The sequence below is a fragment of the Bacillus sp. 5w2 genome (assembly GCF_054353775.1).
This window is the reverse complement of record NZ_JBTIWT010000004.1, coordinates 57,672-115,342: the sequence shown is the minus strand read 5'-3', so window position 1 is coordinate 115,342 and position 57,671 is coordinate 57,672. Positions and strand designations below refer to the sequence as shown.

Genomic DNA, 57,671 nt, shown 5'->3' with positions numbered 1-57,671 from the left:
CTGTTATAACGACAAGTAACGGTATACCGAAAACAAATTTCTTTTTATGTGTTTTATGGTGAAACATATACATACCGATCCAAGCACCAACTGCTCCCCCAGCTGCCGCTGATAAAAACAACGTACTTTCTGGCGTTCTCCACTGTTTCTTCTTCGCTTTTCGTTTATCAAGCCCCATAAGGCTAAAAGCTATAACATTAATAATAATAAAATAAATCCATTTCATCGCTTTCTCTCCCTATGAAAAATTCGCTTAATGGTAACATGAAAAAACGATGGAAACAACTGAAGAACACTTTTTATTAATTAGTTACCTTCATATTTACATAACCAACTAAAATCGCAGTTAAAGCAATTAATATAGAAAGATATTATGAGCAGGATCTTATATTTCATTCCCTTCACCCACTACCATATTATCGAAAAAACTTCTCTCAATTACTTTCTCATCAAATTGAAGAACTACAATTAGCCCTACATATAAAGAAACAAAATTTAGAAACCATTCCCCATTATCATCTTTCTGAGCTAAGCATTTAAATATCTCTTGAAATTGCATACGCTCATCCGCAGCAACAACCGGGCGCACACCAAAATATTTCAATACGAGATTCAGCTCCATCTGCACGGATAATGATAAAATATATTTTAATAACTCTGTATAATCAGCAACATTTTTTTGACTATATAACTTCACAAGCTTTTGATGTAAAATAGAAATCGATAATTCTTCTTCAGTCACTTTTGTTGCTTCTATCGTTTCAATCATCTTTTTCATATCCATTACATTCACCCCTCCTGTAAAAAAACAAAGCCAAAGAGTATTTATCTTATAAAGAGCAATAATTGCGCATTTCTCGTCTCTCTTTCTTCTTCATTAACTAAGTCATACTTTTTTAGAAGATGAAAGATATCATTTAATATTTCCTGTGAATGATTACGTTGCAAAAATCTCTTTAACTCTTTAAAAATCACTTCCGGTAAAAAAATCTTCTGACTTTCAAGTTTATTCATTACATCTTCCATAGAATGATCGATATTACAAGCCATAAAAATCCCTCCTCTATCCTTTATAAATAATATCTTCTGCTAACGATGTAAACACTTCTCCAACAAGAGAATCTTCATCATATACAGATGAACCGTTATTTTCTTCACGTTTTGCAAAAGGTACTTGTGCGATTACTTCTGTTTGCAATTGTTCTGCTAACATTTCGCCGCCCCCTTTTCCGAACAGATAATTTTTCGATCCATCTTGTTCTTCGTAATAAGCCATATTTTCCACAATACCTAAAATCTCGTGTTTCGTATGTTTTGCCATTACGCCTACTCTAGATGCTACGAATGAAGCTACATTGTGTGGTGTTGTAACGATAATTTCTTTCGCCTGCGGGATCATTGCTGCAACATCAATGGCAACATCTCCTGTACCAGGTGGTAAATCAAGAAGTAAATAATCTAATTCTCCCCAGTGCGTATTCGCAAGGAAATTTTGAATCCATTTATTTAACATTGGCCCACGCCACATAACCGGATTATTTCCTTCCGTAAAAAATCCCATCGACATGATTTTAACACCGTGACTCACGACTGGAATTGCTGTTTGATCAATCATCGTTGGTTTTTGAGTCGTTTCCATCATAGCTGGGATGCTAAAACCATATATATCTGCATCTAATATCCCCACTTTTTTGCCCATACGAGCTAAAGCAGTAGCAAGATTAATTGTCACCGTTGATTTTCCAACTCCACCTTTTCCGCTCGTTACAGTAATAAAGCGTACCCCTGAGTCAGGGCGAAGCATACTCGGCATACCAGTTTCTGTTCTACTATTTTTCTTTAACTTCTCTGTTAGCGCAGCTCGTTCTTCTTGTGTCATAGAACCAAATATCAAATCTACTTTAGATGCACCAATTGCCTGAAGAGACTCTTCCACATCTTGTTGAATTTTTGCTTTTAACGGACAACCTTGAATCGTTAGCACTACTTCAAGTTTAACCTCTGTTCCATTCATTTGTATATTTCTAACCATATTTAATTCTACAATACTTTTGTGTAACTCTGGATCCTCCACATGTTTTAACGCATTCATTATTTGTTCTTGAGTAATCATAAAACTCATCCCTTCTCGTATTCTAATTTATATACAACATCTTCTTGGCGCTTCATCCGGTGAAAAAACTTATTACCCTCCACTAACAGGCGGAATGAATGCAACTACATCTCCAGCTTTTATCATCTCTTCATTCGTTACAAACTCTTCATTAACAGCCACCATCACTCTATCAAGCGATTGTAAACAATGGTTTGCTTCGAGCCATTCTTTTAATTGCTGAACTGTCATTCCTTGTTTTTCGGAAATTACTAATTGATCTAATCCGACTTCCTCACGCAAATTTGCGAACAGTAAAATTGTAATCATCTTCTCATTCTTCCTTCTTCGGTTTTCCTTCTGGATAAGGTGTATTTTCAAGTTGATCTCCAATCCACATCGTTCCATCTTCCCAAAATTCTTTTTTCCATATTGGGACGATTCGCTTTATACGTTCAATCGCGTATTCATTCGCTTCATAAGCTACTTTACGATGCGGTGATGAAACTGCAATGACTACCGCAATATCCATGATTTCTAGCCGTCCTACTCGGTGCGTAATTGCTACTTTTGCGTCCGGCCACTTTTCATTCATTTCTTCCCCAATTCTCATAAGTTGTTTTACTGCCATCGGTTTATATGCTTCATACTCTAAATGTAGCGTTCGTTTTCCTTTTGTTAACTCTCTCACTGTGCCAATAAAAGTTGTAATTGCACCTGCTTCTCTTCTTGCGACTTTATTCGTTACTTCTTCAACTACAATAGGTATATCAACAATCTCAAATAGCGCTTGTCCCATTGGAACCACCTCTCACTTTACAAAATGTCCAAGGCCATTCACTACCTTCGTTATCTTCCAATAAAAACACATCCACAAACATATCTTTTTTATACCCTCTTGTCCCGCCTGGCAATACGATAAAAGCATTCGATTCTGCTAATGAAGAAACAGAGCTAGATTTATCAAACCCTGACGGATAAGCAATTAACTGGCCTTCGTTATATGTCAGTTTCGCTCGTACAAATCTTGTAAATGGATTTGGCTTTAGAAAGTCTTCTCCTAATAACGCTTTTTCTCTTTTCACATGTGCTTTTTCACTAAACATATACGTCCGAATACAAGGCCTTACAAATAATTCAAACCCTACGTAACAAGCTGATGGATTTCCTGATAAACCAAATAATAACTTGCCATTTAATTGCGCTACAGTCGTAACACTTCCTGGTCGCATTGCAACTTTATTGAAAAGAACCGATGCACCTAACTTTTCGTAAATAGCTGGTAAATAATCATAATCTCCAACTGATACACCGCCTGTTGTAATGAGCATATCCACTTGGCTTAACGCTTCTTTTACAGCTGTGAAACATGTATGAAAATCATCGCTAAACTTCCCAAAATATTTTACTCTTCCGCCCGCTCTTCGAATTTGAGACAATATCATATACGTATTACTATTTCGGATTTTCCCTGGCTGTAATGAATCATTTACATCCAGTAATTCACTACCAGTCGCTAATAGTCCAATTACAGGCTTTCTCGCCACTGGCACCTCGTTATACCCGAACGTAGCAAGAAGCGCTGATATACCTGGATTAATGTATGATCCTTTCTTTGCAAGAACCGTTCCTTTACAAGCATCTTCACCTTGAAAAGAAATATTGTCGCCTGCTTTGAATGATCGCTTCAATTCCATATAATTGTTGCCAGCCTCCTCATATTGACGAGTCAGTTCTAACATAACAACCGCATCACACCCATTCGGAATTTGCGCTCCCGTCATAATTCGAACAGCTTGAAACGGACCTACTTTCTCATCGAATAGCGATCCTGCGCCAATTCCCCCCACTACTTCAAATACAATTGGCGTTTCATAACTTGCTAAATTCGTATCTTCTGCTCTAATAGCAAAACCGTCATACGGTGAACGATTGAATGAAGGTACATCATGGTCAGCTATTAACTCCTCCGCTAATATACGTCCGTAAGCTAATTCAATAGGTAGTAGCTCCTTTAATCCCTCATTAGCAAATCCCATTACTTTACGAACAGCTTCTTCAACCGTAATTGGCACTCTTCTTTCCATTATTGACAACCCTTTCTATTAACCGAATACGCGATAATATAATTGTTTCGCTTTCGAAATATCATTTGTACCATGAATGAAAACACGACCATCCCGAAAAATAACGACGCGGTAATCATCTAGTTGGCAAGATAGTAAATACGGATTCCGCTCTACTTTCCCTAGTTTGTTTAATACCTTTTCCATATCGTCAAAATCGTACTTTCTATTTTCTACTGGCCTAATTTGCACTGTATTTCTTCCGCATAAAGCAGCCACCTTCGTTTGGTTTTCGTATGATAAATAAGGATAAGTTCGATTCAAACCACACGAGGGGCAATCGTCCGTTTTGATTTTCCCTAGTTTTATAAAATGGTTTTGATTACTCCATATATCAAACATGAAAAATGTTTTTCTAATTGCCGAGAAATCTCCGACTAAAATTTTGAGTGCTTCCGCCACTTGATATGCTGCGACGATTTGAACAGTCGGGCTAATAATTCCGACGGTATCACATGTCACACCTGTAACAGGAACGTTCTTCAGCACACAATGTAAACACGGTGTCTCTTGCGGAATAACCGTATAACTCATACCGTACGATCCAACGCAAGAACCATATACCCAAGGAATATTATGTTTTTGTGATAAATCATTTATTACAAATCGAATATCAAAATTATCTGTTGCATCAATTATTACATCTACATTTTTTAATAGGTCTTCCATGTTTTCTGCACTTGCATCCATTACGAAGGCATCTATGTGTACTTCCGAATTAATTCGCTCTAACCGATTTTTAGCAGCAATTGCTTTCGGCAGTTTCTCTCTCGCATCTTGTTCAGAGTACAATTGTTGCCTTTGTAAATTACTCCATTCAACGTAGTCACGATCAATAATCGTCAACTTGCCAATACCTGCACGTACGAAACTTTCGGCACTTGCACTTCCTAATGCGCCTGCTCCTACAATTAACACATGTTTATTTCGAATTTTTTCTTGCCCTTTACTCCCAATCGGTTTGAACAACTGTTGTCGTGAATACCGTTCAGCCATTACGCACCCTTCCTCTCAAGAACTCTTTTTCATATTAGCATGTTGTTTTTGATAACAAGCAAAGTAAGCAAATCCAACAAATCCAGCTCCTCCAATTACATTTCCGATAAAGACAGGAACAAAATTTCTAGCAAGATCCATCCACGTCAGATGACCTGCAAAAATAACTGCCGAGATGACAAACATATTTGCTACTACTTGCTGAAATCCAATCACTACAAATGCCATAATTGGAATCCAAATTCCGATTATTTTCCCGACAAAATCACTCGTCCCATAAGCCAGCCAAAGCGCTAGACAAACGAGCCAATTACAACCAATTGCTAAAATTAAAGTTCTCCCAAATGATTCATGTAATTTCCCTTCCGCTATCGCTACCGTTTTATTTAAATAATCTCCCTCTGTTAATCCGCCAAGATGACCGAAACAATACGCTACGAAAATAGCTCCTACAAAATTCATGAAAGTAATCCAAATCCAGTTATTTAGCACACTGACCAATGTAATTTTCTTTGCATATAGCGCCATAGACAGCGACATCATATTTCCGGTAATTAATTCTCCTCCTGCTAATACGACGAGCATGAGTCCAACAGGAAAAACTGCTCCTCCTAAAACATTCACTAAACTCCCCCAGCGCTCAGGTAAATTACCTAAAACGCGAATGTTAAGTAAAAAACCTAGCGAAATAAACGCTCCTCCTAAAAAACCGAGAATAAGCATCGCTGGCAACGTCTGACTTACTTTTTGAACACCGGCCTCAATTACAAGCTCAGCAATTTGTTCCGGTTTATGAAATGCCATTACTAATTCCTCCATTTTCTCCAAATAAAAAAGCAGCTTCAAAAAACCTTCTCAAAATAAGGGTTTTTGAATGCTGCTTAATTTCTCTGCACATCTTTTACAGAGATATCAATCATCACTTTTACTATAAAATAGAAAATCTACAAACATTGCACATTTTCCATTTTGTATATATTTCATCGTAGCATCTCACTCTTATATATCAGCCACCAATATGTGACATTTCAATTTTAGGTGCTCTTTTTTTACTTGAATGACTTAAGCGTTCATCTGAATAACGATCGTCTCGGTTGTTCCATATATCGCGTACGATATATGTTATTTCCTCGTCAGTGTATCCAGATCGAAGCAGTTCTCTCAAGTCATTTCCTTTAGAAGCGAACAAACACGTATATAATTTTCCTTCTGCAGAAATACGGGCTCTCGTACATGACGAACAAAAGGAATCTGTTACCGATGAAATAATACCTATTTCTTCATCACTTCCAATATAACGATAGCGAGTCGCAACCTCACCTGCATAATTCGCTTCTATCCGTTCTAATGGCATAACTTGATGAATCGTATCTACTATTTCTTGTTTAGAGACGACCTCTTTTAACTCCCAACCGTTATAATTTCCAACATCCATATACTCAATAAATCGAAGAATATGCTTATTTTCTTTAAAGTATTGCGCCATCTGCAAGATGTCCTGTTCATTTTTTCCCTTTTGAACGACCATGTTTATTTTAATTTTCATACCAACTTCAGCTGCAGCCTGTATTCCTTCCAGAACCCTTTGCACTTTGCTTCTATTACCATTCAAATAGAAAAACCGCTCTTCTTCTAAGGAATCTAAGCTAACTGTCACACGTGATAAACCCGCCTTATATAAATCAGGAGCAAACTTTTTAAGTAACGATCCATTGGTTGTTAAGCCGATATCCTCTACACCATCTATTTTATTAAGGCGCTCGATAAGCTGCGGAAGACCTCTTCGAAGTAACGGTTCTCCGCCTGTAATTCGTAACTTTCTTACACCTAAAGAAACGAAAATACGTGTTATCCTTTCAATCTCATCAAAAGATAAAATTTTATCATTAGACAAAAACGAATAATCAGGACCAAATATTTCTTCTGGCATACAATAACGACAGCGAAAATTACAGCGATCAGTAACAGAAATACGTAAATCCTTTAAAGGACGTTGTAGTTTGTCTAATGTGACAGATTTCATATTTATTGCCTCGCTTTTACTTATTTTATATTTAAAATACGCTCTGGATGCGTATATACATTTAAGGATTCATTCCGAATAAATCCTATCGTAGTAATACCTAATTCTTCTGCTAGCTGCAAAGCCAACTCAGTTGGAGCTGATTTTGATAATATAATTTCACAACCAATTTTTGCAACCTTCAATAATATTTCCGAAGAAATACGACCACTAAAAACAATGATTTTATCTTTTATAGAAATATTGTTTTTTAAACAATAACCGTAAATTTTATCTAGCGCATTATGCCTACCGATATCCATTCGGCTTAACAAAATACCATTCACGTCACACAAAGATGCATTATGAACGCCGCCTGTATGACGAAACGTCTCCGCAGATTGCTGCATGTCTTCCATTAATCGAAAACAATCTCCTACACCAACCTGTACATGGATACCATTCATTTTCTTTGCACTTAATGCATCGTTTGCAAAAACAAACCCTTGTCTACTCATACCACAGCATGAAGTAATGTAACGTTTATTTTGCATTTGTTCGTAATACGGATTTACTTTTGTCGTCGTGACATGTACAAATCCTTCTTTCTCTTGTACCCATATGTCATCAATATCTTCATACTTCCGGATGATTCCTTCAGATGCTAAGAAGCCTATTACCATGTCTTCTATATATTCTGGAGTACTAACCATTGTAACAAACTCCTGTCCGTTCATTTTAATCGTGACTGGAAACTCTGTTACAATGCTGTCCTCTATATGCTTAAACGCCCCTTGTTCATAACGAAAGATTTCTCTTTCTACCTGTATCGGTTTCACGATCAGTATCCTTCTCTCACGTTATATTTTTATCAAAAACAAATACCGAAACCGCAATATCTTCTTCTACTTTCATATCTGAAAACAAATTCACTAGTTTCGCTCCAACAAGTTCCTCCAAATGTTCACGGGAATTTGCAGCATACACTTCTTGAATCATTTTCGTTCTAGCCATATGAACCATTTCCGCACCGTCCATCGTACTTGAAATGAATTTTTCAGTAGGTGTTAAGTTTCCATAAAGTGTTGCAATTGCCATATTTTCAGCAAATACAGTATGAATTCTTTCTGGCCCTTTTCCGAAAAGTTCCTTTCGAAGTTTTCGTATCATATCGTTAAATTCATGTACTTTTTTTGACATACAATTATACCTCCCAAAAGCCTCATTTTACTTCATTATATATTTTACCAAAATGCTCCTTCCGCCCAAACTATTTTGTATAAACATTTGGGCGAAAAGGTTCACTTCATGAAGTTTATTCGTCTTTTAACCCTTTACCCATACCTTTTAAGAAATGAAGCCCAAATCCGATGGCACGGTTAATGTCTGGATCTTTCAATACTTTCATAAGATCGAATACCCCTACTTTTTTATTACTCTCTAGGTGTTCATTACCTTCTTCTAGCCCTACTAATAAGCTACCTATAAGCTTTTTCGTAAGTTCCGGATCAAGTTCTGTTAAAGCACCTGCAGCACCCATCATATTATTAATTAAATTTGTAACAGGCTCGCGAGTCACTTGACCGAGAACTATTTTTGCGATTGGTTCTTTCGCCTTTAGCATAGAATTTGCAGCTTCTAGCATTCCGATGTCATTCAATTCCCCTACTATATTAAACATTTGATTTAAAGCCTCTTCATTATTAGCTAGAAGCTCTTTTAAATCATCTAATTTTTGCTGTTTTATTTCTTCCTCAGTTAACTCTTGTTTTTGAATCATTTTTATAGGTGCAGCCATATTTTTCTCCTCCTACTTATCCGTTAAATGCACATACCCTGGACGTGCCCACTTACGATGTACCTCAATACCAGCTTGAGGGTGACGTTTTTTATTACGCGGGTTCGCTTTCGGCATCGGATTTTCGCCATCAACTTCTAGCACTTCCATACGCACTTTTGTCTGTTTATAAGCAGGTGTATTCGTACGTACGTCCACAGCAGGACCTGTTAAGAAATTAATTGCCGTTTCATTATCTGTAGAATTCATTGGTAAATATAACTCATTCGCTTTTACACGATCTGTAACGAGTGCACGTAATTTTAATGCTCCAAAAGGAGAGATAAGACGAACTAATGAACCTGTTTTCACTCCACGTTCTTTTGCAAGTGCTGGAGAAATTTCAACAAATACACCAGGCACTTTCGTTTGAATACCTGTTGATTTATTTGTCATATTCCCTTCATGAAAATGCTCAAGCATACGCCCGTTATTAATGTGAAGATCAAACTCCGCTGGGAATTCAGCTGGACGTACCCAGTCAGCAATCGCAAAACGAGCTTTTTTATCTGGGAAGTTAAATCCATCTTGGAAAAGTAGTGGTGTATTCGCTCCATCAAAACTTCCCCAATGGAAACTATTCCATCCTTCAAGTACTTCATAGTTTGCTTGTGAAAATAGCGGTGATAAACTTGCCATTTCAGCAAAAATTTCACTTGGATGACTATAACTCCAGTTTGCACCTAATTTATTCGCAACTTCTTGCACGATCCACCAGTCTGGCTTCGCATCTCCAAGCGTAGGAAGCACTTGATATAGTCTTTGAACACGGCGCTCTGTATTTGTGAAAGTACCTTCTTTTTCAAGAGACGGTGCTGCTGGCAATACAACATCTGCATATTGAGCAGTTTTAGAAAGGAAAACATCTTGCACAACAAAGAACTCAAGGCTCGATAACACTTCATGTACATGGTTCGCATTAGAGTCTACAAGAGCCATATCTTCTCCGACAAGATACATAGCCTTCATTTTCCCTTCGTCAATTGCATGAAGCATTTCAATATTATTAAGACCTGGTTTACTATTAATTTTCACTCCGTAAGCCATTTCAAATTTCGCACGTTCCATATCGTTCGTAACGTGTTGATATCCAGGAAGCCATCCTGGTAAAGTACCCATATCACAAGCACCTTGTACGTTATTATGACCTCGAAGCGGATATGCACCAGCACCTGGACGACGATAATTACCTGTTGCAAGAAGTAAGTTTGAAATTGCAGCGGAAGTATCAGATCCACCTGTATTTTGCGTTACTCCCATGCCCCAAAGGATACATGTACCGTCTGCAGCACGAATCATTTCAGCCATTTGAATAAGTGTTTCTTTTGAAATACCAGTCATTTCTTCTGCATATTCAAGTGTATATTCTGCAAGACTACCTTTGAAATCTTCAAAGAAGTTTACATTCTCATCAATAAATTGTTGATCGTGCCAGCCTTGATCAATCATATATTTCGTAACAGCCATTAGCCATACTTGATCTGTTCCTTGTTTCGGGCTAATAAAGACGTCTGAACGCTCTGCCATTTCTGTTTTACGAAGATCAGCCACAATTAATTTTTGTCCGTGTAATTTATGCGCACGCTTAATACGTGTAGCTAAAACAGGATGACCTTCTGTCGGATTACAACCTACAATAATAACAAGGCCAGATTGTGCGATATCTTTAATCGTTCCAGCATCTCCGCCCATACCAATTGTACGGAATAATCCGTCTGTCGCTGGTGATTGACAATAACGTGAACAGTTATCAATATTATTCGTTTCAAATACTTGTCGAGCTAATTTTTGAATAACGTAATTGTCTTCATTCGTAATTTTAGATGAAGAAATAAAACCGATAGCATCTTTACCATACTCTTCTTTAATAGATCCTAATTTACTTGCAACTACATTCAACGCTTCTTCCCATGTAGATTCAACAAACGTTCCATTTTTACGGATTAAAGGTTTCGTAATTCGTTCTTTAGAATTTACGAAATCCCAACCGAATTTCCCTTTTACACAAGTAGAAATTGCGTTAACTGGCGCATCAGAAGAAGGCTGTACTTTAAGGATTTTACGCCCTTTCGTCCACACTTCAAATGAACAACCTACACCACAAAATGTACATACTGTTTTCGTTTTCTTCGTACGAGTATCACGCATGGCCGCTTCCACTTCTGATACCGCAAAAATGCCGCTATATCCAGGCTCAACTTCTTTAATTAAATCTACCATCGGTTCAAGAATATCTGGTTTTAATCCCGTCATAAATCCAGCTTCACCGAGCATCGTTTTCTCCATTAAAGCGTTACAAGGACAAATGGTTACACATTGACCACAGCTCACGCATGAAGAATCATTGATATCAACTCCACTATCCCAAATAACACGAGGACGCTCTGCTTCCCAGTCGATAGATAATGTTTCATTTACTTGTAAGTTTTGACACACCTCTACACATTGACCACATGCGATACATTGATTAGGGTCGTAGCGATAAAATGGATGCGTCATATCAACTTCACTTACATCTACTTTCGGTTCGTAAGGATATTTTTGATGTTCAATCTCCATTAATTCCGCTGTATTATGCAATTTACAGTTCCCATTGTTGTTGTCACATACTGTACAGTATAATAAATGATTTTCTAGTAGCCGATCCATCGCCTCTGTTTGTGCTTCTTTCGCACGACCAGAAGCCAGTTCAATGTTCATACCTTCCGTCGCTACTGCCGAACAAGAGCGCATTAACTTTCCGTCAACTTCTACAATACAAGTGTCACATGTTTGAATAGGATCTACCTCTGGCACGTAACAAATTTGCGGATGTTCAATCCCGTTCTTATTAATAACGCCCAATATCGTTGAACCAGGCTCCGCTGTATACTTTTTTCCGTCAATTGTAATATGAACCATGTTGTCATTCATGGTCTTTCCCCCTTTTTGAGAATAAAAAAACTCCACCACGAAAATATACGCACCACATTTCGGCACGTTATTATCATGGTGGAGTAGTTTATTAGCACATCTTGCTAAAATACCAATCCATTTATTCATAAATAAAACGATAGATTCATAACAGGTCATATCACGATTCCATCTTTAACACTATAATTATAGCGTTTAATTTTAAAATATACAATATAAAATTTAAAATACGCATATGTCCTCATAGAACTATCCATAATAACCCATATAAAGCAAAACTATAATCAGTGGAGATTTCATTCGTCCCCCACCGATTATCAGCTTGCAAATAGCGAGCTAAAACACAACAAGGAGAAAGTGAATAAATGGGGTCTTTTAATAAATGGATACGTGGTGAAAAATCTTTTTCTGTACAAGAGCAAGCTGATTATACATTAAAAAAACCTATTTCTTCTTCTCTTCCACTTAACCTAAAGCACTTGTCCAAACTGTTTAGCGGGATTCCAGAATTAATAACACGCACTTTCCCATTAAAAAACGGCCAAGAAGCTGCACTTATATATATGGAAGGACTTGTAGACAAAACTGTTATTAACGTAAACATTCTTCGTCCTCTCTTATTTAAAGAATGGAATGAAGAAGATTTTTGGGAATCCTCTGTTTCTATCGGAAATATTAAAAAAGTTCAACAGTGGGCAGACATTGAACAATCTCTTTTACACGGCAAAAGTATTTTATTTATAAACGGGCAACTATCTGCTTTAGAACTTGATACGCAAGCAGCACCAAAAAGGAGCATTGAAGAACCTATAACAGAGAGCTCCATAAAAAGCTCACATGAAGGATTTAATGAAGTGGCAAGCGACAGTATCGCGCTTATTCGTCGATATATTCCAAATCGCGAATTGAAAGTGAAGGAATTTACCGTTGGTGAACGAGCAACCTCTAAAGTTTTTTTACTTTATCTTGCAGATGTTGCAAACGAAGACATTGTACAAGAAATGGCGTGCCGCATCGAATCAATCAAAGTGGATGCGATTATTACTACTGGTGAATTAGAAGGGTTTGTTGAAGATAATTCCTATACTCTCTTTCCGCAATTATCAATAACTGAACGCCCTGACACAACAGCACATCATATTCTGGATGGGCGAATCGCTGTTGTTGTAGATCGTTCACCAGGCGTATTAATAGGGCCTATGACCTTTTCATCCTTTTTTCAAACGATTGATGATTACAGTTTTAGACCATTGATTCCATCTTTTATACGCCTTCTTCGTTTTACTGGGTTATTTATTGCCATATTTGCTCCCGCTCTTTATATTGCTATGATTTCCTTTCATTATGAAGTGATTCCACTTAAATTATTGTTAACGATTGGCGAATCTCGGGCTAAAATTCCTTTTCCTCCTATATTAGAAGCACTTTTGATGGAATTAGTACTTGAAATGCTCCGCGAAGCTGCAGTTCGGCTTCCTGGTCCCGTTGGACAAACGATTGGCGTCGTAGGAGGGATTGTCATTGGACAAGCTGCAGTTCAAGCAGGAATAGTAAGTAATGTTATGGTTATCGTCGTATCTATTACTGCAGTCGCTTCTTTCATCATCCCTAACATGGAAATGTCTGCAGGAATTCGACTTCTTCGATTCCCAATGATGATAATCGCTTCTTTATTTGGTGTCATTGGCATTATGGTTGGGATGGCAATCATTATTATTCATATACTTTCTATGGAATCTCTCGGTGTTCCTTATGGTAGTCCTTTTTCTCCGTTATTTGCTTCGGATTTAAAAGATATTCTTGTACGTTTACCATGGAAAATAATGAAGAAACGCCCACTATCCCTTGACTTAAAACAAGAGAATCGACAAAGCGATATAAAAGAAACGGAGGAAGATAAGTGACAAAGCGTGCAAAGAGGGAGATTAGTTTATTTCAATACATTTTAACGATTAGTGGTGTTCAAGTAGGATTCGGTGTTCTTACACTGCCACGTGAAGTTGCACAAGGGGCGAATACAGATGGATGGATGTCTATCATTATAGGATGCGCTATTACTACATTAGTCAGTCTATGTATTGTAAAAATTATGGAAAAGCATCCTGGATATACTTTACTTGATGTGCTGACTCGTTATCTTGGGAAGTGGCTAGGAAGAGTAGTAATGATTTTTTGGATTTTATATGCTGTTCTTGCAGCTGTTTCCTTAATTTTTTCCCTCTTATACGTTATTCACATTTGGATTTTACCTAGATCCCCCATGTTTTTAATCATGATGTTACTATCTATTCCAATGCTTATGCTCGCATGTAAAGGTGTTCTTATTATTAGCCGCTATGCTGTTTTTACTGTCTTCTTTACACTCTGGATGCCTTTGCTATTATTTATCCCACTTAAAGATGGTCATTGGATTTATCTTCTTCCTCTCCTTAAAGAGGGATGGCTACCCGTTTTCAACACAGTAAAATCAACTATTATTGCGTTTCTCGGATTTGAGTTTGCATTCGTCCTTTTTCCTTATCTCAGTAATAAATCATCTGCCAAAAAAGGAATTATTCTTGCGAATTTGATTACGCTATTTGTTTATCTTCAAGTCACGTTCGTCTCTTTTGTTTATTTTAGTCCGGATGGTATAACAAAGTTTTTATGGCCCACGCTTTCTCTTGTTACACCATTTCACTTTTCATTCCTTGAACGGTTTGAAATTATCTTTTTGTCATTTTATCTCTTTATTATTTTTGACTCTTGCATTCCTTATATTTTTACTGCTTCAGATGGAATCAATCAATTACTTAACAAAAAAGGGAGCTCATTACCTATTTGGTTTTTATTATTCGGGTGTATTTTCGTTCTATTCTTTTATATCCCTTCCTCTTATCAAATAAGTGCGTTACGGGATTTTTGGGGAACTTCAAGTTATTTTATCGTTTTTCTATTCCCAGTCGTATTTCTCTTATATATGACACTTTATCAGCATTGGAAAAGGAGAAAAACTTAAATGAGACCCTTTATTCATTTCACTATACTTTGCTTTCTCATAACCTTTTTAACAGGCTGTGGAGATCGGCTCGATTTAGAAAAACAATCGATTTCATTAATTTACGGTTTTGACGCAAAAGCAAAAGGAAAATTAATTGTGTACCACGTAAACCCTATTTTTAATGAAGATGTAGAGAAAAAGTACGAAACTCATGAAGCGAAAGTACGTACACCTCGAGAAGCAAAAGCAACGTTTAATAGTTCAAGTGGCGGTTTAGTATCTACAGAAAAGTTACAGCTCATTTTATTTAGCACGAAATTTTTAAAACAAGAAGGAGCTATGCCTTACCTTGATGTTTGGTATCGTGATCCTAAAAATACTGGAAATATGCGCATGGTTGCGGTAGATGGTCCAATATCTTCCGTTATATATAATAATTTTAAAGATAAGCCTGCTCTTCCTGAATATTTAACAGATTTAATTAATACGAACAAACTATACAATCGAACTGTGTTTACGACATTCCATGAATTTCATAGGCAAACGTTTAATAAAGGTATAACACCTGCTATTTCAGAAATAAAAAAAGGTATAAAAGATGTTATCGTTACCGGTTCCGCGCTATTAACTTCTCGCGGAATTTATAAAATGTCATTAAATCGTTATGAAAGCGCCCTCCTTCTTTTATTACAAAAGAAGGCCAATACACCAGTTTCTCTTACAATGAAGATCCCTTCTACTCAAGTTGAAAGTAATAGTGATTTAAAAGATACAGATGGTGGCGATTTCGCAACAATAAATGTTCTTAGTATGAATCGTGATATTCATACAGACTATAGCGATAATCACTTCAAATTTAATATTAAAATGGATTTAAAAATTGCCGTATCTGAACTTACATTCAACATGGATATAGACAAAGATAGAAAGAAATTAACTTCACTTATTACAAAACAACTAAACGAAGATTTAAACGATTTAATCCACAAAATTCAAAAACAGCAACTTGATCCATTCGGATTTGGTGATTATGCGAGAGCGTTTCAATATAAAGAATGGAAACAAGTTGAAGATGATTGGCCGAGTGCCTTTTCAAAAGCTAATGTGAAAGTAGCACCTACTATTAAAATTTTAGAAAATGGGATTATTAAATAGCAAAAACACGCTACTTGTTCTTATATGAATAAGTAGCGTGTTTTCATTTCCATTACAAATATTATTTCAACAGACTATACTCTATTTCCATTTCTAACATTACTATGTTTTTTAGCATATACAAAATATATGAAAACACCTATTATAATCCATGCCACAAAACTAATTAAAGTAAGCTTAGAAAGGTTCAAAGCTAAATATATACAACTTACTATTGAAACGATAGGTAAAAAAGGTACTAGGGGCGCACGGAATGGCCTCTTCATATTAGGATGTGTCTTTCTTAATACAATGACAGCTATAGATACAAACACAAATGCTGTTATCGTTCCCATATTCACTAAATTAGCTAATAAATTCAAATCCACTAATCCCGCTAATAAAGCTGCTAGTATACCTGTAACCCACGTATTAAAAAATGGAGTTTGTAAACGTTTATGCACACTTGAAAGTCTTTTTGGTAACAATCCATCTCGACTCATCGAGTAAGATACACGAACAAATGCAAACATAGCTACTAACAGAACTGTTGTTAGCCCTGCTATTGCTCCCACCGATAACAATCCAGCAATTCTATCTTCTCCTACCGTGCGCAACGCATATGCAACCGGATCCGCAACATTTAATTCCGTAAACGGAACCATTCCAGTTAACACGAATGAAACACCTACATATAGAACGGTACAAATGAATAAGGAAACAAGTAACCCAATTGGCACGTTACGTTGTGGGCGCTTCACTTCCTCTGCGGCTGTTGCAACTGCATCAAATCCTAAAAAAGCAAAAAATACAGTAGCAGCGCCTCCTACCACACCGTGAAGACCAAACGGTAGAAATGGTTGCCAATTCTCTGGCTTTACATATTGTGTTCCTACAACAATAAATCCTACAATAACAGCCAACTTAATAATAACCATTATATTATTTATTCGTGCACTTTCTTTTGCACCACGACTTAATAAAAATGTAACAACTAAAATAATAAGAACTGCTGGTAAATCAATAATTCCACCCTTCCCCATACCAGGTGCCGAAGCAAAAATTGTAGGAATGTGAATATTAAATCCTAGTAGCAATGACTGAAAATACGCTGACCATCCTGCCGCTACCGCAGAAGTCGCTAATAAGTACTCCAACATAACGCACCAACCGACGATAAATGCAAAAATCTCACCTAGTGTCATATATGTATATGAATATACACTTCCCGAAACTGGAACTGTAGATGCAAATTCAGCATAACAGAAAGCTACGCACGCACATACAATCGACGCTAATATAAACGATAATACAATCGCTGGGCCAGCATGTTTCGCCGCTACAATACCTGTTAATACGAAAATTCCTGTACCAATAATTGCTCCAATCCCTAAAAGAGTTAGGTCAATGGCACCTAAAGTTTGATTCAATACTTTTTTCTTTTCTTCATCCATTGTTTTCTTTATTAAAAGACTCATTCATTGAAACCTCTTTTTCAAATTTATCTCTTACTTATTACAATCTTTATTACTGTTCTGTTTAGAAAATAAAAATATACATGATCCCCTCCCCATGAACTAAATAATTTAGCAAAAGACAGAATAATCAATCTCTTTTAACTGTAGTGAATTTTAAAACAATCCATTCAGCAACACACCACTAAGAACGCTGAATGAATTTATCATATAATTAATTATATTGTCAACAATAAAATTAATTAAACAAGAACGGTTAATTATGTATCAAATGGTATTTTTAAACGTAATTATTTTCTCAAAAACATTGTTATTTCCTATCTTTATATTTATACTTACTTTTTCATATCGATTTTTATACATTTTTTCATTAGATAGAATTTAAGCAACGTCATCATACCCTTAACTAAATTGTTATTTTTAAATAACAATTTAGTTAAGGGTATGCAATCATTTTAAAGCTAATAAAAAAGCGCAGATTTTCATCTGCACTTTTTTTATTCTTCCACTTCAGCTTCTGCACTACTATTTTTAAGTTGTTCCTTCTGAGCCTCTTCTTGTAACTCAGCTGAAATCATCCCATAATAAATTTCCGGATATAATCCAAATATTTGATATACACTTCCTAAAAACGGCATCGGAATCCCTCTTTTCTAAAGTTGTATTGCCATTTTTAAGGATTCCCTTTTCATTCATTATACATTCGTTTTTGGCGTTTCTTCTTCATCATGAACACTTAATAAATTTTGCCACTTTTTATAAGGAGCACTATTTGGATCTACATAGCCTTTCGCGTACGAACGATCCCACAATTGTTTAATAAACATTTCTTTCTCTTTCTTTGCAACCATATCGGCACCTGTACCGTAATAATTTTGGAAATATAACTCAATTTCATCAAGGAATAATCTTAATAATTCATCAGAAGTTTCTTCTAACGTTGGGTCATATTTCGCTTCACGGTCATACATTAAAATCATATCTAAAATATTATGGACATGCTCTTTACGAAGCCATCTAATATCTTGAGCACCTAATACAAATGGATGTGTATATAAATGTCCACCCTGTATCATCGCCTTTTCTTGTTCTTCTTCAAATCTAGATAAGATGTTTTCATAAATGAACGGATTATGAAGCAACGCTCTGTGCAATTTGTAACTTTCGCTTGAAATATTTTTCCCCATCGACTGAATTAAGAAACTACGTCCAACGCCGTTATATTGATACACGAACTGGCCATCAACAGCAACTAAACTAATCCAGCGATATATATACGCGTATAGAAGAGCGCGATTACATTTATCGTAATCTAATTTCGTTTGCGTTGCATTTAAGTCTGGCATGAAGGCTGGTAAGTGCCAATACTTATCTAAATGCGGCGTTAAACTAGATTTTTTACTATTCAACTTGTTCACACGACGATAGTATGACTGAAAATAATCACCTTTATCATTCATAAATCCATTTGCAATATGTCCCGACGAAAGCTTAGGAAAGTCTTGCAGCGATAAACCATAATGTGCTCGGTAACAGATTACTTCAAAGGGCGAAAAGGCTTCATGTACTGTATCCTTTTCCTTAAACATTTCTTGAATTAATTCCTCTTGCAGTTCTTTCTTTAAAGATGGATGTATACCCCAGTATTGTAATTCCCTATGATGGGAAACTTTCGGCACAAATGGGCTAGCTAAATGGAAGAGGTCTTCAATTTTTTCACGGACGTATTCATCACGATCACGCTTCTTATAATCCGCTTCTTTTCGTAACGCCTCAACGATATTCAGCTCTAATTTATCACGATAGCGTATTTGTAATTCATCGTAGCAATAACTTAATATGTGCTCACGATAAAAGTCTTCTACTTTTTTCGATTGAATCTCTTCTGTTTTCGCATCTCGGCAATATTCCCCGTATAGACTCATATAAATTTCCGCAGATATATCTTTTGGTAATACACCTAAATTTAAATGTTGCTGCATATCTTGCCATATCTTTTCTTGCAGCTTCTCTTCAGCTAATACGTATACATTCGTTGGGTTTGTTTTCCCTTCAAATTCCTTGCTTCGTTTTTGAATTTCAAACAGTAAGTTTTCACGTGTTTCATGTAAATTATCAAAAAATCTTTCCCAGTATTGAATCATTTTGTTAACTGCTTGATATAGCGATTGATACACGAGTTCTAATAGCATTTCTTTACGATACTCGTTTAATTTGTGTACGTACTGCGTTACAATATCTTCAAATTCTTTTTTAAATAAACGTTGCTGATTATTAATCATTTTTCCAAACCAGCCTTGTTGCTGCGCGATTTCTACTCGGCGCACAGCTGTTACCGTTCCATCAATATTACTTACATTAAATTTCTTATCGTAGTTTTGAATTAAATTACGCTTTTGTTCATTATTTTCATGTAGTCGATTCATTTTTTCTACTAACTGCTTTCGAATTTCATACAACATAAAACGAGCTGATACTGGATGAACAGGATCTGTTTTCTTTAAAAACCATGTATTTAATTGATAGGACTGCCCCTCAGAACCATTTGGTGAAAAACGGTCCGATTCAATCATGTCATACAATAGTGTCGTTACATGTTCATGTACACGGCTTGGAATCGCATACGCATATAAACGAACCGCATGATCCACCCTTGCTACTTCACCTTTCATTTGCTCCATCATTTTCAGCTTCGCAGCCGAAATTTTACACTCATGCTGCAGACGATTTAATTCCTCGTCTTTTTGCACCGTACGCTGGACATAACTTTCTACAGCTTCTAAAAACAGTTTAGATTTTGCAACACCGACCTTGCCACCCTCTGCTCCTTCACGCGTTTCATTGTACATTTGTCGATAGAAAATATGAGCTTGTTCTGGACGAGTAGCAAGATGTTCTAAGTCTTCTAAATAACTTTTCCCGCGCTCTGGCTTTTCACGCTGCATCCCACGTTTTACATCTTGGTCATATCTTTGCTTCTTCTCTTGAAACAATTGATCTAAATGAAGCCACGATTCATCTAAACCTTGCACGGCCCATTTTAAAGCGCAATATTTTAACACGTGCTCATATGGATAAATAATCTTTGCCGTTCCTGCCCCGCAATATCGCCCTTTCCCGCTTGATTCTGCTAATTGCTGAATTTGATTATCTTCCTGCGCAAAATGATTTGCAGACATCGGACTAAATAACTGTAAATAAATCGTATTTGCCATTTGCTCCATATAATCTGATAAATTATGCAGATGGTGTCCATGTAAATTTTCGTAATCGTATAAGAAACAATAATTGTACGGTAAATGGTGTTGTTTAATCGTATGATTTGTTCTTCCGTCTTCATCTACTTGATCAGGTCGATATTCTAATTCAATCGTCACTCCGCCACGTTTTGATAATTCTCCAGTAGAACCGAGTGTAATGGCATGTAATTCTTTTAACGATGCATAACCATTTGCTTGCACCGTTTCAAACTCTTTCGCACTAACCGTTCTCGTCTTCACTAACACATCCGGCATTAGAAACGCACCACGTATTAAAATGTTATGATGCTGCAGTTTTTTTCGAAGCATTTCACGTAAATATAATGCAATTTGCAGAAACATCCCTGAACCTGTTCCGCCCGCTAGTGATGTTACGATAATGACACGCACACCATATTCCGTTTGATCACTTGTAACCGGAAAAATCTTCTCAATTTCTTGCCAAAAGGACGTCAATTTATCTTCTTTCATCGCAGCACGTAACGCTAAACGGGAAATGACACGTAACTGCCCTGCCCCTTCTGTCAGTGGCTTATCAAGTATAGTCGGGTCCATTGGAAACCACTCTGGAATCGTTGGATCTCCCGCAATATACTCTCTTGGTGTTTTACTCGAACTCGTTTGTGTTTTAAACTTTCGAATATGATCAAATTTACTTAATGTATTCACATCTGTATCAAATACATGCATTGCTACCTTTTTTCGGCGTTCCTCAGGTAACCTTTCATATATTTGATGTGTCACAGTACTACCGATTCCACCTAAACCAATTAATATCGTTGGAACTTGTAACGTCATGTGAACCACCTTCCTATTCTTGCTTGTTTGAAAAGAAGAGGGAAAGCTAAAATCCCCCTCTTTGCACTATCTCCTATTCACACTCGTACCTGTAAATCTCTTTACCATACCCTCTATCAATTACTAAAAGTTCATTTGGATACAGCGTCTTATGTTCCCTTCCAACCTCATCCTCTGTTATAAACATCCCATCAATAATCATTCCTACTACTTGTGACTCTTTCGCTACCAATATCGATTTCGATCCTTTCTTTGCTATAAATGTAACGGATTGTACAGTCTTTCTTTCTGCTCTAAATGGAATGCCAAAATAGTGCTTCCACCATTTATTTTTAAGTAACTCTGGCTCAGATTGATATAACCAATCTTTCGCTACCTCTTGATCCCATTCGTAATACAATAGTGCTTTCCGGTGAAATCTTGGACGGACAATCCATCCTAAAACGATTATTCCCACTATTAACAGTAATAAAGTGATAGGAATAACAAACTTAAAGATAAGCGCATACTTTTCATAAAACGGTGCATTTTGAATATGGAGTGCTATGTTTTTCTTTACTTCTTGTAATTTTGAATCCTGCACTACGATGGTAGCTTCTACGGTGCCAGTATCTGTAAAATTGAATGTGTCGGAGTAATGAGGTCGAGGATAAATATAAATTTGATTACCATGTTGTTTTATTTCATAGTTGATTGATTGTTTAGATGTGACACCAGTAGATTTTAATAGTTTTTTTACAGCCTCTTCTGTCATCGGCTTATCATCTAACTGTGGTTGTATAATAAATGGTTTACTATTCTCTAAATTCGTTACTTTTTCTTCATAATCTTTCGTGACAGTTTGAAGTGATAATTCAGGCTTTTTCGTTGTTTCGATTTTAAATTCTTTCGTCTGTCTGTAAAATCCCTTTATGTTCATATGAACTTTCCCGCGTACTAATCCTTTAGTAAGCTTCGTTTCGTAATAAAACACATGTCTTTTATCGTCCCACTTCATCACATATTGCTTTCCGTCTATTTCTACTTCTGCCTGAAAGTAAGAAGACTGAACTGACAACTCAGTAGGTTTTGCTTCAATAACAGCTGTCACACCTTCATACATTTCCTCAACATTTTTTCTATCCTGATCCTCTTTGTCATAAGTAGAAACAGTATAATTAAGCGCCGGTTCGACTAGTACTTGTAATCCTTCTTTCTCAATATCCTGGTCCACTTCTATCGTATAAGTTCCTGGTTTAATAACTTCCTCATTTTCCGTACTTATATGAACTATATTTCCGAATAATTTCGCTTCTCCTGGTGCATGTATGGAAAAAGAAGATTGTAATTGTAATGGTTTAGAAATTTGTGTGACCTGATAATTAGACAAAGAAGGCGATTGTCGTACAAGCGTCATACGCTTTAATGGAAATGGTGTTGTAATCTCTACTTTTTTCCCTACTACTTTCGTTTTTACAATCGATTCAACAGAGGAAAACGGATCGCGATTTGCAACTAATGCTGCCACTTGATTGACGCTTTTTACAATACCATCCTCTCCACTAGATGGCATCGTAACTCCATTTATCTCTTTCTTCCATATTTCTTTAAACGTATTGAGTTGCGCCTTCTCTTGTTGCCCTAAATCCTCTTCCATCGTAATTAAAATTGGATGTAACGATATCTTTTTTACATCCATTTCTTTCTTAAACTGTGCTAACTTCTGTGTAATTTGTTCTTTTCCACCAACCTTATCTTTCTCTAAATCATTAAATGCCCCGTCAGTTAAGACAATAAGCCAAAATTCACGTTTTCCATCTATATCGGCTTCCTTTTTTATAGATTGCATCGCCGTTTCTACTGCGCTAAACGGAGTATTTAAATACGTTTTCCATGCTCCAATTCCCTCAATTTCCGTTTGTCTCTTATCCTTCGTTAACGAAATGTTTAATGGATCATTTGGCTTGCTCATTGGAACGTAAGAAAATTTATCTTTTTCATCTAATAGCGCAACTAAACTTTGCAAAGCGTAATTGGCATATTTCCAGCGATCGTTATTTCTCATGCTGCCCGAATCATCATATACAAGTGAAACGACCCTTTCCTTTGCCTCCTCTCCTTTTGCAAAAGTCCAAAAAGGATGTAACCAAATAAATAGAAACAACATGAATGTGGCACAAATTCGAATTTTCATGATGAGGCTTCGCCACCTTTGTAGACAAATTCCTATGTTTAAATTTATGAGAGGAAACAATATATATGACTTGTATTTTAGGACAACTAACACACTATAACTTTATTATGTAAACAGTTATATACGCTGAATATTATTCCTTCTAGCGTTTTCTATCCGATAATACAAGTAAAAAAGCCTGTTTAAGCTCTACACTTAATACAGACTTTTCCTACTTTTTATTTTAAAAACACTTAACAAAAAGTTTGATTTTTGACTTAACACATCACTTCTATTGTAAATCCACCAGGTGCTTCAACGTAAAACGTATACGCATGTGCACGTTTAGGAGGTTCGACCAAAAATCCATCCTCCTTCAATCTTTGATTCATCTTATTTACTTGTTCTTCGCTTTCTTGAGGAAACCCTACATGAAATGTTTGCGGATAATGTACGTCTTTCCCTTTCATTAACGTTAATATAAACCCATCATTATCACGCATAACCGCAAAGCCATTTCCCCTTGTTCCGCTACAAGTTAAGCCAAAATACTTTTCTAAAAACTCTCTCGCAGCTACTACATCTGCAACTGTTAAATTAAGATGTTTAATTCCCAACCGATCACCTTCTTTCTTAATTTTCTAACATTTTATCATAAAAATAAAAAACACGCCTTTCACAGCGTGTTTCATTGCTTCACATACACTTCAACAATCGGATTATCTTTATGATCCGCATGCAAGCGTATATTCTCCTCACTCGCGCTATAAATACTAGCTAATAACATAATCGTTAACAAATTAGGAGTCTTTGCATCACTCCCGTATTTCCTTTCAAGCGCTTCCTTATATTCATAATCCAAATCCCCCTGCACATATGTATACACTTCAAAACCATCTTCTAAATTACAAACTACTGTATCAATAATATCTGCCCCTACTTGCTTCTTCATTTCCTCTCGCAACGCTTCAATAAATTCTTCCCACGGTACTTCGTATGTCTGAAACTGATCTGTAGATTTCATTGCCTTTTCCTCCTTGCTATATCCTCTTCCTATATTTCCCCTTTCCTATAACAATTATGATAGATAGGGCATTCGTACAAGCCGCACTTGTCCCCTTTACATATCGTATTACTGTAATGGGGAAGGAGGAAAGAACATGCATAGACAAAAATGTTATGATACATGCCAACGTTATTTCGGTAAAGTCGTTCGCATTGAAGATCGTGATGGCCGCATTCATTTAGGGAAAATAATTGATGTGACAAATAGCTCTGTATGGATTGAACCAGTGCAACAGCGCTCATCTTTTGACACTGGATTCGGATACTACGACGCATATGCAAACGGTGGTTGTGATCTTTGCGGCGGCCTTAGCAGATGTGATAGTTGCGGATTTGGTTGCGGTGGTGGTTGCGGCGGTGGTTTTAGTAGCTGTGGATGTGGCGGTCGTGGTTGTGGTGGTTGCGGCGGCTGGGGCGACGGCGGTTGGGGTGTTGAACTCGGATTTGGTTTCATTTTCGGAATTACTTTAGCTGCATTATTTTTCATTTAACATAGTAAAGAGTTGACTACCTTTAGCCAACTCTTTTGCTTTATTTTTCACATATAAATATGCGGTGTCCTAAAACATGTTGATACATAAGCCTTACACTTTCATGCTGTACCCACGCATCATATAATTCATTTGGAATATATGATGATACATTCCATTCCGGCTCTTCTATATAGCCAGAGATCGTTTCCGCAATTGTACCACCACCAGCAATTGTAACCCGCTTAAAGTTTGCTTTCTGAAATAATTGTACCCACTCAATCTCAGTTAATAATTCTTTCATCCCATATAACCTGGAAATCGTTTCTTCTTCACTCTTCTCAATGTGTCTATCAATAATCATTTCAATCACAACAAGCTTTCCGTCCTTCTGTAATACACGATAACACTCCGAGATAACCCTTTCTTTCTCTGTAAAAGCGAGTATCGATTCTCCGAGTACGAACTCAAATGAGTCATACAAACAAGGTAATTGCTCTGCATTTCCTTCAATTAATTGAATGTCTAATCCTTCAAATGACCATCTATCTTTCGCCTTTTGAATCATAATTTCATTCTTTTCAACTGCTGTTACTTTATAACCACATTCTTTTGTCATATACGCCGCTGTTTTCCCTGTGCCGCAACCTATCTCAAGGACATTCGCCCCCTGTCTAAAAGGCATTTGTGCTAACAATTGTTTTGTTAACGTAAAACCGCCAGGATGAGCACTCCCTATTCCGTAATAAGCTAAGAAATCGATGTATGTGTTTCGTTTCATGGAATTCTCCTTTAAATTTTCTATAATACATATATTCATCCATCAATGAATTGTGCACATAAAAAAGCACTTCCAAGTGCAATACCGCAACTTGAAAATGCTCTTCTCTTGTTTATTTCTCTTCTACATACGCCCATTTAAAGCTATATTCCGGACTAATATTATGTTTCACAATTCCCTTTATATTTGGTTTCATTACATATGATCGAGCATTTTGATATAAAGGTACAAGCGCTACATCATCTTCAAGTAATATTTTTTCAGCCTTTCCTAACTCTGTCCAACGTTTTTTTGCATCAGCCATCCATTCTGTCTTACTTTTAGTAATAATGTCATCATATTTTGAATTTGAGTAGCTCATCTGGTTCTGAGAGTTTGTCGTTTCAAACATATCAAGATACGTCATTGGATCCGCATAATCTGGATTCCAGCCACCATATGAAAAATCATAATCTTGGTCTGATTCTAATTTCAACTTTTGCTTAAATGGTTGCAGTTTAATATTTACTGTCACGCCTTTTAGGTTTTTTTCAACTTGATCTTTTACATACTCCCCAACTTTTTTCGCATTACCAGTATCATAATTTAACAGTTCAATTGTCACTTGATCTTTTCCAAGTTCTTTTTTCGCTTCTTCCCAAGCTGCCGCTGCCTTTTTGGAATCTTGTTTTAAACCATTCTTGAACGTTTCTGCGAAATCTTTACCGTCTGGTCCACTCGCCAAACCTTTTGCTACTAAATAGTCCACTGGTTTTGAACCATCATTTAAAATAACATTCGTTAAAGCTTTCTTATCAATTGATAATGCAATTGCTTCACGTAATTTTTTACTCTTTAACGGTGTATCTTGCCCACCACGCTTTTGATTTAGACGTAAGTAAAACGTACTTGTTTCCGAATATGCCCCAAACTCTTCTTTATTATTTCTATACTTATCAACAAATTCTCCTGATAAAAGGGCGAAATCAATCGCTCCTGTATCGTATAAATTTACTCTAGTAGCTGGTTCTTTTACTACGCTATAGTTAATTTCTTCTAGTTTGACAGTCTTTTTATCCCAATACTGCTCATTTTTCTTTAATTTCCAGCCTTGCTCATGTTTCCAATCAGTAAGAACGAACGGTCCGTTATATACTGTTGTATCAGACTCTAAACCAAATTTATTCCCTTTTTCTTTTACAAACTTTTCATTTAATGGATAGTATGACGCAAATGCCATTAAGTTTAAGAAATACGGTACCGGTCTTTCTAGTTCCACTTCAAGCGTATAATCATCTACCGCTTTTACACCTAATGTAGCAACTTCTGCTTTCCCTTGATTAATCGCTTCTGCATTTTTCAGATAGTAAGCAATAAATGCATACTCAGCAGCTGTTTTTGGATCTACTAGACGTTGCCATGCAAATACGAAATCTTTCGCTGTTACAGCATCACCGTTTGACCATTTTGCATCTTTCCGTAATTTGAATGTATATTTTTTACCATCCTCACTTTTTGTGCTAGATTCTGCTACAGCTGGGATTGGCTTATTATCTTTATCAAGGCGATATAAACCTTCCATTGTATTCCCTAAAATTTGTGAGCCAAGTGTATCTGTATTTTTGGAAGTATCCATCGTCGGAATTTCATTCGTTTCTGTACGATTTAACACTTGCTTTGCCGCATATTTAATATCAGATTTCTTCTCTTCTCCACCATTATTAGATGTCGTTGTCGTTTTCTTCTCCCCACCAGAAGATCCAGAACACGCTGTTAACGCCATACTCATCGCTAAAACTGGCGCTACAACCGCCGTAAACTTTTTCATCTTTTTCTTCATTCTTGTACCCTCCCCAATTATATGTACGAAACTAACTTTGAGAGATTTCTAATTTGAATTATCAGAAAATTGTTACTAATTATCATCCTACTATTTTTTCACAATTTGTAAAGTTTTTAAGGAACATTCATAATAATTAATTTATTTAAATTAATTACAATCTATTACTACTATACGAATTCTCCCCCATCTACTATATGTAAGTACCACTTCTCTTATTCTCCTCTATCTATTTAAATTTAATTGAATAGTAAAAGAGCGTTTAAAAAAATAAATAATATATTTTTCAAACGCTCTTTTTTCTTATTTCTCTTCCGTTACATACGCCCACTTAAAGCTATATTCCGGACTGATGTTATGTTTCACAATTCCTTTTACATTCGGTTTCATTACATATGCTCTTCCTGTTTGATATAAAGGAACTAGTCCAGCATCTTCTTCAAGGAATAATTTTTCTGCTTTCCCTAACGTTTCCCAACGCTTCTTCGCATCACCCATTAATTCATTACCTGCTTTTTGTACCATTTCGTCGTATTTTGCATTTGAATAACTCATTTGGTTATATGGGCTCTTCGATTCAAACATATCAATAAATGTCATTGGATCCGCATAATCTGGACTCCAACCTGCATAAGAAATTTCATAATCTTGTGCAGTCTCTAATTTTAATTTTTGTTTGAACGGCTGAATTTTTGTATTAATTGTTACACCTTTTAAATTCTTCTCAATTTGATCTTTAACATAATCAGCAATCTTTTTCGCAGTTCCATCATCATAGCTTAGTAATTCAATTGTAACTTGATCTTTTCCAAGTTCTTTTTTCGCTGCTTCCCAAGCTGCTGCACCTTTTTTCGGATCATATTTCAGACCATTTTTAAATGTATCTTGGTAATCTTTACCGTCTGGTCCTGTCGCAAGTCCTTTTGGTACTAATTGATCTGTTGCTTTTGAACCATTATTTAAAATAACGTTTGCCAGTCCTTTTTTATCAACCGATAATGCAATTGCTTCACGAAGCTTTTTGCTCTTTAACGGCGTATCTTGTCCGTTACGCTTTTGATTTAAACGTAAGAAGAATGTACTTGATTCTGCATACTCGCCATATTCTTCTTTGTTCGATTTATATTTATCTACAAACTCTCCTGATAGTAGTGTGAAATCAATTGACCCTGTATCATATAAGTTTACTTTCGTCGCAACTTCTTTCACTACACTATAGTTAATTTCTTCTAATTTTACAGTCTTCTTATCCCAATACTTATCATTTTTCTTTAGCTGCCATCCTTGTTCATGTTTCCATGAAGACATCACGAACGGCCCGTTATACACCGTTGTATCTGCTTCTAAACCGTACTTATCGCCTTTTTCTTTTACGAATTTTTCATTTAACGGATAGTATGACGGGAATGCTAGTAAATTCAAGAAATATGGTACTGGCTTTTCCAATTCTACCTCTAGTGTATAATCATCTACTGCTTTTGCCCCCAAATCTGTTAGAGGTTTTTCACCTTTATTAATTGCTTCTGCGTTTTTAATATAGTAAGCAATAAATGCGTATTCTGACGCTGTATTTTTATCGAGTAAGCGCTGCCATGCAAATACGAAATCTTTCGCTGTTACAGGATCACCATTTGACCATTTTGCATCTTTACGTAATTTAAATGTATATTTTTTGCCATCCTCGCTTTTCGTACTAGATTCTGCAGCAGCTGGGATTGGCTTATTATCTTTATCAAGACGATATAATCCTTCCATCGTGTTCCCTAAAATTTGTGACCCTAACGTATCAGTAGATTTAGACGTATCCATCGTCGGAATTTCTTGATTCTCTGTACGATTTAATACTTGTTTTGCTGCGTATTTAATTTCGGATTTGTTCTCTTCCCCACCACCATTAGACGTCGTAGTTGTTTTCTTCTCCCCACCTGATCCAGAACACGCTGTCAACGCCATGCTCATCGCTAAAACTGGCGCTACAACCGCCGTGAACTTTTTCATCTTTTTCTTCATTTTTGTACCCTCCCCAATTATATGTACGAAACTAATTTTGAGAGATTTTCTAATAACTAGTTATCAGAAAATTCTTATTAATTAATATTCTACTAACTTTTCTGTTTTTGTAAAGTTATTTTTAAAATATTCTAAAAATTATTTTTTTGTGATAGTAAAAGGTATTTTTCACAATTGTTACTATACAAATTATTTATATCTATGGGTTCATTTACATTTAACCCCATAATAAAAGAGCATTCCAAAAGTAAATAGTCTACTTTTGGAATGCTCTATCATTTTATCTTTCTATTGTGGACAACGAGATTCTCACTACAAAATAAGCTAAGAAACTTATATACATCCACTTAAATATAGCCTCACTGCTTAAAAATTATTTTCCATCTTTTTCAGTCATATATGCCCACTTGAAGCTATACTCTGGGCTAATGTTATGGTGAACGATGCCTTTTGCATTTGGTTTTTGAACGTATGCATCACCACGTTGGTATAAAGGTACAAGTGCTACATCTTGCTCAAGAAGTAATTTCTCAGCTTTTCCTAGCTCTTCCCAACGTTTCTTCGCGTCACCCATTAATTCTCCACCAGCTTTTTTGATCATATCATCATATTTTGAATCAGCGAAGCTCATTTGGTTATGAGAATGATTAGACTGGAACATATCTAAGAATGTCATTGGATCAGCGTAGTCAGGTCCCCAACCAGCATATGATAAATCATACTCTTGCTCTGTTTCTAATTTCAGCTTTTGTTTGAATGGCTGAAGTTTAATATTAACAGTTACACCTTTTAAGTTTTTCTCAATTTGATCTTTTACATATTCCCCAACTTTTTTCGCATTACCAGTGTCATAGTTTAATAGCTCAATTGTAACTTGGTCTTTCCCAAGCTCTTTTTTCGCTTCATCCCATGCAGCTGCTGCTTTTTTCGCATCTGGTTTAATACCATTTTTAAATGTTTCTTGGAAGTCTTTACCGTCTGGTCCAGTTGCTAATCCTTTCGGTACTAAGAAGTCCGCAGGCTTAGATCCATCATTTAAAATAACGTTTGCTAAATTCTTTTTATCGATTGATAATGCGATTGCTTCACGTAATTTTTGGCTCTTTAACGGTGTATCTTGTCCACCACGTTTTTGGTTCATACGTAAGAAGTAAGTACTTACTTGTGAGTATGTGCCAAACTCTTCTTTGTTGCTTCTATACTTATCAACGAATTCACCTGTTAATAGCGCGAAATCAATTGCATTTGTATCATATAAGTTTACTCTTGTAGCTACTTCTTTTACTACACTATAGTTAATTTCATCTAATTTTACAGTCTTTTTATCCCAATATTGATCGTTTTTCTTTAGTTTCCAGCCTTGCTCGTGCTTCCAATCAGTAAGAACGAACGGTCCGTTATATACTGTTGTATCAGACTCTAAACCGTATTTATCCCCTTTTTCTTTTACGAACTTCTCATTTAATGGATAGTACGATGGGAATGCTACTAAGTTTAAGAAGTATGGTACTGCTTGTTCTAATTCAACTTCAAAAGTAAGGTCGTCTACTGCCTTTACTCCTAGTTCTGTTACAGGTTTTTCCCCTTTATTAACGGCTTCTGCATTTTTAATTGGGAATGCAATGAATGCATACTCAGCAGCTGTTTTTGGGTCTAATAGACGTTGCCAAGCATATACGAAATCTTTCGCTGTTACAGGATCACCATTTGACCATTTTGCATCTTTACGTAATTTGAATGTATATTTTTTACCATCCTCACTCTTCGTGCTTGACTCTGCCGCAGCTGGGATTGGTTTGTTATCTTTATCTAATCGATATAAACCTTCCATTGTGTTCCCTAAAATTTGAGAACCTAATGTATCGGTATTTTTAGAAGTATCCATTGTCGGAATCTCATTTGTTTCAGTACGATTTAGTACTTGTTTCGCTGCTAATTTTTCTTCTGATTTGCTATCTCCGCCAGAGCTAGAGTTTGTGCTTGTCTTCTTATCTCCACCTGATGTAGAACATGCTGTTAATGCCATACTCATTGCTAAAACTGGTGCTACAACTGCTGTTAATTTTTTGATTTTTTTCTTTTTCACTTTCTGTACCCTCCCTAATTCTTAACGCTCTCATTTAAGAATTTTCTGATAATTCTGTTTTTCTTTATATATTTATCAGAAGATTCTTATTAACTATTATTCTACTAATTTTTTGAGTTTTGTAAAGTGTTATTATTGAAAATTTTTAAAAAATTATTTTTTTACAGTAATATTCATAAAAATTCCATAATCTTTTGAAACACTATATCTCATTGAATTCTATGCATTGATTTAATAACCTTTATATCCTTCCACTATAAAACACTTGTAAATTATTGTTAATAAATAATGTATATCGTAACAAAGCTCTTTTCTACAAAAATAAAAAAGCAGACATTATGCCTGCTTTAATTCTCCTCAATCTGCTTTTCACTTAATCCTAGATGTGTTCTAAGAGTATTACTCAAACTCTGTAGATCTTTTTTATTAGGGTTATAATAATATACACGATTCCCATTTGGACCGTTAGGTAAGTATAAATCATCACCAGCTAATTGTATTTTTTCAACTGAACCGTTTAAACCGTATTTATAAAAAGATAAAATATCATCCATTACTAAGTTTGTTTTAAAATCGCCGTCAACTGCCTCAACTATTTTTTCTAGCTTCGTAATTGATCCTACACTTTTTAATTTACTTAACATCGCTTCAATAACAAGCTGTTGACGCTGACCTCTCATTGCATCACTATCAATATGACGCGTTCTTGCCAGTGCAAGTGCTTCTTCCCCTGTTAATGTTTGTAGTCCTTTTTTCAAATGGATTGCGTCAGGTTCATCTTTACTATTTTGCTCTGTAAATTCAACTGGGACATTTACTTCAATCCCATCTAATCCATCCACAATTTTAGTAAATGCATTAAAATTAAACTTCACAAAATAATCAACAGGCACTTGTAACAATTTTTCTACCGCTTCCACTGAAGCTTGCGGTCCTCCATCTTTACCATTTTTAACGAAACCACTTCCATATGCATGCGTTATTTTATCTTTTTTCTTTTCTACTGGTACATATGTGTATGTATCACGTGGTATGCTCGTTAATTTCACAGTCTTATCATCTTTATTAAAAGTAGCTAACAGTAGTGCATCTGTATGAAATGCACCATTATACTCCTTTTGTCGTTCTGGATTTTCATCAATTCCCATAATTAAAAGTGAAACATTATTGGTGATCGGTTTTACAGTTTCCTCACGTAATTTTGATTTTTCACCACGTGCTAAATTAACATTTGATTTTTGTACGAGATTAGAAGTTTTCATATATACGTAAGTACCATATCCAACTCCGCCAAATAGTAATATTGCTAACAATACACTTATTATTGTTGTCTTTTTATATTTTCGCTTATTTTTCTTTTCTCTTGAAGAAGAGTGATTCTCCATATCGTTTCCTCCGTTTTCTATTCATCTAATATATTTTTCAATTTCTCATAATTAGCGCTTTCCTTTTGAAATGCATTCTCTTTCAATCCTTTGTTTATTTGTATCCATTCGGTCGTGATTGAATATTGAATCATACCTTCGTGGAAACTAAGGAACTTGAGCATAATCCCTGTATTTTTCTCTACAACCATTTCAAATTTCCCTCTTAAATCTTCAGATGTACTTACAGGCATTTCTATATTTATTGTCCCTTCTATTTTGTAGCAATCCAGTCCAAGATACTTCGTTTCTTTATAATTCCAATCTTTATATCGAATTAATAGATCCGCAAATTCTGATTGAATACTATACTTCGCGAATCCCACATATTCATCATCATATCTTTTTTTCTCACCCGATTTTCTCAATAACCTTTCCGTAGGATTTAATTTTAATAGTTCATTGTTTCTTTCTTTCGAGCTCCATTTTGTCTCTTTATATGTATACTTCTCATCATCAAATTCTTTTTTCTTGCCCTCGTTATATATAAGTGTTCGTTTTTTCGATAGCTTATCTTCTTTCGAAGAGATACCTCTTTGTTCCTCCGTATCAATCGTATATTTGTATGTTGTAGCAATTCTTGACGAACTAGAATATTCCTCAAATTGTCCTGAAATATTTTTAAAATGATCAATGGAATCTAGCATCTTTTCATGAATCTTTTCTTTCTCTGGATAATTTACGTTCGATTTCATTTCCTCTTCATTTTCATAATCCGAAAACGCCTTTTTCTTTACATATTCAAATACTCCGCCGTTTTGAGCAAAAATTTGATCAGAAAACTCCGACATAGACACAATAGAAAGCGCTAGAACAGCAGCACTTATAACCACCATATAAACTCTGTAACCTTTCTTTTTTACCGGAAGATTATGTAGTGTACCATTAATCTTTTCATTTAACTCTGGCGGCACTATAACATTCTCTTCTTTTATTCTCTTTTTTAATTTCTCATCAAATAATTTTTCATCATCCATCCTTTGCACCCCCTATTCCATCTTTAATCGTTTCTGTAGTTGTTCCCTCGCGCGCGACAATCTCGATTTCACTGTTCCTTTTGGTATTTCTAAAAGCTTCGCAATGCTATCTTGATTCATATCTTCATAGTAATACAGCACCGTAACAGCTCTTAATTCTTCATGTAACGATTGAATCGCATTACACAAATCTATATCTTCATACTGATCACACGCGCTCATATTGTAATCATTCTCTTCTGTCACAATTATATTTTTATACGCTCTAATAATATTGTTACACTCATTCATTAAAATTCGAATTAACCAAGTTTGAAAAAACTCTTCTTTCTTTAATTTTTTTATATTTTCATAGGCTTTTAAAATTGTCGTCTGTATCGCATCCTCTATATTTGTCTCATCACGTAACATAGCCTTTGCTATTCGGTACATCTTCACTTTTTCTGTATGTATAAGCGCCATAAACGCTTCATGATCACCTTTTTTCGCTAAAGAAACATCGGTTTCTTCTTTTATAATCATTTTATATAAAGGGATTACTTTCACAATTGCTCCTCCTGTTTCATCCTCACTTCAAATTTAACTTTACATGTATTAGACGGATGAGCCTAGAAAAAGGTTCATTTTTTTGAATATTTTCATAAAAAAAGGTAAACATTCTTCATGTTCACCTTTACTCAGACGTAATCCTTAAGAAATATCCATCTGGATCTACAACTTTAAATCCTCTCATCTCCCATGAATATGTTTGAATCTCTTCTTGTATCTTGCATCCCTTCTCTTTACAACGTTCATATACATCTTCAAGTCGGTCGACAACGATAATTAGTTCAAAGCCATTTCCCTTCATTTCTTTTCGATTGTAAAAATAGTGATTTTCATTCAATGTATAATCATTAGCTAGTAATAGAGAAAACTGATCGTGATTGAATCGTGCTGCATGCATACTTCTTTTATACAACTTTAAACCAATTATTTGTTCATAAAACAATATTGATTTTTCAATATCATTTACATATAACTGAACCCAGAACAAATGATTCATTCGTTTCCTCCTCATCAAAAAAGTCCACTCATATAGTGGACTTTCTACTCTATAACGGTAAATCCCTCTTCCTAAACACCACAATCGCTACGATGAAAATACAAAGAGCTCCAGCAGTTAAACCTATACTTACCGGCCATATATTATACGTTCCTTCAGCAATTTCTTTTGGACGAAACAGTGTAAATAACGATAGACTTTTCATCCACTCTAACTTATCACTTAATTTACCTACCATATCTAATGCGAAAAATAAGATAGTTAAACTTGCTGAGTAGCTCAGTGCCTTTCTTTCGTCATTACATATACAAGAAAAGAAAAACGAATACGCACTAACAACTAAAAATATGAGCCCCCCGACTATATTTATCTTCAAAAATAGTTCTTTATTTAAGTTATTATCTTGTAAAAACCATTCTGCACCTACTATACCCGCTACATACGTAACAGATACAATAATCAGTAGTCCCAATATGAGAACAGCAGCTTGCGTGATTGCAATTTGTACTCTAGATACAGGTGTCGCTAATAAATATGCCATCGCTCCTTTATCTACATGCCGTGCCATTAAATGTGTCGCAACTGTAACGCAAAAAATTGTTAATATGATAATAAACAATAGACTATAGTACTCACCAGCTAAAAAATCCATCACATTTTGAATTGGACTTTCCATACCAACAATTTTTTTCACACTATCAGGCATAGCACTTATTAATTCATTTAACCCTTTCGCTGATACCATTGAAGGGAATATCCAAATTAATAACCATAAATAAAGAGCTGCACCAGTTGCGTAACTCAAAATACTTTTTTGTGTCTCTTTCAAACTAGCTAAAAACAATTGCTTATTCATGCTTTACCCCTTCTTTCTTATCGTAATAATGCATAAATAAATGTTCTAAATCCATTGCTCTCGTTTGAAGTGCCGTTACATTATAGTTTGAAAGTGTTTGTAAAACCGTTTGATAGTTTCCTTGTACAATAATCGATGCTTCTCTACCTTTCACCGCTTCAAATTGCAAATCACACTTTGTAAGAGACTCAATTTCTTCTTGCGACGATACTGTTACATCTATCACTTGTCGTCTCATGCTTTGTAAATCATGAATATTTTCAACTGTTACAAGGCGCCCATCTTTAATAATCGCTACTCGGTCACATGTACGCTCAATCTCCGTGAATATATGTGAAGACATAAGAATCGTTTTTCCTCTTTGCTTTTCCTCTAATATTAAATCTATAAACACTTGCTGCATAAGTGGATCGAGTCCCGATGTCGGTTCATCTAAAATTAACACTTCCGGATCATGCATAAAAGCAGCAACAATTCCTACTTTTTGCTTCATTCCTTTAGACATTTTTCGAATCGGTGTTTTCACATCGAATTGCAGACGTTCTATTAGTTCATCACGTCTTTTCGTATCCTTTAGCCCACGCATTCCTTGCATTAACTTTAAAAACTCTAATCCATTCATTCCTTCAATAAAAGAAATTTCTCCCGGTAAATATCCGACTTGTCTTTGAATTTTCGCTGCTTCATTCCAACAATCTAATCCGAAAATTGATGATTTTCCATCTGTCGGTTTTATAAATCCCATTAAATTACGAATTGTTGTGGATTTCCCGGCACCATTTGGTCCTAAGTAGCCAAAAACTTCTCCTTCTTTTACATCAAAGGTTATATGAAACAAACCTTTTCCATTTGAAAACTGTTTTGTGACATTTTGAACTGAAATCATAATTCCACCTCATTTTTTGAAATATTTAATATGTGATATTTCAAAATCATTGTACTCCTCATCTTTCATATTCGCAACAACTTTTTGAAATATTTATATGTCCATATTTCAAAAATATTGTTTTCACCTATATTTTCTTGTATATTTTTATTGAGGTGATTGTATTGAACGGATTTGAAAAAGTGAAAGAAAAGAAAAAACGTGCCATTAAAGATGCGGCCTTTAAATTATTTTCAGAACGTGGATTTAATGAAGTGAAAATAGAACATATTGCAAAAAAAGCTAACGTTTCTCAAGTTACCATTTATAATCATTTTGGAAGTAAAGATGCGTTATTTAGGGAGCTTATACAAGAATTTATCATATCTGAATTTCAATATTATAAAGAGCTTGCTGAAGAAAAATTACCCTTTCATGATATGATGCAAAAAATGATTGTAAGAAAAATGAATACTGGCGGGTTATTTCAGCCTGATATGTTACTACAAATGATGCAAAGAGATGAAATTCTCCGAGAGTTTATTTATAGTTATCAAAATGAAAAAATACTGCCATGGTATTTAGAAATATTAGAACAAGCACAGCGCAATAATGAAATTAATCCTCATCTTACTAAAGAAATGATGTTACTTTACATTCAAATGTTTACTAAATTAGGTGATGATTTCGGGGCACAGCTTCTTGAAGGAGATCGTGAAAAACATATACAAGATATCGTTACGATGTTCTTTTATGGACTGTCCGTCCCAGAAAAATAATTTTTCCTACAGAACAAATAAAATCAACAAAAAGCCCTTTGGATATTGAAATCTCGAGGGCTTTTTCATGTCAAAAAAACGACTAAAACAAACTTTAACTTAAAAAAGTTAAATGCTGCTTAATAGATAACACCTTATTGTAGATTAACTCTTTTAGCATAACAGGCTGAATTGAAATAATCGTTTCACCGAAATTCAGAAAATAACTTGAAATAAAATCAAATTCTTGCTTGTTAAAATAGCCTGTTATAGTATAGTTTTCATTTTCTTTTTGTATCCTCATGGAAGGATAATTCTCTTTATCGAAAATATCTTTTCCTTTTTGATTAACGATGACACTAAAATCAATTGCATCAGGCTTTCTGTGAAAAGTAGTAAGGTAACTTAGTAATTCTTCAAGATTTTTTGAATTCGTATTGCTTGTTTCCACAATAGAAAGAATTTTATCACATCTAAGTATTTGAACATTATTTGTCTCAAAATTAAAGATTTTAGCATACCACTGGCCAAATTTAGATTCTATTCGAATAAATTGGGCGACTAATACTTTCTCCTCATCTTTTTTTAAATATGTTAAATGATAAACTTGCTCAGCAAAAATCCCTTGTAAAATTTCTTTTAAGAACGGACTAAAATTACTATGATTTGTTACTTCAAAAGAAAGCGTTCGTTCCATAATTGAAATATTTTTACGCACATTATCAGGTAATACATGTTTAAATTTATTTTCAAGAGCAATACTTTCTATATTGAATGGTTTTGTCTTGTATCCATTTAATGTAAGAATCGAAAAGTATAACGCATACATTTCATCCACACTAAAATAAATTGGTGATAACACACTATTTTCTATAATTTTATAACTTCCATTTCTACCTAATTCAGAATATATTGGCACACCTATTTCTTCCAATGATTGAATATCTCGTAAAGCAGTACTTTTAGAAATATCATATCTAGCCATTAAATCTTTTAAATTAAAATATCTTTTATTATTTAAGAAAATAAGCATGTCATTTATTCGTTCCGTTTTTTTCATATTCCCCTCCTGAAAGGTGTCATGTATTGAAACCTTTTTAGTCTATATTATAATTATTAACTAATAAAGGAGTTATAAATTTATGACATTAGAAATAGCTATTTTTCTTTCAATGAATGGGCAAGCAAAGGAGGCAATTAACTTTTATACACGTAATTTAGAAGCAAAGAAGCTAATGGTTGTTACGTATGAAGAATTGGCCAAAAGAGATCGTTCTTTTAAAATTACAAGTGAAAATAAAGATTATATTGCTCACTCTGTTTTACAAATCGGGAATACAAAGCTAATGATAGCAGAAGATACAATGAAGCCTAATGAACGTTATAACGTTGGAAATAACATGTCGCTTTGCATTCAAAGCGCTAATTTAGAAGAAATACAAAGATTTTATAATAATTTAATTTCTAATAAGCATGTGAAAATAATCTCTCCGTTAGAAAAAAATATATTTAGTGAAGCATATGGGATTATTGAAGATCCTTACGGTATACAAATTCAGTTAATGTATGACAAGCGATTAAACTAAATAATTAGTCATATTCACATATGCCTAATAAAAAAAGACACGAAATTCGTGTCTTTTTTTATTTTACATTGATGACTCTACCCGTTTCACTACTTTCAATCGCTAATTGAATAAGTCGAATAACTTCCAAGCCTTCTTGTGCTGTTACAGGTGGTTTCTCACCGTTTACAATACTATCTCTTACACCTTTATAATACATGTCATAACAGCCAACTTCTGTCGAAATACGCTCTAGCTTTTCTTCCGTATCTAAAGTAGCAAAATTCTCTTCAGCGTCTACTCCATAACCGTTATCGCCTGGCTTCATTCCATTTTTTAATTGTTCTTCCTGTGAATCCATACCGTATTTCACGATAGAACCTTTATCTCCATGCAGTGTAAAGTGTGGACCTGCTTGCTTTACGTAACTGCTACTATGTAAAGTGACACGTTTAACACCGTAGTGGAGTATAACATGGAAGTAATCATCAATTTCTGCACCTGGTCGTTGTTTGATTACATCTGCACTTATCGCATCTGGTTTCCCAAATAATGATAATGCTTGGTCAATTAAATGCGATCCTAAATCATATAATATACCTGATCCTGGTAAATTCTTTTCTCTCCAGCGATCACGTACATGTGGACGAAAACGATCGAAATGTGCTTCATATGCGTATAGATTCCCTATTCTGTTTTCTTCTAACAATCTCTTTATCGTTAAGAAATCATTATCAAAACGGCGATTATGATATACGCTTAACACCACATTGTGCTGTTTTGCTAATGAAATTAGTTCTTCGCCTTCTTCAATTGAAACAACGAATGGCTTCTCCACAACTACATGCTTACCATGTAAAATTGCTTCTTTTACATATGGAAAATGAGTTGTATTCGGTGAAGTAATCACCACTAAGTCAATATCAGCACGTTTTACTAATTCTTCAATTGTGCCAACAACTTCAGCATTTGGTAATGCTTGTTTCACGAGTTCTTCTTTTGATGATAAAATAGCACGAATATCATATTCTTCTATCGTTTGTAATAATGGAATGTGAAATGTTGTACTAGAAAATCCAAATCCTACAATCCCTACACCTATTTTTTTCATGTTGCCCCTCCATTTATCCCGCTTTAACGGACAGTAAGACCCCCTACCTCAAAATTCAGCGAAAGTACAGAATTTAGTTGAGGAATCAACTGCTCGTAAAAGTCCGATTGATTAAAGTTTCACTTTATGAGAACGATTTCATTCAGTTATTATAACAAGATTATTATTATTTACATAATAATTTGCCTAGAAAAAAGCATCTTGCCATTATCCATAGCAAGATGCTTTTTTTATTCCGGTCGTTTTTTTGTCCACGTTTCAATAACTTCACCTGTATCGTTAACATCTAGCACTAAACTACCGTTACTATACCGGTCTTTATTTCGATACGCTTTCGGATCAATTTCTTCTACGATGTGTTTCTCTGTCTTCATGTAAACTAGTTCATCGTCTCTAACAATTTCAATACCGACAATACGGTATGGATTACGTTTTAACTCTTTGAAAATAACAAGACCTCGCTTCGCCCTCGTTGATTTCTCAATTTCTGATGCTTTTAGACGTTTTACAGCACCGCGCTGCGTAACGAGAATAAGTTGATCTTTGTCACCATTTAACGGTTTACCAGAAGCGACATAATCATCTTCTTTTAAGTTAATTGCTTTCACACCAGCGGCCCTTACACCGACTGGACTTACTTCATCTTCATGGAAAATAAGTGCATATGCACCATAGGTTGCTAGAACAATATCACTCGTTCCATCTGTTGCAAATATATCTACAACATAATCATCTTTTTTCAAATTCACAGCGACGAATGCTCTTGAATAACGCTGAACTTTATATTGGTTTAATTCTGTTTTCTTAATCATACCATTTCGTGTAACAAATACGATAAATCGTTTTTCTTCTTCAAAATTCGGTACGACGGTCGCCCAAATAATCATTTCATCCCGCTCGAGTGAAACGAGATTCGCAACGTGTTGACCTAAATCTTTCCAACGAATTTCTGGCATTTCATATACTGGCAGATATATATAGTTTCCTTTATTCGTAAATAAGAGGACTGTCTCTGTCGTATTCGTATCGAATCGCTCCAGTAAGATGTCACCCTCTTTCATACCGAAGTCTTTTCCGTTCGATGCATTATGTGAACGCCAACCTGTTCGTTTCACATATCCTTCTTTCGTTACAGTAACGATGACATCTTCCTGAGGAATCATCACTTCCACATCGATTTTAATTTCCTCAATTTGTTCTTCAATAATAGCACGGCGATCATCACTATATGTTTTCTTTACTCTCTTCAAATCTGTTTTAATAACTTGAAGAAGTCTTTTTTCACTTTGTAAAATTGCCTGTAATTCTGCAATTTTTGTACTTAATTCATCCGCTTCTTTTTCTAGTGCTGTAATATCTGTATTTGTTAAACGATATAATTGCAACGAAACGATTGCTTCTGATTGTGCTTCTGTAAAGCCGAATTTAGCACTTAAGTTATCTTTCGCATTACGCTTATCTTTAGAAGATCTAATCGTTTCGATTACTTGATCTAAAATTGATAATGCTTTCATTAAACCTTCAACAATATGTTGACGATTTTCCGCTTTTCGTAATTCATACTGAGAACGCTTTGTTACAACTTCTTTTTGGTGTCCAATATATGCATCCAAAATTTTTGGTAACGTCATAAGTGTAGGACGACGATTATTTATCGCAACCATATTAAAGTTATATGGAATTTGTAAATCTGTATTCTTATATAAATAATTTAAAATCCCTTCAGCATTTACTTCTTTTTTTAACTCTACAACGATACGAAGACCTGTACGATCTGTCTCATCACGTACTTCAGCAATTCCATCTAGTTTTTTATCTAGACGTAATTCATCCATTTTCTTAACAAGGTTTGCTTTATTTACTTCATACGGAATTTCTGTAATAACGATTTGTTGCTTCCCACCACGAATCGTTTCAACTTCTGCTTTCCCCCGAATAATAATTTTACCTTTCCCTGTTTCGTACGCTTTTTTAATACCATCAATCCCTTGAATAATACCACCTGTCGGGAAATCCGGTCCTTTCATAACTGTTAATAAATCATCAATCGTACTATTCGGCTTATCAATACGCATCATGGTCGCATCAATTACTTCTCCAAGATGATGTGGAGGAATTTCTGTTGCATAACCAGCTGAAATCCCTGTCGATCCGTTCACTAATAAGTTGGGAAACATTGCCGGTAATACAACTGGTTCTTCACTCGTATCATCGAAGTTTGACACAAATTCTACTGTTTCTTTATCAAGATCACGTAATAACTCAGATGCGATTGGTGATAAACGCGCTTCTGTATAACGCATTGCCGCTGCTGGATCGCCATCAACACTACCATTATTACCATGCATTTCAACTAAAACATTACGTACTTTCCAAGTTTGACTTAAACGTACCATCGCCTCATATACAGAGGAATCACCGTGCGGATGGTAGTTACCGATAACATTACCAACCGTTTTAGCTGATTTACGAAACGCTTTATCATGTACATTTCCTTCTACATACATAGAATATAAAATACGTCTTTGTACCGGTTTTAAACCGTCACGCGCATCTGGAAGTGCGCGGTCTTGAATAATATATTTACTATAACGTGCAAAGCGGTCACCTAACACGTCTTCAAGCGGGAGGTCATGAAACTTCTCTGCTTGCATGTTATTCCACCTCCGTCTCCATAATCATTTCATTTTCTAAAATATTTCCTTCTTCTTGCATGCCAAATTGTACATTTCGTTCAATCCATTTACGACGAGGTTCTACCTTATCACCCATCAATGTCGTAACTCGGCGCTCAGCTCTTGATGCATCGTCAATTTTCACACGAATTAACGTACGTGTTTCAGGGTTCATCGTTGTTTCCCATAATTGATCGGCATTCATTTCGCCAAGTCCTTTATAACGCTGCAACATATAGCCTTTACCGACTTTTTTCGTTACACCATCTAATTCTTCATCAGACCATGCATACTCAATCACTTCACTCTTACCTTTTCCTTTACTTACTTTGTATAAAGGTGGGAGTGCAATAAATACTTTGCCAGCTTCGATAAGTGGTTTCATATACCTGTAGAAGAACGTTAGTAACAATACTTGAATATGCGCACCATCTGTATCGGCATCGGTCATAATTACAACTTTATCGTAGTTAATATCTTCAACAGCGAATTCATTCCCTACACCACCGCCAATAGCGTAAATGATTGTATTAATCTCTTCATTTTTAAAGATATCAGCTAGTTTTGCTTTTTCTGTATTGATTACTTTACCACGTAACGGTAATACCGCTTGGAAACGTCGGTCTCGACCTTGTTTCGCAGAACCACCGGCAGAGTCACCCTCTACTAGATACAGTTCATTTTTCTGTGGGTTACGTGATTGTGCAGGTGTTAACTTACCACTTAATGTACCTTCTGATTTCTTTTTCTTTTTACCAGTACGTGCTTCTTCTCTCGCTTTACGAGCAGCCTCACGTGCCTGCGCTGCTTTAACTGCTTTTCTCACAAGAAGTGTAGCAACATCTGGATTTTCTTCTAAAAAGTAAGCTAAATGCTCAGATACAATTGCATCAATTGAAGAACGAGCTTCACTTGTACCTAGTTTCCCTTTCGTTTGGCCTTCAAACTGAAGTACTTCTTCTGGTACACGTACAGAAACGATAGCCGCTACCCCTTCACGAATATCTGTACCTTCTAAGTTTTTATCTTTTTCTTTTAATAACGATACTTTACGAGCATACTCATTGAACACACGCGTCATTGCTGTTTTAAATCCAGCTTCGTGTGTTCCTCCATCTTTTGTACGTACGTTATTTACAAACGAAAGAATGTTTTCTGAATAGCCATCGTTAAACTGGAATGCTAACTCTGCTTCAATTCCGTTTTGTTCACCAGTGAAGTATACAACTGGATGAATCGAATCTTTTTCTTCGTTTAAGTATGAAACGAAAGCTTCAATTCCTGTTTCATAATGAAAGACATCCTCTAAATCATTACGTTCATCTTTTATTGAGATTTTCATTCCTTTTAATAAGAATGCAGATTCACGTAATCTCTCACATAATGTTTCATAATTGTAATTTGTTGTACTGAAGATAGTTGTATCTGGTTTAAAATGCATTGTTGTACCAGACTCTTTTGTCTTCCCGATTTTCTCTAACGTCGTTGCAGGAATACCACCATTTTCAAAGCGTTGTTCATAAATATTTCCGTCACGCTTAATCGTTACGACTAACCATTCTGATAAGGCGTTTACAACTGATGCCCCAACACCGTGCAAACCACCACTCGTTTTGTAACCACCTTGCCCAAACTTACCACCGGCATGAAGTACAGTTAAAATAACTTCAGGTGTAGGTTTTCCAAGTTTATGCATTCCCGTAGGCATTCCTCGCCCTTTATCTATAACGCTAATACTATTATCTTTATGTATTACGACAGAAATTTCGTCGCCAAATCCCGCTAACGCTTCGTCAACGGAGTTATCTACTATTTCATATACTAAATGATGCAATCCACGGCTGTCCGTGCTCCCGATATACATACCCGGGCGTTTTCGAACGGCTTCAAGTCCTTCTAACACTTGAATTGCATCTTCATTATATTGGAACTGATGCTTTGCCAAACTCCTTGCCCCTTTCCTAATCAAATCAGAACATATGTTTCTATTATAGAATAACGCCTCGACTATAGTTTTGGCAAGTTATCTTATCTCTTTTATATACCATTTTCAATAGAAAAATCCTTGTTTTTTCACAAGGATTCCTCTAGGCTACTATTTCAGAAAAATAATCGTTTGTCAACGAGAAATGGATATGTATGCCAAGATTACATATTCCAAAACTTTATTATGATCCAAATGATCAATATCCAAAATGGGATAACAAGTAACAATCCCCAAAAACAGCCTTTAAAAAATCTCATGATGAACACCTCGTTCATCGGCCCTACTCTCTTATACTAAGGGCTGAATCAATCTTTCTACCTTTAAATCTATACTATTTTGTCATCGCATGTTCTACTTTAATACAACGATCCATTATTACAGTATAGCCTTTTTCTTTCAAAAGTTTATATGTATCTTCATCTTGTACTCCTAATTGTGCCCAAAAAACATCTGCATCAATCTCAACAAACTCTTTTGCAACATCCATTAAAAATTCTGAACGGCGGAATACATTTACAATGTCAACATGTTCCTTAATATCCTTTAGTGAAGAAAACGCTTTTTCTCCAAGCACCTCATCTACTGTTGGGTTTACTGGAATAATGCGGTACCCAGCATCTTGCATTGCTTTTGAAACCATATACGATGTACGTTCTGGTTTATCCGATAATCCAACAACTGCAATCGTTTTGCTTTTCTTTAATACTTCACCAATTTCCGTACGAGTTGGGTTTTCAATTGTCATAATTTATCCCTCCTATTCCTTTAGTATAGCCGATAAAGAAAGTCTCTTTCAACATGAAAGAGACTTTCTTTTATTCCGATTATTGATTCTTTGTAGCTGAGTTATCTGCTAAAGTAGCTGTTTTCGTCATTTTTTGACCATTACGATAGAATGTAACTTCTACTTTCTCACCTACTTTTTTCTTTTCATATAAATATTTACGGAATTGAAGTGAATTTTCTACTTTTTGATCATCTAATGATACTACAATATCATATTGCTCTAAACCAGCTTTTTCTGCAGGTGATATTGGGTAAATTTTACCTAATACAACGCCGTTTGTTACTTCTTTCGGTACTTTCAATTGATTTACTGCATAAGCTTGCACATCTTCTAATGAAACGACACCTACTCCAAGAGCTGGACGTTTCACCACTCCGTCTTTTTCAAGTGATTCAATAACTGGCTTTGCAATATTAATTGGAATAGCAAATCCAATTCCTTCAACTTCTTGTTGTGCAATTTTACTTGAGTTAATCCCAATTATTTCACCGTTTTGATTAAATAACGCACCACCACTATTACCAGGGTTAATCGCTGCATCTGTTTGAATAACTTGAGCATTCCAATCTGCACGCTTATCGCCATCAATATCTACTGGAATTTCACGTTCTTTGCTACTAATAATACCTTCCGTTACACTTCCATCAAACCCTAGTGGGTTACCGATTGCAATTGCTTTTTCACCCGCACGAAGTTTACTTGAGTCACCTAAAGTGGCAACTTTATTTACATTAGCCCCATCAATTTCAACAACAGCTAAATCTAACCAAGGATCTTTCCCTACTAGTTTTGCATCTACCTTTTTACCATCACTTAGTTTTACAGCGAGTTTATTTGCGCCATCTACTACATGGTTGTTTGTTACAATATATGCTTTATTTCCCGCTTTTTTATAAATAACACCTGATCCTGATCCAGCTTGTTGTTCTTGGCCTGTCGGTTGCATTGCAAACGGGTCTATACTTTGTTGCATATTAATAACACCTACAACAACATCTTTCGCGCCTTCAATCATACCAGGTAAATCAGTTTCATTTTTTGCTTTATTGACCACAGGAACTACAGTACCTTCAACTTTTGAATCCGAACTGAATGATGATACAGCCGCTCCATTATTTTGAGCCCATGGCATATATGGTGCCGCAAAACTAATTGTGACAGCCCCGACTACTGCTCCAACTAAACCTGTGAAAAAATATCCTTTTTTACTACCAGATTTTTTCATTTCTCTCGTTTCGCTATGCTCTTCATTTAAATTCGGTCCGTCGTAATATCCCATGTTTTATTTCCCCTCTCTGGTGAATTCGTACTTTCAGTATAGTCACAGCCTGTGTCCTTCTTGTGAACTCATCGTGAAATCCAATTAAAAAAATACTCTTATCTATCATTGTAGACAAGAAAAGTATTTTTTGTACATTCCACCTACAAAAGAGAGTATAAATTCGCTATATCCCAAAGCCAAAGTGCATAGTAATTTAAAGGTTATTCTTCAAATTTGTAACCCACTCGAATAACAGTACCGATATGCTTCGCTTTATCTCCTAGCTTATTTCGCAGTTTTTTAATATGAGTATCAACCGTTCGGTCATCACCGTAGTAATCATATCCCCATAACTGATCTAATAAATGTTGACGTGACAACACAATTCCTTTGTTCTCCATTAAATAAACAAGAAGTTCAAATTCCTTATGTGTCAATATAATTTCTTCTCCATCGACTAAAACAGTTCTAGACAAACGATTTACTTCTATTCCCGCTAAAGACATAGCATTTTCTTCCGCTACTCCTACCACACCATCCGCACGTTTCAATAACGTCTTCGCGCGAGCTACTAACACTTTCGGACTGAAAGGCTTTGTTACATATTCATCTGCACCTAATTCGAACCCTAGTAATGTATCATCCTCATCCGAACGGGCTGTTAGCATAATAATTGGTACTGCTGATTCTTTTCTAATTCGTCTACAAACAGACCATCCATCTATTTCTGGTAACATAATATCTAACATAATTAAATCAATTTCATGCTCTGCAAATAATTCTAACGCTATTTTTCCGTCTTCTGCTTCGATTACTTCAAAGCCTTCATTACGAAAATAATCACTAACGATTTCACGTAGTCTTCTTTCATCTTCAACAAGTAATACTGTTTTATTCATATCATCTATCCCGCCTTTTTACTCTTTCAATCGAATAATACGTTGATTGGAGCTTCCGCGAAATGGAAGTGTTAAATCTTTTTTCTCGATTTCAAATCTTCCATCGACTAAAACATCCCCATAATGTAACAACTCTATCATATCATTATTTTGAGAACTCTGTATCTCTTCTAACGTATAACCTGTATACATCCATAGATTTTTTTTCAAGTCTTTCACAGCTTTTGCTACTTTTTTCACTTCAGCAGCTTGGAAAAATGGATCTCCACCTGAAAATGTTACATCAGTTAATGGATTACTTGCAATCTCGTTCACAATTTCTTCTACTGTCATTTCAGTTCCATTACAAATATTCCACGATTCCGGATTATGGCAACCGAAACAACGATGCGGACAGCCCGCAAAAAACACGACTGTCCGCAACCCTTCCCCATCGACTACACTATCATGAATGATGTTCATCACTTTCATTTATGCTTCACCCGATCCATCTCTTCACTACGTTTCGCACTATTCCACTTCGACATATCGCCTACAAGATAACCTGTTATACGGCGGATTCTTTCTATATTAGCCTCGTCTCCATTTCCGCAGCTTGGGCATTCATTACCTATAACTCCGTGATAACTGCAGCACTTACAACGGTCAACCGGATGATTAATTGAACCGTATCCAACGCCATTCTCTGCCATCGCTTGTACAATTTGCTTTAATGCCTTTTTGTTATGCATAGCTGCTCCGTCTAGCTCAATATACGTAATATGGCCTCCGTTACATAGAGCGTGAAAAGGCCCTTCTAAACGAATTTTTTTTATCGCTTGAATGTTATAGTAAACTGGAATATGGAATGAATTCGTATAATAATTATGGTTCGTTATACCGCTAATCACACCAAATTCTTCCCTATCTTTTTTCACAAACTTCCCTGATAACCCTTCTGCAGGAGTTGCAATTACTGAGAAATTCAGTTCATATTCTTCTGTCGCTTTATCCATTCTCTCTCTCATAAAGGAAATAATTTCATACCCAAGTTTCCATGCTTCTTCATCTTCTCCATGATGCTTTCCTGTTAAAGCTACTAAACACTCCGCAAGACCGATAAAACCAAGACTTAACGTCCCTTGTTTTAAAATGGATGCTACAGAATCTTCAGGCTGTAACTTTTCCCCACCACGCCATACACCTTGTGAATAAAGAAATCGAAAATCTCTCGCTCGCTTCGTACATTGATACTCAAATCTCTCTAATAATTGCTTAATTCCTAAATCTAAGTAATAATTTAATGCTTCAAAAAATGCTTCTTTTGAACCACTAATTAATGCTAATTTCACTAAGTTGATAGACGTAAATGATAAATTGCCTCTTCCAATCGCTGTTTCTTCTCCATGTATGTTAGACATAACACGGGTACGGCATCCCATGTAACATACTTCACTTTCCGGTCGTCCATCATAATGCACTGCATTAAATGGCGCATCTAAAAATGAAAAATTAGGGAATAATCGTTCAGCCGTTGTCTCTAACGCTAATTCAAATAAATCATAGTTCGGATCAGATTCTTCAAAGTTCACACCTTTTTTCATTTTAAAAATTTGAATAGGAAAAATTGGTGTTTCCCCTTTACCAAGACCAGCTTGTGTCGCTTTTAAAAGCTGTCTAACTAGTAATCGTCCCTCTTTTGATGTGTCTGTTCCATAATTAATAGAAATAAACGGTACTTGTCCCCCGCCCCTACTGTGCATACTATTTGAATTATGAACGAAAGCCTCACACGCCTGATACGCATCATTTTCCGTTTCTTTCCATGCAAATTCTTCTATTTGTTCTTTCGTAAGCGGATATGACTGTAATCGTTTCTTATGTCTCTCTACTGTTTTTCTCACATACGGAGCTAAATCAATATCAAATAGTGCAAACGATTGACCACCGTGCTGCATATTTTGATTCGCTTGAAAAATAATAGACGAAAGAGCCAACGCACTTTTAATGTCTTGCGGTTGTCTCATATGTCCATGTCCAGTATGAAAACCATTAGTAAGCATTTGCGCTAATGGAATTTGTGAACAAGTCGTCGTTCCTGTCGCATAAAAATCTAAGTCATGTGGATATAATATATTTTGATTTATCGCTTTTTTCACTTGATCTGACAATAAATTTTCAACTGCATAATATTTCGCACTCTCTGATGCGAACGTTCCCATTACTCCCATTGGAGAGCGGCCATCTACATTTGCATTTTCTTGCATTAAATCTTGTTCATTGCCGTGGACAATTGTCTCGAAAACTTTCATTAATTCTTCTCCACGTGTATTTTGTTGTAACATTTATAACCCTCCACCAATATGTTGTTGTCTTGTGATTAAAATGTTACTACATATAGTCTTGTTGTTTCTGTGAGAAATGTAACATTCCTGTGAAATTTTTTTCACGAAATAATGAATTTTTCATTTACAAAAAAGAAATGTGCTCTTTACAAATGTATGGTACAATATACGGGAAAAACTCTTTTTACCCTTTATCAACACATTTGAATAAAGGAGACTGAACTTATGGTTACTACATATCTTTTATTTATCGTTTCCTACTTACTTGGCTCGATTCCATTTGCACTAGTCGTTGGAAAAATCGGTTATGGAATCGACATTCGTGAGCATGGCAGCGGTAATTTAGGCGGAACAAATACATTCCGCACACTAGGGAAAAAAGCAGGTTTTATCGTTACAATTGCTGACATTTTAAAAGGTACATTAGCAACAAGTCTACCGATTATTTTCGGGTTAGACGTTCACCCACTATGGTTCGGGTTAGCAGCTGTTCTTGGACATGTGTATCCGATTTTCGCGAAATTCCGTGGTGGTAAAGCAGTTGCAACTTCTGCTGGCGTGCTATTATGCTACTCACCAGTTGTTTTTGCAATATTAGCTGTTGTCTTTTTCAGCCTTTTATTTACAACAAGATACGTATCACTTTCTTCTATGGTAACAGCTGTCGTTGCCGTTATCGCATCAATTGTTAGCGGGGATAAAATCTTCATTATTGCGATGTGTTTATTAGCAGGTATGGTTATTTATAAACACCGTGCAAATATTGGACGAATTATAAATAAAACTGAACCGAAAGCAAACTTTTCAAAAAAGCAAAAATAAGATCGTAACCCACATAACGCAAAAAGAAAACGTGAAGCATATTAATAGCGTCTTTTTGCGTTATTTTTTATACTAAAGAAAAAGCAACATAATTTGGAGGAACTATACATGAATCTTTCCGTAACAAAAGAAGCAGCACAATGGTATAAAAACGAATTAAACTTACAATCGGGTGAAACACTACGCCTTTTTGTACAATACGGCGGTTGCAGTACTGTACAAAAAGGACTTTCTTTAGGTATTCGTAAAGATGATCCTGCACATCCTGCTGTTCAGACTCAAGAAGAAGGTATTAACTTCTTTATTGAAGGCGATGATGAGTGGTTCTTCGATGGACATAATTTATCTGTTACACTTAACGACGGTGATGATTTCCCTCAATTTAATTATGAAAAATAAAAAAAGCGTGGCTTCTGCCACACTTTTTTTATTTTTTCTTAATTTCCTCATATTTCGCATACCACTCAGGATATAACTTTTTAAATGATACAGGGCGGAAACCTTCTTTTTTCGCACAAATATTCGTCGTACTTGCAGTAATACAAAGTTCTCCATCACCATTATAAATTTCATATCCATACACAACGCGAAGTGGGCTCACTGTATCAACCCATGTTTTTACGATCGCTTTTTCTCCGTAACGCATCGCTTTACGATATGAAATTTGCAAGTCTAACACAGGAGAAATAATTCCCTCTCTCTCCATTTCAACATATGAAAATCCTAAATCTTGTATAAGTTTCGTGCGACCTAGTTCAAGCCACACCAAATAATTTGAATGGTAAACAACACCCATTTGATCTGTTTCCGCATAACGGATTTCAACTTCATGTTCTGCTACAAACATATGTATTCGCCGTTGCCATAAACTTATAAAAATCTATAAATTTTGTTTATTTCCCTGTTCTACGTGTCCGATTTCACAGAAGCTACTTTCGTTTGATGTAACACTCCGAGAGCGTAAATTCGGATACAACGAATCCTACATATTAGCCGTAACTTTTTTAGATGTTAACTGGCTAATTCATACCGTGACAAATTGATAGCCGCATTTAAATCCCTATCCATTTCGTGACCACAAGTGCATTTGTATACACGGTCAGAAAGTTTTAGTTCTTTGTTGATGCTTCCACAACTGGAACACATTTTTGAAGAAGGATACCATGTATCAGCTTCTACAAATTCAATACCATATTTTTCACACTTGTATTGAATTTGTCTTTTGAACTCATATAAACACTGCTTCGCAATCGCTTTAGCTAGGTGTCTATTCTTCAGCAGACCGTTCATATGCAACGTCTCCATCACAATGCGAAATGGCTTGGTTTTCACAATTTCGCTCGTGGATTGATGAAGATGATTCTTTCTGATATTTGATAACCTTCTATGTAGTTGTCGTATCTCTTTCTCGATTTTTATAATGTTGCTTGTTTTGACAAAACGGTTTCCCTCCTTATTCATTTCATATTTACGAGAAACTTGACGTTGCAACCTACGAAGGCGTTTCTCTGCCTGTCTTACCATTTTTGTTTTGTTGATATTGTTCTTCCTCTGCCCATCAGAACAATATGCTAATTCTTTGATTCCAATATCTATTCCTAACGAAACAGCCGTTAACTTCTCTTTTGTAAACTCCTGTTCAATACCGACAGACAAATACCAATACTTACCGTCAAAGCTAATGCGTGGATTAGAGTACTTAACCCCTACAGGTAACTTTTCGGATGTTTTTACCCAACCAACTTTCTCAATCAAAACTTGTTTTTCTTTTACTTTTAACTTGACATTATCATTGTAAAAAGAGAGGTTTGCTTTCCTTCTGCTTTTGAATCGTGGTTTATCAGCCAGTCCCTTGAAAAATCGCTTATATGCTTCACAAGCATCTTTAATCGCTTGTTTGGCTATATTATTTGAAACATCGTACAACCAAGCATATTCTTCAGTCTGCTTTAATACAGTTAATTCTTTCCGTAAAAAACCGTCTGATATGAACTTTCCGCCATTCTTGTAATTCTCTTCTTGCTTCGCCAGTGTCCAATTATAAGCCCATCTTGCCGTACCAACAGATTTCCAAAGTTGCAATTCTTGTTCTTTATTCGGCTTGATTCTCACTTTCTTCGCAAGCATCATTTTCCAGCAACCCCTTAACCATCTTCTTAGCTTATTTCCCCTTGAAGATGGCAATTAATTTGTTCTATCCTACCTGCCTTTTTTGCAAAATCACCAATTGAATATACTTTCATATTTTTCATCCCATGAAACTACTTTACCCCGGCGACAATTTTTCATCTACAAATATTTTATCACTAATTATATATTTTTGTAGATATACACTAACTGTTTCTTCCCTTCTTTCAATTCTGCTACCTTGCATACATTTAATCATAATACAGTGACATCAAAAATAAAATAAAAACAGTGAATCTTTTACCGAAAGGGGCAAGCATATGATTCAAATTGTAACTGTGCGTAGCGGTGATAGCGTATATAGCTTGGCATCAAAATATGGATCGACACCTGACGAAATAGTAAAAGACAATGGACTAAATCCAGCCGAAACACTCGTTGTTGGTCAGGCACTTATCGTTAATACGAAAGGGAATAATTATTATGTACAGCCCGGCGATAGCCTGTATCGAATTTCTCAAACATATAACGTTCCTCTCGCTAGTTTAGCTAAAGTTAATAACCTTTCATTAAAATCCATTCTCCATGTCGGACAGCAATTATATATACCGAAAGGGACAAAAAGAGCAGTAGAATCCATCGCTTATTTACAACCTTCAACAATACCAATAAAAGAAAGTTTAGTTAATGCTACGCGTGCTATTAATCCATTTTTAACATACTTAGCATACTTCAGCTTCGAGGCAAAAAGAGATGGCACATTAAAAGAACCGACTGAAACAGCTAAAATTGCTAATATTGCAACGCAAGGTAATACCATCCCTATGCTAGTTATTACAAATATTGAAAATGGAAATTTCAGTGCCGATTTGACATCAGTCATTTTACGCGATGCAACGATTCAAAACAAATTTATTACTAACATTTTGCAAACAGCTGAAAAATATGGCATGCGAGACATTCATTTTGATTTCGAGAGTGTGGCACCTGAAGATCGTGAAGCGTATAATCGTTTTTTACGAACTGTAAAAACACGCTTACCTAGCGGGTACACATTGAGTACAACGCTTGTACCGAAAACAAGTTCAAATCAAAAGGGAAAATTTTTCGAAGCTCACGATTATAAAGCACAAGGACAAATTGTTGATTTCGTCGTCATTATGACATACGACTGGGGTTGGCAAGGTGGTCCACCGATGGCGATTTCTCCTATCGGTCCTGTAAAAGAAGTACTTCAATACGCAAAATCTCAAATGCCTCCACAAAAAATTATGATGGGGCAAAATTTATACGGATTCGATTGGAAACTTCCGTTCAAACAAGGTAACCCACCTGCAAAAGCAATTAGCTCTGTCGCAGCTGTTGCACTAGCCCGTAAATACAATGTTCCTATCCGCTATGATTTCACAGCCCAAGCTCCTCATTTTAATTACTTTGACGAAAACGGTGTACAACACGAAGTTTGGTTTGAAGATTCACGGTCTGTTCAAAGTAAATTCAATTTAATGAAAGAACAAGGTATAGGCGGTATTAGTTATTGGAAAATTGGTTTACCATTCCCACAAAATTGGCGTTTACTCGTTGAAAACTTTACGATTACGAAAAAGGGCTGACATAAGTCAGCCCTTTTTGTATCACTGTTAAAAATCTACTTTTCATTTTCACTTCCATTACTTCACAAAAAAGAAGAATGATAACATTCTTCTTTTTAGCCGTTATCAACAATCGGTTGCTTACCAGTTTGATCTTGCATTTGTTTTCCTTTATTACCACCAGCTTTTTTCGATTGCGTTCCAATTTGGTTCGGTGCAAAGTCTTTTGAATTCTTTTTCGGATTACCCATTGCTATCGCCTCCTTAACACTAGTATCGTACTAGTGTTAAGAATTATTCAGCTTGCTTAAAAAGTTTCATTTCATAACGCTTTTCAATACGCTCTTCAATACGATCGATTGCATCACGATCGCTTAATAATTGTTGTTTATTTTCTTTCACAAGTTCGTCAAATGATTTACGGCGACTTCTTCTCATGCTGTTCACCCTCTCTCCTTCGCTTTCTTATTACATAGTATGAGCAAACGAAAAACTCTTTAATCAGATTTGCAAGAAAATTTTATGTTTTAGTACTCATAAAAAACTCCGTGTACACTAAATCGTACACGGAGTTTTTTATACCATAATATCCAAATATTCTTTTATCTTTTCATCTGCATTCATTTCACTTTGTTTATAATCACGTAGCGCTTGCAGTACGAAATCATACTGTTCTAAAATATAACTTTCTAATTTCAAGACATCCTCTAAGCTATTCAACATAATTCTCGTATTACCAACTTCACTTTTTAACGCCGGTTCACATTTTAAACTCGTACATAGTTCTTTCACATCATCTTCTAATATCTCTGTTAATACGTATTTCTTTCGCCCTTTTACTTTTACTCTCATAACTGGATAAAAAGCTTTTATATCTAAATAGCTTCCTACATTCATGCAACGAACCCATTCGGTATCACGTTTATTTCGTACAAGTATCTTTTTTACAGCCTCATATACTGCTGTTTCATCAAGTGCTTCCGTATTCGATTTCCTTTTTGCTTCTTCTTCAATAGATGCACATTTTTGATAAACAGCTGCACACGTAATACAATCATCAAATGCATTATGAGAACTTAAACGAATTCCAAGCATTCTCTTTAACGTTTCAAGTTTATGATTAGGCGCGTGCTTCATATATTTCTTTGCTAAAAACACAGTATCAATCACTTTGTTTTTAGGTTCCGGTAACCCAAGCATATTCACATTACTTTTCAAAAAACGCATATCAAAAGATGCATTATGAGCGACAATTACATTTGTATGTAAAAATGCTAAAAATAAAGGTAACACTTCTTCAATTGTCGGTGCATCTGAAACACGATAATTTGTAATACCTGTTAAGCTCGTTATTCGGTCCGGAATTGAACGCTCTGGATTCACATAGGAAACAAATTGATCTACTAGTTCATGATTACGATATTTCACTGCTGCCATTTGAATGATTTTGTCATTATAAGGGTTAAATCCTGTTGTTTCAAAGTCAATTACAACATAATCTAACGGTAAGGATATATTCCCCACTCCAAATACACTCCTTTATCTCTCAACGTTTATATTTCTTTTATCATATCATGAAGCTTTCACTACGTGAAAAAGAAAAGGCAGAAATGATTATATTCCATCTCTACCTTTTCACTGTTATTTTAATTTAGCAATCCGTTTTCCCATCTCTTTTTGCGTCATCGGCCCAATAAACTTATCTTGAATGACACCTTTCGTATCTATAAAATACGAAGTTGGGATCGTAATGACTTTATACGCTGTTGTTACATCAATGTTCTTGTCCAATAAAATAGGAAAAGTAATTCCTTTTTCCTTAGCAAAATTGCTTACCTTTTCTACTCCCCCACCTTTTTCTGAAGGTGTATAATTTATTGCTAAAATTTCTACATTTTCTTTATGTTCTTTATAGAAAGCCTCCATATCAGGCATTTCTTGCTGGCAAGGTCCACACCACGTTGCCCAAAAGTTTAAAATCACTTTCTTTCCTTTTAAATCTGATAACTTTACATTCGTTCCATCTAACTTCGTTAATTCAAAGTCTGGCGCACTCTTCCCTATTTCAATACCATTACTTGCAATCATCTCTTTCATAGCGGCTTCACTTTTTTCTTGCTTCCCTTGTACCGCCTGATCGTTTTTACCAAACTGTTCATAAGCTGCATATCCCGCTAAACAAAGTAACACTACAATAATCGTAAGCTTCCGCCACATTTTATATCACCCTAACGTATTTATCTTCTTATAACTTAATCACCAAAATACTATATACCTTATTTTAGCTTATACGGACAAGCTTGGAAATATTCACAGACGAAATAATTAGAATATTCTTATTTAAAGTGAAGTTTTTTCCTTTTTATCATATAATTAGAAAAACAGATGCAGTGTTTTATCTTCTTATGGACCTATTCACCTTTTTACTCTCGTAGTGATAAACCTACAACAAAAGGGGGATTGTTTATGAATTCATTCGAAAAAATCACATTATATATTCTTAGTTTTCTTTTATACCCAATCGGTATTATTACATGGATCATTTCACTCTTTAGTAAAGATCTTGAAAAAAAGAAAGTAGGGCGTAGTTGTCTCTACAT

Annotated in this window: 55 protein-coding genes (2 of these 55 cut by a window edge); 10 read left to right on the top strand and 45 right to left on the bottom strand. The window is 35.5% G+C overall.

Annotated elements, in window-relative coordinates; all coding sequences use genetic code 11:
* From ACXY7N_RS10380 to fdhF, 14 genes are all read right to left on the bottom strand, one after another.
* A protein-coding gene (locus ACXY7N_RS10380) for a DUF1294 domain-containing protein (RefSeq protein WP_016086864.1) crosses the window boundary here: on the bottom strand, positions 1-226 show its 5' portion. 23 nt of this gene lie to the left of the window's left edge; the window shows 226 of its 249 coding nt (coding positions 1-226); it begins with the start codon at positions 224-226; its stop codon lies off the left edge, out of view.
* A 159-nt stretch (positions 227-385) separates the two neighbouring features.
* Positions 386-784 carry a hypothetical protein gene (locus ACXY7N_RS10375; protein WP_016086863.1) on the bottom strand — a complete coding sequence of 133 codons (399 nt, stop codon included), beginning with the start codon at positions 782-784 and terminating at the stop codon, positions 386-388.
* Between the two features lie 41 nt (positions 785-825).
* Positions 826-1,050, bottom strand: a complete 225-nt coding sequence (locus ACXY7N_RS10370) for a hypothetical protein (RefSeq protein WP_488592386.1) — start codon at positions 1,048-1,050, stop codon at positions 826-828.
* A 13-nt stretch (positions 1,051-1,063) separates the two neighbouring features.
* Positions 1,064-2,113: a P-loop NTPase gene (locus tag ACXY7N_RS10365; protein WP_016086861.1), complete on the bottom strand. Its 1,050-nt coding sequence runs from the start codon at positions 2,111-2,113 to the stop codon at positions 1,064-1,066.
* 72 nt (positions 2,114-2,185) lie between these two features.
* Positions 2,186-2,422, bottom strand: a complete 237-nt coding sequence (gene moaD / locus ACXY7N_RS10360; protein WP_098486168.1) for a molybdopterin converting factor subunit 1 — start codon at positions 2,420-2,422, stop codon at positions 2,186-2,188.
* A gap of 4 nt (positions 2,423-2,426) precedes the next feature.
* Positions 2,427-2,891 carry a molybdopterin synthase catalytic subunit MoaE gene (moaE, locus tag ACXY7N_RS10355; RefSeq protein WP_088084084.1) on the bottom strand — a complete coding sequence of 155 codons (465 nt, stop codon included), beginning with the start codon at positions 2,889-2,891 and terminating at the stop codon, positions 2,427-2,429.
* Positions 2,872-4,179: a molybdopterin molybdotransferase MoeA gene (gene moeA / locus ACXY7N_RS10350; RefSeq protein WP_016135117.1), complete on the bottom strand. Its 1,308-nt coding sequence runs from the start codon at positions 4,177-4,179 to the stop codon at positions 2,872-2,874. Before moeA ends, moaE begins: the two co-directional genes overlap by 20 nt.
* Positions 4,180-4,197: 18 nt before the next feature.
* The gene (locus tag ACXY7N_RS10345; RefSeq protein WP_016135118.1) at positions 4,198-5,214 is read right to left on the bottom strand and encodes a molybdopterin-synthase adenylyltransferase MoeB; all 1,017 of its coding nucleotides are present in this window, start codon (positions 5,212-5,214) and stop codon (positions 4,198-4,200) included.
* 15 nt (positions 5,215-5,229) lie between these two features.
* Positions 5,230-6,018, bottom strand: coding sequence for a formate channel (locus ACXY7N_RS10340; RefSeq protein WP_016086856.1), 789 nt, complete (start codon positions 6,016-6,018; stop codon positions 5,230-5,232).
* Between the two features lie 202 nt (positions 6,019-6,220).
* Positions 6,221-7,237 (bottom strand): GTP 3',8-cyclase MoaA, encoded by a 1,017-nt coding sequence (gene moaA, locus ACXY7N_RS10335; protein WP_016135119.1) that lies wholly within the window; start codon positions 7,235-7,237, stop codon positions 6,221-6,223.
* A gap of 20 nt (positions 7,238-7,257) precedes the next feature.
* Positions 7,258-8,055 carry a formate dehydrogenase accessory sulfurtransferase FdhD gene (gene fdhD / locus ACXY7N_RS10330; protein WP_016135120.1) on the bottom strand — a complete coding sequence of 266 codons (798 nt, stop codon included), beginning with the start codon at positions 8,053-8,055 and terminating at the stop codon, positions 7,258-7,260.
* Between the two features lie 16 nt (positions 8,056-8,071).
* A complete protein-coding gene (locus ACXY7N_RS10325; protein ID WP_000039582.1) occupies positions 8,072-8,416 on the bottom strand; it encodes a Na-translocating system protein MpsC family protein in 345 nt (114 codons plus the stop codon).
* Positions 8,417-8,531: 115 nt separating this feature from the next.
* Positions 8,532-9,014: a helical membrane plugin domain-containing protein gene (locus ACXY7N_RS10320; RefSeq protein ID WP_000729894.1), complete on the bottom strand. Its 483-nt coding sequence runs from the start codon at positions 9,012-9,014 to the stop codon at positions 8,532-8,534.
* Between the two features lie 12 nt (positions 9,015-9,026).
* Positions 9,027-11,966, bottom strand: coding sequence for a formate dehydrogenase subunit alpha (gene fdhF / locus ACXY7N_RS10315; RefSeq protein WP_088084088.1), 2,940 nt, complete (start codon positions 11,964-11,966; stop codon positions 9,027-9,029).
* 365 nt (positions 11,967-12,331) lie between these two features.
* Between fdhF and gerSA the strand changes: the two genes are divergently transcribed.
* Genes gerSA through gerSC form a run of 3 tightly spaced genes read left to right on the top strand, consistent with a single transcriptional unit; the run spans position 12,332 to position 16,101 of the window.
* The gene (gene gerSA, locus ACXY7N_RS10310; protein ID WP_098412923.1) at positions 12,332-13,870 is read left to right on the top strand and encodes a spore germination protein GerSA; all 1,539 of its coding nucleotides are present in this window, start codon (positions 12,332-12,334) and stop codon (positions 13,868-13,870) included.
* Positions 13,867-14,964 (top strand): endospore germination permease, encoded by a 1,098-nt coding sequence (locus tag ACXY7N_RS10305; protein WP_016086851.1) that lies wholly within the window; start codon positions 13,867-13,869, stop codon positions 14,962-14,964. Before gerSA ends, ACXY7N_RS10305 begins: the two co-directional genes overlap by 4 nt.
* Entirely contained in the window at positions 14,965-16,101 is a 1,137-nt protein-coding gene (gerSC, locus tag ACXY7N_RS10300; RefSeq protein WP_016086850.1) for a spore germination protein GerSC, read from the top strand.
* 74 nt (positions 16,102-16,175) lie between these two features.
* Here the strand turns inward: gerSC and ACXY7N_RS10295 are convergent, their stop codons facing one another.
* The 6 genes from ACXY7N_RS10295 to ACXY7N_RS10270 all read right to left on the bottom strand — a co-directional run bounded on the left by ACXY7N_RS10295 (position 16,176) and on the right by ACXY7N_RS10270 (position 24,789).
* Positions 16,176-17,558, bottom strand: a complete 1,383-nt coding sequence (locus ACXY7N_RS10295) for an APC family permease (protein WP_016086849.1) — start codon at positions 17,556-17,558, stop codon at positions 16,176-16,178.
* Between the two features lie 494 nt (positions 17,559-18,052).
* Entirely contained in the window at positions 18,053-18,193 is a 141-nt protein-coding gene (locus ACXY7N_RS10290; protein WP_016086848.1) for a hypothetical protein, read from the bottom strand.
* Positions 18,194-18,250: 57 nt separating this feature from the next.
* A complete protein-coding gene (locus ACXY7N_RS10285) occupies positions 18,251-21,613 on the bottom strand; it encodes a tubulin-like doman-containing protein (protein WP_016086847.1) in 3,363 nt (1,120 codons plus the stop codon).
* Positions 21,614-21,686: 73 nt separating this feature from the next.
* Positions 21,687-23,786 (bottom strand): vWA domain-containing protein, encoded by a 2,100-nt coding sequence (locus ACXY7N_RS10280; RefSeq protein WP_488592385.1) that lies wholly within the window; start codon positions 23,784-23,786, stop codon positions 21,687-21,689.
* A 257-nt stretch (positions 23,787-24,043) separates the two neighbouring features.
* Entirely contained in the window at positions 24,044-24,382 is a 339-nt protein-coding gene (locus tag ACXY7N_RS10275) for a VOC family protein (RefSeq protein ID WP_016135125.1), read from the bottom strand.
* A gap of 71 nt (positions 24,383-24,453) precedes the next feature.
* Positions 24,454-24,789, bottom strand: coding sequence for a hypothetical protein (locus ACXY7N_RS10270; RefSeq protein WP_016086844.1), 336 nt, complete (start codon positions 24,787-24,789; stop codon positions 24,454-24,456).
* 136 nt (positions 24,790-24,925) lie between these two features.
* On the opposite strand from ACXY7N_RS10270, the gene ACXY7N_RS10265 reads away from it, so the two are divergent.
* On the top strand, positions 24,926-25,321 hold the full coding sequence (locus ACXY7N_RS10265) for a hypothetical protein (protein ID WP_016086843.1): 396 nt from the start codon (positions 24,926-24,928) through the stop codon (positions 25,319-25,321).
* A 40-nt stretch (positions 25,322-25,361) separates the two neighbouring features.
* Here ACXY7N_RS10265 and ACXY7N_RS10260 read toward each other — a convergent pair whose 3' ends face one another.
* The 10 genes from ACXY7N_RS10260 to ACXY7N_RS10215 form a co-directional block, all read right to left on the bottom strand.
* Positions 25,362-26,081, bottom strand: a complete 720-nt coding sequence (locus ACXY7N_RS10260) for a class I SAM-dependent methyltransferase (RefSeq protein WP_488592384.1) — start codon at positions 26,079-26,081, stop codon at positions 25,362-25,364.
* A gap of 112 nt (positions 26,082-26,193) precedes the next feature.
* Positions 26,194-27,900, bottom strand: a complete 1,707-nt coding sequence (locus ACXY7N_RS10255) for a peptide ABC transporter substrate-binding protein (RefSeq protein WP_016086841.1) — start codon at positions 27,898-27,900, stop codon at positions 26,194-26,196.
* 303 nt (positions 27,901-28,203) lie between these two features.
* Positions 28,204-29,910 (bottom strand): peptide ABC transporter substrate-binding protein, encoded by a 1,707-nt coding sequence (locus tag ACXY7N_RS10250; protein ID WP_000728453.1) that lies wholly within the window; start codon positions 29,908-29,910, stop codon positions 28,204-28,206.
* A gap of 373 nt (positions 29,911-30,283) precedes the next feature.
* Positions 30,284-31,996, bottom strand: coding sequence for a peptide ABC transporter substrate-binding protein (locus ACXY7N_RS10245; RefSeq protein WP_016086840.1), 1,713 nt, complete (start codon positions 31,994-31,996; stop codon positions 30,284-30,286).
* 347 nt (positions 31,997-32,343) lie between these two features.
* Positions 32,344-33,381, bottom strand: coding sequence for an LCP family protein (locus tag ACXY7N_RS10240; protein WP_016086839.1), 1,038 nt, complete (start codon positions 33,379-33,381; stop codon positions 32,344-32,346).
* Between the two features lie 17 nt (positions 33,382-33,398).
* Positions 33,399-34,397: a hypothetical protein gene (locus tag ACXY7N_RS10235; protein ID WP_016086838.1), complete on the bottom strand. Its 999-nt coding sequence runs from the start codon at positions 34,395-34,397 to the stop codon at positions 33,399-33,401.
* 12 nt (positions 34,398-34,409) lie between these two features.
* Positions 34,410-34,943: an RNA polymerase sigma factor gene (locus ACXY7N_RS10230; RefSeq protein WP_016086837.1), complete on the bottom strand. Its 534-nt coding sequence runs from the start codon at positions 34,941-34,943 to the stop codon at positions 34,410-34,412.
* A gap of 127 nt (positions 34,944-35,070) precedes the next feature.
* A complete protein-coding gene (locus ACXY7N_RS10225) occupies positions 35,071-35,442 on the bottom strand; it encodes a VOC family protein (RefSeq protein WP_016086836.1) in 372 nt (123 codons plus the stop codon).
* Between the two features lie 49 nt (positions 35,443-35,491).
* Complete coding sequence (locus ACXY7N_RS10220) at positions 35,492-36,298, bottom strand: ABC transporter permease subunit (protein ID WP_016135130.1); 807 nt, start codon at positions 36,296-36,298, stop codon at positions 35,492-35,494.
* Positions 36,291-37,184 (bottom strand): ABC transporter ATP-binding protein, encoded by an 894-nt coding sequence (locus ACXY7N_RS10215; protein WP_016086834.1) that lies wholly within the window; start codon positions 37,182-37,184, stop codon positions 36,291-36,293. The genes ACXY7N_RS10220 and ACXY7N_RS10215 overlap by 8 nt, the downstream gene beginning before the upstream one ends.
* A 164-nt stretch (positions 37,185-37,348) precedes the next feature.
* Between ACXY7N_RS10215 and ACXY7N_RS10210 the strand changes: the two genes are divergently transcribed.
* Positions 37,349-37,942: a TetR/AcrR family transcriptional regulator gene (locus tag ACXY7N_RS10210; RefSeq protein ID WP_016086833.1), complete on the top strand. Its 594-nt coding sequence runs from the start codon at positions 37,349-37,351 to the stop codon at positions 37,940-37,942.
* A 94-nt stretch (positions 37,943-38,036) separates the two neighbouring features.
* On the opposite strand, the gene ACXY7N_RS10205 is transcribed toward ACXY7N_RS10210, so the two are convergent.
* The gene (locus ACXY7N_RS10205) at positions 38,037-38,981 is read right to left on the bottom strand and encodes a helix-turn-helix transcriptional regulator (RefSeq protein ID WP_098486174.1); all 945 of its coding nucleotides are present in this window, start codon (positions 38,979-38,981) and stop codon (positions 38,037-38,039) included.
* An 82-nt stretch (positions 38,982-39,063) separates the two neighbouring features.
* Here ACXY7N_RS10205 and ACXY7N_RS10200 point away from each other — a divergent pair, with 82 nt between their 5' ends.
* Entirely contained in the window at positions 39,064-39,507 is a 444-nt protein-coding gene (locus tag ACXY7N_RS10200) for a VOC family protein (protein ID WP_016086831.1), read from the top strand.
* Positions 39,508-39,565: 58 nt separating this feature from the next.
* Here ACXY7N_RS10200 and ACXY7N_RS10195 read toward each other — a convergent pair whose 3' ends face one another.
* The 8 genes from ACXY7N_RS10195 to ACXY7N_RS10160 all read right to left on the bottom strand — a co-directional run bounded on the left by ACXY7N_RS10195 (position 39,566) and on the right by ACXY7N_RS10160 (position 50,530).
* Positions 39,566-40,597 carry an oxidoreductase gene (locus ACXY7N_RS10195; RefSeq protein WP_016086830.1) on the bottom strand — a complete coding sequence of 344 codons (1,032 nt, stop codon included), beginning with the start codon at positions 40,595-40,597 and terminating at the stop codon, positions 39,566-39,568.
* 230 nt (positions 40,598-40,827) lie between these two features.
* A complete protein-coding gene (parC, locus tag ACXY7N_RS10190) occupies positions 40,828-43,251 on the bottom strand; it encodes a DNA topoisomerase IV subunit A (protein WP_016135133.1) in 2,424 nt (807 codons plus the stop codon).
* Between the two features lies 1 nt (position 43,252).
* On the bottom strand, positions 43,253-45,217 hold the full coding sequence (parE, locus tag ACXY7N_RS10185) for a DNA topoisomerase IV subunit B (protein ID WP_098486177.1): 1,965 nt from the start codon (positions 45,215-45,217) through the stop codon (positions 43,253-43,255).
* A 373-nt stretch (positions 45,218-45,590) separates the two neighbouring features.
* Positions 45,591-46,004, bottom strand: coding sequence for a CoA-binding protein (locus ACXY7N_RS10180; protein ID WP_016135135.1), 414 nt, complete (start codon positions 46,002-46,004; stop codon positions 45,591-45,593).
* Between the two features lie 79 nt (positions 46,005-46,083).
* Positions 46,084-47,325: a S1C family serine protease gene (locus ACXY7N_RS10175; protein WP_016135136.1), complete on the bottom strand. Its 1,242-nt coding sequence runs from the start codon at positions 47,323-47,325 to the stop codon at positions 46,084-46,086.
* Between the two features lie 203 nt (positions 47,326-47,528).
* Positions 47,529-48,206 (bottom strand): response regulator transcription factor, encoded by a 678-nt coding sequence (locus ACXY7N_RS10170; RefSeq protein ID WP_001044675.1) that lies wholly within the window; start codon positions 48,204-48,206, stop codon positions 47,529-47,531.
* Between the two features lie 18 nt (positions 48,207-48,224).
* Positions 48,225-48,677: an anaerobic ribonucleoside-triphosphate reductase activating protein gene (nrdG, locus tag ACXY7N_RS10165; RefSeq protein ID WP_016086826.1), complete on the bottom strand. Its 453-nt coding sequence runs from the start codon at positions 48,675-48,677 to the stop codon at positions 48,225-48,227.
* Positions 48,674-50,530 (bottom strand): anaerobic ribonucleoside triphosphate reductase, encoded by a 1,857-nt coding sequence (locus tag ACXY7N_RS10160; RefSeq protein WP_098560328.1) that lies wholly within the window; start codon positions 50,528-50,530, stop codon positions 48,674-48,676. Before ACXY7N_RS10160 ends, nrdG begins: the two co-directional genes overlap by 4 nt.
* 225 nt (positions 50,531-50,755) lie before the next feature.
* On the opposite strand from ACXY7N_RS10160, the gene plsY reads away from it, so the two are divergent.
* Entirely contained in the window at positions 50,756-51,352 is a 597-nt protein-coding gene (gene plsY / locus ACXY7N_RS10155) for a glycerol-3-phosphate 1-O-acyltransferase PlsY (RefSeq protein ID WP_016086824.1), read from the top strand.
* Between the two features lie 108 nt (positions 51,353-51,460).
* The gene (locus ACXY7N_RS10150) at positions 51,461-51,751 is read left to right on the top strand and encodes a HesB/YadR/YfhF family protein (protein ID WP_001054451.1); all 291 of its coding nucleotides are present in this window, start codon (positions 51,461-51,463) and stop codon (positions 51,749-51,751) included.
* Between the two features lie 28 nt (positions 51,752-51,779).
* Here ACXY7N_RS10150 and ACXY7N_RS10145 read toward each other — a convergent pair whose 3' ends face one another.
* Positions 51,780-52,199, bottom strand: a complete 420-nt coding sequence (locus ACXY7N_RS10145) for an acyl-CoA thioesterase (protein WP_016086823.1) — start codon at positions 52,197-52,199, stop codon at positions 51,780-51,782.
* A 164-nt stretch (positions 52,200-52,363) separates the two neighbouring features.
* A complete protein-coding gene (locus tag ACXY7N_RS10140; RefSeq protein ID WP_033660107.1) occupies positions 52,364-53,482 on the bottom strand; it encodes an RNA-guided endonuclease InsQ/TnpB family protein in 1,119 nt (372 codons plus the stop codon).
* A 317-nt stretch (positions 53,483-53,799) separates the two neighbouring features.
* On the opposite strand from ACXY7N_RS10140, the gene ACXY7N_RS10135 reads away from it, so the two are divergent.
* Positions 53,800-55,092: a glycoside hydrolase family 18 protein gene (locus ACXY7N_RS10135; RefSeq protein ID WP_000614842.1), complete on the top strand. Its 1,293-nt coding sequence runs from the start codon at positions 53,800-53,802 to the stop codon at positions 55,090-55,092.
* Between the two features lie 95 nt (positions 55,093-55,187).
* Here the strand turns inward: ACXY7N_RS10135 and sspN are convergent, their stop codons facing one another.
* The 4 genes from sspN to ACXY7N_RS10115 form a co-directional block, all read right to left on the bottom strand.
* A complete protein-coding gene (sspN, locus tag ACXY7N_RS10130) occupies positions 55,188-55,322 on the bottom strand; it encodes an acid-soluble spore protein SspN (protein ID WP_000527988.1) in 135 nt (44 codons plus the stop codon).
* Between the two features lie 43 nt (positions 55,323-55,365).
* Positions 55,366-55,509: an FbpB family small basic protein gene (locus ACXY7N_RS10125; RefSeq protein ID WP_001254697.1), complete on the bottom strand. Its 144-nt coding sequence runs from the start codon at positions 55,507-55,509 to the stop codon at positions 55,366-55,368.
* 138 nt (positions 55,510-55,647) lie between these two features.
* Positions 55,648-56,595: a 3'-5' exonuclease gene (locus tag ACXY7N_RS10120; protein ID WP_488592383.1), complete on the bottom strand. Its 948-nt coding sequence runs from the start codon at positions 56,593-56,595 to the stop codon at positions 55,648-55,650.
* 117 nt (positions 56,596-56,712) lie between these two features.
* Positions 56,713-57,288 (bottom strand): peroxiredoxin family protein, encoded by a 576-nt coding sequence (locus ACXY7N_RS10115; protein ID WP_488592382.1) that lies wholly within the window; start codon positions 57,286-57,288, stop codon positions 56,713-56,715.
* A gap of 249 nt (positions 57,289-57,537) precedes the next feature.
* Between ACXY7N_RS10115 and ACXY7N_RS10110 the strand changes: the two genes are divergently transcribed.
* Positions 57,538-57,671, top strand: the 5' portion of a protein-coding gene (locus ACXY7N_RS10110) for a hypothetical protein (RefSeq protein WP_016086819.1). 124 nt of this gene lie beyond the right edge of the window; the window shows 134 of its 258 coding nt (coding positions 1-134); it begins with the start codon at positions 57,538-57,540; the stop codon falls past the right edge of the window.

Coding starts and splice junctions, on each gene's coding strand:
- ACXY7N_RS10375 (WP_016086863.1), bottom strand. CDS start 784: ATGGATATGAAAAAGATGATTGAAACGATAGAAGCAACAAAAGTGACT.
- ACXY7N_RS10370 (WP_488592386.1), bottom strand. CDS start 1,050: ATGGCTTGTAATATCGATCATTCTATGGAAGATGTAATGAATAAACTT.
- ACXY7N_RS10365 (WP_016086861.1), bottom strand. CDS start 2,113: ATGATTACTCAAGAACAAATAATGAATGCGTTAAAACATGTGGAGGAT.
- moaD (WP_098486168.1), bottom strand. CDS start 2,422: ATGATTACAATTTTACTGTTCGCAAATTTGCGTGAGGAAGTCGGATTA.
- moaE (WP_088084084.1), bottom strand. CDS start 2,891: ATGGGACAAGCGCTATTTGAGATTGTTGATATACCTATTGTAGTTGAA.
- moeA (WP_016135117.1), bottom strand. CDS start 4,179: ATGGAAAGAAGAGTGCCAATTACGGTTGAAGAAGCTGTTCGTAAAGTA.
- ACXY7N_RS10345 (WP_016135118.1), bottom strand. CDS start 5,214: ATGGCTGAACGGTATTCACGACAACAGTTGTTCAAACCGATTGGGAGT.
- ACXY7N_RS10340 (WP_016086856.1), bottom strand. CDS start 6,018: ATGGCATTTCATAAACCGGAACAAATTGCTGAGCTTGTAATTGAGGCC.
- moaA (WP_016135119.1), bottom strand. CDS start 7,237: ATGAAATCTGTCACATTAGACAAACTACAACGTCCTTTAAAGGATTTA.
- ACXY7N_RS10325 (WP_000039582.1), bottom strand. CDS start 8,416: ATGTCAAAAAAAGTACATGAATTTAACGATATGATACGAAAACTTCGA.
- ACXY7N_RS10320 (WP_000729894.1), bottom strand. CDS start 9,014: ATGGCTGCACCTATAAAAATGATTCAAAAACAAGAGTTAACTGAGGAA.
- fdhF (WP_088084088.1), bottom strand. CDS start 11,966: ATGAATGACAACATGGTTCATATTACAATTGACGGAAAAAAGTATACA.
- gerSA (WP_098412923.1), top strand. CDS start 12,332: ATGGGGTCTTTTAATAAATGGATACGTGGTGAAAAATCTTTTTCTGTA.
- gerSC (WP_016086850.1), top strand. CDS start 14,965: ATGAGACCCTTTATTCATTTCACTATACTTTGCTTTCTCATAACCTTT.
- ACXY7N_RS10295 (WP_016086849.1), bottom strand. CDS start 17,558: ATGAGTCTTTTAATAAAGAAAACAATGGATGAAGAAAAGAAAAAAGTA.
- ACXY7N_RS10290 (WP_016086848.1), bottom strand. CDS start 18,193: ATGCCGTTTTTAGGAAGTGTATATCAAATATTTGGATTATATCCGGAA.
- ACXY7N_RS10285 (WP_016086847.1), bottom strand. CDS start 21,613: ATGACGTTACAAGTTCCAACGATATTAATTGGTTTAGGTGGAATCGGT.
- ACXY7N_RS10280 (WP_488592385.1), bottom strand. CDS start 23,786: ATGAAAATTCGAATTTGTGCCACATTCATGTTGTTTCTATTTATTTGG.
- ACXY7N_RS10270 (WP_016086844.1), bottom strand. CDS start 24,789: ATGAAATCTACAGATCAGTTTCAGACATACGAAGTACCGTGGGAAGAA.
- ACXY7N_RS10265 (WP_016086843.1), top strand. CDS start 24,926: ATGCATAGACAAAAATGTTATGATACATGCCAACGTTATTTCGGTAAA.
- ACXY7N_RS10260 (WP_488592384.1), bottom strand. CDS start 26,081: ATGAAACGAAACACATACATCGATTTCTTAGCTTATTACGGAATAGGG.
- ACXY7N_RS10255 (WP_016086841.1), bottom strand. CDS start 27,900: ATGAAGAAAAAGATGAAAAAGTTTACGGCGGTTGTAGCGCCAGTTTTA.
- ACXY7N_RS10250 (WP_000728453.1), bottom strand. CDS start 29,910: ATGAAGAAAAAGATGAAAAAGTTCACGGCGGTTGTAGCGCCAGTTTTA.
- ACXY7N_RS10240 (WP_016086839.1), bottom strand. CDS start 33,381: ATGGAGAATCACTCTTCTTCAAGAGAAAAGAAAAATAAGCGAAAATAT.
- ACXY7N_RS10235 (WP_016086838.1), bottom strand. CDS start 34,397: ATGGATGATGAAAAATTATTTGATGAGAAATTAAAAAAGAGAATAAAA.
- ACXY7N_RS10225 (WP_016086836.1), bottom strand. CDS start 35,442: ATGAATCATTTGTTCTGGGTTCAGTTATATGTAAATGATATTGAAAAA.
- ACXY7N_RS10220 (WP_016135130.1), bottom strand. CDS start 36,298: ATGAATAAGCAATTGTTTTTAGCTAGTTTGAAAGAGACACAAAAAAGT.
- ACXY7N_RS10215 (WP_016086834.1), bottom strand. CDS start 37,184: ATGATTTCAGTTCAAAATGTCACAAAACAGTTTTCAAATGGAAAAGGT.
- ACXY7N_RS10205 (WP_098486174.1), bottom strand. CDS start 38,981: ATGAAAAAAACGGAACGAATAAATGACATGCTTATTTTCTTAAATAAT.
- ACXY7N_RS10200 (WP_016086831.1), top strand. CDS start 39,064: ATGACATTAGAAATAGCTATTTTTCTTTCAATGAATGGGCAAGCAAAG.
- ACXY7N_RS10195 (WP_016086830.1), bottom strand. CDS start 40,597: ATGAAAAAAATAGGTGTAGGGATTGTAGGATTTGGATTTTCTAGTACA.
- parC (WP_016135133.1), bottom strand. CDS start 43,251: ATGCAAGCAGAGAAGTTTCATGACCTCCCGCTTGAAGACGTGTTAGGT.
- ACXY7N_RS10180 (WP_016135135.1), bottom strand. CDS start 46,004: ATGACAATTGAAAACCCAACTCGTACGGAAATTGGTGAAGTATTAAAG.
- ACXY7N_RS10175 (WP_016135136.1), bottom strand. CDS start 47,325: ATGGGATATTACGACGGACCGAATTTAAATGAAGAGCATAGCGAAACG.
- ACXY7N_RS10170 (WP_001044675.1), bottom strand. CDS start 48,206: ATGAATAAAACAGTATTACTTGTTGAAGATGAAAGAAGACTACGTGAA.
- nrdG (WP_016086826.1), bottom strand. CDS start 48,677: ATGAAAGTGATGAACATCATTCATGATAGTGTAGTCGATGGGGAAGGG.
- ACXY7N_RS10160 (WP_098560328.1), bottom strand. CDS start 50,530: ATGTTACAACAAAATACACGTGGAGAAGAATTAATGAAAGTTTTCGAG.
- plsY (WP_016086824.1), top strand. CDS start 50,756: ATGGTTACTACATATCTTTTATTTATCGTTTCCTACTTACTTGGCTCG.
- ACXY7N_RS10150 (WP_001054451.1), top strand. CDS start 51,461: ATGAATCTTTCCGTAACAAAAGAAGCAGCACAATGGTATAAAAACGAA.
- ACXY7N_RS10145 (WP_016086823.1), bottom strand. CDS start 52,199: ATGTTTGTAGCAGAACATGAAGTTGAAATCCGTTATGCGGAAACAGAT.
- ACXY7N_RS10140 (WP_033660107.1), bottom strand. CDS start 53,482: ATGATGCTTGCGAAGAAAGTGAGAATCAAGCCGAATAAAGAACAAGAA.
- ACXY7N_RS10135 (WP_000614842.1), top strand. CDS start 53,800: ATGATTCAAATTGTAACTGTGCGTAGCGGTGATAGCGTATATAGCTTG.
- sspN (WP_000527988.1), bottom strand. CDS start 55,322: ATGGGTAATCCGAAAAAGAATTCAAAAGACTTTGCACCGAACCAAATT.
- ACXY7N_RS10125 (WP_001254697.1), bottom strand. CDS start 55,509: ATGAGAAGAAGTCGCCGTAAATCATTTGACGAACTTGTGAAAGAAAAT.
- ACXY7N_RS10115 (WP_488592382.1), bottom strand. CDS start 57,288: ATGTGGCGGAAGCTTACGATTATTGTAGTGTTACTTTGTTTAGCGGGA.